This is a genomic window from Methanonatronarchaeum thermophilum, assembly GCF_002153915.1.
In the GTDB taxonomy this organism is placed as follows: Archaea; Halobacteriota; Methanonatronarchaeia; order Methanonatronarchaeales; family Methanonatronarchaeaceae; genus Methanonatronarchaeum; species Methanonatronarchaeum thermophilum.
Genome location: NZ_MRZU01000004.1, coordinates 27,501 through 84,987 on the forward strand (window position 1 = coordinate 27,501; position 57,487 = coordinate 84,987).

Sequence of the window (57,487 nt, forward strand, 5' to 3'; positions counted from 1 at the left end):
TTTTCATTATTAGTATTATTACTTTTCCAAAGCTGCCGTCTCTTGCTGTTCGGCCTTTTCTTTGTATTAGTCTGATTGCTGATGGGACTGGTTCGTAGAAAAGTACCAGTGATGTTTGTGGTATGTCTATTCCTTCTTCTCCGATTCTTGTCGATACTAGTGTGTTGAATTTTCCTTGTCTGAATTTGTTGAGTGTTTTTTTCTGTTGTTTTTGGGTCATGCCGTTTTTTCCATGGCTTTTTGCTTGTCCTATGAACTTTCTGGCTTTTATTTTGTTTGTTTTGTTTAGTTGTTTTACGAGTGTTTCGACTGTGTGTCGGTACTCTGCGAATATGATGGCTCTTTCGTTGTTTTTGACCTGTTTCTGGATTATTTCTTTGGTTTTATCGAGTTTGTGGTTATCGACGTTTTTTAATGCTTTTTTTATTCGTGGGTATTCTTGTCTTCGACGTATTCTTTCAGCAGCTTTCGAGTCATCTTCCTCTATCTGTTCGATGTATCTCTGCAGTGATTCTGGGCCTTGGCTTGTGAGCAGGTCTTTCATGTGGGCTGTTTTTATACAGGAAGCGGTGTATGAAAGCGCTTGATATACATACCCACTTCCTCCTTGGTTGAGTTGGCTGCGAAACCGGTTTTGAACCTCTATCAATGCTTTTTTACTGATGTTATCCGGCTTCATATTACGAACCTGTTTTGTATACTGGCCCAAACGGTCTAGAAAATCCTTTAATATCTCTTCCAACGCATCCTCCACAACCAACATCTCTAGTGGTTTTTCAAGCTCCACCCAACTGATATCCATCTCCCCTAAATAGGGTTGTACATCACTACTCCAATCACCTCTTATAGAAACATTCTCTATCCTCAGGTTATCGCTCACCTCTCTCAACCTATCTATATCGCTTCCCGGAGAAGCTGTCAACCCTAAAGTCTGAGGATCTTTAGCTTGACGGAAATATTGGTCCGCAACAACACTATAAGCATAATCACCAACAGCCCTATGAGCTTCATCAAAAACAACCAACGAATAACCCGTTAAATCAAGCCGTCCCGCCTCCACATCATTTCTAACAGTCTGAGGCGTCGCTATAAAAACACCATCACCACGCCAAACCTCAGCCCTATCCTCCGGACCATACAACCCACCAGTAACCAAACAAACCTCCACACCATCAAGCATTTCATCCAAAAAATCATGATGTTGCTCACACAACGGTTTCGTAGGAGACATCAAAAGAACACTACCCATAGAAACCCGATCAGCAACCAAAAAACCAGCTATAACCGTCTTACCAAGACCCGTAGGCAAAACAACAAGCGAATTACATCCACAACACTCATTAAAAACATTAACCTGATACTCCCGCTCCTCAACAACACCAACATCCACACAACCCAGTTGTTCCAAAAACCCCATAACTAAACCACCAAAAAAATAACCCCAAACTCTAATTGAATTTTCCCCAAAAAAACACCCTAAACCCACCTAAACATAAACCAAAACCAACTCAACCTAATAAATTAAATTCAAATTATTTTATTTAAATGAAATCTATGTTAGTTTAATGTCCGTATAAACAATCAAGATAGCTAGAAATGAAAATTATAATCAAATAAACCTATTATGCTAGAGTTGATAATTAAGTCATCAAACTAATCGAACAAATGTTGGTTAAACAGTTATTTTGTTTTGATTAGTGCTGTATATTTCATTTAAAATGCTTTAGATGGATTGTGATATATTTGGAAACCATTATACTGATTATTCATCTCGCGTTGTTCGCGGGAGTGATCTTCTGGATGAGTAAGGACCTACGAGAGAGAAACGTTGAAGCGAGAACTAGATTGTTCTGGTTGTTGCTGGTACTAGCGCTAGCGATTCTATTTATGATATTTGGAACAATACTGGGATTAGCATTGTATTACTACAGATTCTACGTATACGAACGTGAAAAAAAATAAATTACCGACCACTTAAACAGGTTTAGCCGGGCCCCAATCTAAAAAATAAAAAATTATATAGTGGGGTTTTGGCTAATACATAAGATTTCTATTTTTTTGGTTTGGTTTTGGTTTTTTGGGTTAGGTTGTTTTGTATGTTGTTGTTCTTTCTATTGGTTTGTGTCCTGTTTTTTGTATTGTTTTTTGGAGTTGTTTGGCTGTCATTTTTGTTTTGATTGGTTTTCCTGTGCTGCTGGATATGTTTTCTTCCATTAGGGTTCCTCCGAGGTCGTTTGCTCCTTTGTTTAATGCTTTTGCAGCTTTTTTTGGCCCTAGTTTGACCCATGATGCTTGTATGTTTGGTATGTGGTTGTGTAGTAAGATTCTTGATATTGCTATTACTTTATAGCTTTCTTTATGGGGTGTTTGGTTGGTTTTGTTAAAGAGTTTGTTGTTTCCTGGTATGAATGGTAGTGGTATGAATTCTGTGAATCCGTTGTGTTTTTGTTGTATTTCTTTGATTTTTTGTATGTGTTTTATTCGGTCTTTCCAGGTTTCTATGTGGCCGTACATCATTGTTGCTGTTGTTGGTATGTTCAGTTTATGGGCATTTGTGATTATTTCTTGCCAGCGCTGGCTGTTTATTTTGTTTGGGCAGATTTTTTTTCTTATTTCGTCGTCTAGGATTTCAGCTGCAGTTCCAGGCATGCTGTCCAAACCTGTTTTTTTGAGTTCTTGTAAAGTTTGTTTAATGTTTTTTTGGTTTTTTTCGGCTATGTAATGGATTTCTTGTGGTGAAAATGCATGTATGTGGATTTTATGTTTTTGTTTTATTTTTTTGATTAGGTCTATATACCAGTTGTAATCTATTTCGGGGTTTATTCCTCCTTGTATGCAGACTTCATTTGCACCTTGTTTAACTGCTTTCTCAACTTTTTCTAACACCTGTTTATGTGTGTTGGTGTATCCGTCACATGGTTTTTCGACTGAGTAGGCGCAGAAACTGCAGTCTAAATTGCATACGTTTGTGAAGTTTATGTTCCTATTTTTGATGTAGGTTATTTTTTTTCCATGTTGTTTTTTGGACAGCTTATCGGCTGTTTTGAAAAGCCTTTTACAATCCCATTCAAGAAGTTGATATGGATCTTCAATTTCTAGCATTTGTCTTCCCCGATCTAATTACATAACCAATCCAATCAGTGGAGTGTTGGTGGATATATGCCTAGGGTTTTTTAGGTTGTTTGCCTTCCTTTGGCTTTTATATCTCATTATTTTTGTCTAAATTTTTTTTAACGTGCTTGCTGACCCAACCTTTCTCTATATACTCTGGGTATATCGGTAGTCTCTCTTTTAATATGTATCCATGTTGGTCGATTTTTTCTTTCAGTTGGTTTGGGGTGGGCCATTCCTTACTGGGGTTTATATGGTCTTTAGTTGTTGAAATACCGCCTAAATCGGATATACCCGCCGTTAATAATGGTTTGATGTCTGGATGTAGGTTGGGTGGTGCCTGTATCTCAATGTCTTTTAGTATGTGTCTCGCTATTGCGATAGTTTTTACCACGACTTCTTCATCCACGGACGGATGTTGTGTCTCTGCCAATCGATGTTTGTTATGTCCCTGTATAATCACTTCCTGTATATGCCCATACCTGTCATCGATCTCTTTGATTTTTCTCAAACTCTTCAACCGATCCAGCCAGGTCTCTCCAACCCCTACCAAAATACCTGTTGTTAAGGGTATCTTTTCTTGACCTGCAAACTCAATTAACTCAATCCTCTTCTCGGGAGCCTTCCCAGGACACCCTTCATGAACCGGTAAGGTTGCAGTACTCTCCAACATCAAACCCATACTCGCATTATACCTACTATACAGTTTGAAATCACTTTTCGACACCAACCCCGGATTCGTATGAGGTAACAAACCTAAATCCAAAGCCATTTCAAACAAATCAACTAAATAATCGGTAAACGAACCATACCCATACTCCCCAAGAATCCTGCTAAAACCACAGCCTGCTTCCTCAGGACGCTCCCCAAAAGTAAACAACGCCTCAACTGCACCACCTCTCACACCTTCAACCAAAACATCATAAACCTCACTAGGAGACATCAAATAATACTCCCCACCACAAAACCCACAATACCCACAACTATTACGACAAACATTGGTAACAGGAACAAAAACATTCCTACAATAAGTTATCTCACCAAAAAACCTATCCCTCAACAAACCAGCTTTTTCCACCACATCAACCAATCCAACAACCATCACAACCAATTAACACCTAAACCAACATATCTTATTTGAACACACAACCCAACCCGAACATACAAAAAAACCAAAATAGATTTGAAACATAACCCAAAAAAACCAATCTAAATATAAATTTAAATAGAAAACAAGGATGTAATACAAGATAGGGAAATTGTTTTTGTTTTTTTTGTATTTGGCTTTTTCTATTGTTTTTTTGTTTTTGTTTTTTTGTGTGGGTGTTTTGGGGTTGGTTTTTTCTGTGTTTTTGGGTTTGTTTCGAAAAGATAATTAACGGTGGAAATTTAAGTATTTTTGTTGTTAGTTGGTTTAAGATGAAGTTTGGAGTTGAATTGTTACCTAATAGGCCTGTAGAAGAGGTTGTTGAGATAGGTTGTAGGCAGGAGGAGATTGGTGTTGATCAGTTGTGGGTTGCGGATCATTTCAATAATAGGAATATATATTGTGTTTTGACTGGGATCGCGGTTGAAACTAGTTCTGTGTCTTTAGGTCCTGGTGTGACGAATCCGTATGTTGTTCATCCTGGTATTACTGCGTCCGCTATTTCGACAGTTGATGAGGTTTCTGGTGGTCGTGCGATGCTTGGTTTGGGTGCTGGTGATAGGACAACGATTAATAAACTTGGTTTGGATTGGGACAAGCCTGTGAGTCGGACTCAAGAAGCTGTTTATGTTATTCGGCGTTTGGTTAGGGGTGAGCGTTTAACTCATGACTGTGATTTTTTTGAGTTGGATTCTGCAAAACTTGATATTTCAAGTACGGAGATACCTATTTTTGTTGGAGGGCAGGGGCCTAAAATGCTTGAGATGGCTGGTTTGGTTGGTGATGGTGTTTTGATAAATGCTTCACATCCAAAGGATATTGAGGTTGGTATGGAGCGTGTTTTACATGGTAGGGAGAACTCAGATTACAATCCTAAAGGGGATATTGAGGTAGTAGCACATACCTGTTTCTCAGTTGACAGTGATCGTGAGAAGGCTTTGGATGCTGTGCGTCCGGTTATTGCTTTTGTAGCTGCTACAGCCCCTGAGAAGGTGATAGAGCGACATAACATCTCTCTTGAGGAGCGGGATCGGTTGCAAGATAAAATCAGGAAAGATAGGTTTGGAGAGGCAAAAAAACTGGTTACTGATAAAATGATAGATGCCTTCTCAATATCTGGGACTCCTGGTGAATGTAAAGACAGGATAGAAGAACTCATTTCTAAAGGAGTTGACACAATAGTGTTTGGATCTCCCTACGGACCTGAAATCAAAAGCTCTCTAAAACACGTTGAACCAATAGTTCAAGAATATAAAGAATGAAATACAATATAAAAAAATTTAAAAAAACCAAACTCCAACTAAACTAAGTCCAAAATAAAAAAACTATACTCTATTCTAGGTTAACCTAGTATTGTTTTTGGGTTTTGGGTTTTTGGAGGTGTTTTTAATCAAGGTATTGGTTCCTGTTTGTTTGGAAAATCCTAAGACTGGTTTGAGTTCTGTGTTAGGTTTGCATGAGAGGCGGGAGCTTACATTATGGATGTTGAGGCGTGTTGTTGATGTTGCGAGTGAGGTTGGTGATGTCTGTGTTGTGTCCCCTGATGAGCTTGGTGTTGGTGGAGTGGATTACATAGTGAGTGAGGAAGAACTTAATTTGGCGCTTGAGGGTGCTATAGATCGTGTTGGGTTGCCTGTGTTGATATTGCCTTCCGATATTCCTTTGGTTAGTCCGAGTGACCTTGGTAGGTTGGTTGGTTGTGGTGAGGATGTTGTGGTTGCCCCTGGGGATCGAGGTGGTACCAATGGTTTGTTGTTGAGGAAGAGGATTAAGTTGCAGTATAATGGTGGGAGTTGTAGGAAGCATCGATGTTCTGCTTTAGAGAGGGGTTATTCCTTAAAAACTATCTGGATAGATAGTGTTTTTAGAGATATAGATGAACCTTGTGATCTGAATTATTTGAGTAGATTTGTTATTAAAAATGATTTGGAGTTGAATGGATTGTTAGAAAAAATACAGTCAGTTGATTTGAGGTGTAATGGATGAGAGTTTTATTGGTTCAGCCACATGCAGCTGAAGAACTTATTTTTAAAAGAGTTATCGGGCTGCAGATACAGCCTATCGGTCTTGGGTATATAGCTTCTTCACTGCAGGAGGCAGGGCATGATGTAAGGATAACCGATCTGCCTGCTGAAAATAAAGATGTACAAGATTTTGCAAACCACATAAAAACATATAAACCCGACATACTTGGGTTGTATATCGCCACATATAGGTCTGAAAACGCTTTAGAGTTAATGCGTACAGCTAAAAAAATAAATCCAGATATAAAGACTGTTTGTGGTGGCCCACACTCCAGCGTGGTTGCTGAACAGCTTGTTCAGAACGATTGTGTAGACGTGGTTGTTTGTGGAGAAGGAGAGATCACGATAAAAGAAGTGGCTAACACAATCGAACAGGGTGATAGCCTAACCGATGTTAAAGGAGTTGTATATCAAAAGGGAAATGAAGTAATGGTGAATGAGCCACGCCCCCTAATCGAAGACCTTGATAGCCTCCCATTACCTGCTCGAAACCTCTTCGATCGAGACAGATATCGGTTGATGGACCACTTGAACATAGCGACAGTGGTTAGCAGTCGAGGCTGCACATATGGATGCAACTACTGTACAGTACCTGCATTATACGGTAACCGGTGGCGTGCAAGGTCACCCGAAAACGTTGTAGATGAGATGGAGCATGTTCAAAAAAAATACAACCCAGACATACTCATGTTCCTAGATGACAACTTCGATTCAGACGAAGACAGGGTTTGGGATATCTGCGACGAGATAGAAAAACGAGACATAGAATTAACATGGGGTTGCCTAAGCGGTGGACTACAAGACGGAAAACCCGAACTAACCAAACGAATGAGCGAAGTTGGATGCAAAGTCATCGGATACAACCTAGAAACAGGCTCCCAGAAATCAATAGACACATTAAACAGAGGAGTATCACTACAACAAGCAAAAGAAGCACTGGAACTAAGCGGAGAACTAGGAATGATAAGAATACTCAACATAGTAATCGGTTTCCCAGGTGAAACAGAAGAAGATATACGTCAAAGCATACAGTTCGCAAAAGACGTAAACGTAGAGTTCCCACTATTCTTCCTACCCACACCCTACCCCGGAACAGACTTCCATAAAACAGCAAAAAGACAAGGAATGATAGAAGAACTAGACTGGGAAAAATACACAACAATGAACCCAGTCATAGAAACAGAATACCTCGACCTAGACACACTAAGAGGACTAAACAAAGAAGCCTACCGAGAATGCTACCTATCCCTCAACTCAATACCAAGATACACAAAAATGACAAAAAACGTAATACAAGACGGATGGATACAACTCAAAGACCTACCACAACTAATAGTCGGAGGCGGCATGATGTTCCTAAACATAAGCCGCTTCTAAACCAAAACCAAAACCAAACCAAACCAAAACCAAGCTAAAGCCCAAACCTAGATAAAACTAGGTCAAGGTTGGTTTTAACTGGGGTTTTTGGCTTTCAGTTAGTGTTGTTTCTGGGTTTGAACGGAGGTTGTTAGAGGTCTATGTTGGCTAAAAGTCTATAGTATGGTTTGAAGGGGGGTTTTGGTCTATTTTCTTTTTGTTTTGTTGTTGGTTTTGTTTGATTTAATTAAGTTTGGTTTGTTTTTTGGTGTTTTTTTCCAGTTGAAACTTGGTTTTAAAGTGTTTTTTTGTTGTTGGTTGAGTGGGTTTTGTTTGGTTTTTTTGTGTTTTTGTTGGTTTTTTGTGGTCTGTTTCTCCTCGAGTTTTTCCAGTTGAAATAGAGGGGTGTTTCCATAAATCTTTTAGGGGTGTATTTCAATTGGAGTAGGTGGAGCGATTTTCATGGAAGATTCATCTAGTATTTTCGATAAACTTCTTGAGGAAGACGGTATTTTTGAAAACAAAGAGATTTTAAGACCTTCTTATACACCTAACAGACTCCCGCATAGAAGCAAACAGGTTAATGAGATTGCGAGAATTCTTGTACCAGCACTTAAAGGGGAGACACCCAGCAATATATTGATTTATGGTAAAACAGGTACTGGAAAAACGGTTGCGGTTAAGCATGTAGGTCGTGAGCTTGAGAAAAAAGGAGAAGAACTGAATGTTGATTGTAGTGTTATATACCTGAACTGTAAGGTAGTGGATACTCAGTATCGGGCTTTGGCTCATATTGCACGGCATTTCGATAAGGATGTTCCTCTCACAGGATGGCCTACAGACCAGGTATACCATGAATTAAAGGATGCTTTGGATGACCGTAAAAAGGTAGCCACGATAATGCTTGACGAGATAGATAGAATTATAGGTAAAAGTGGTGACGATATTTTATACAACCTAAGCCGGATAAACTCCGACCTAGAACGGTCTAAAGTTAGCATTATCGGTATATCAAACGACTTAAAGTTTACAGAAGTTCTTGATCCCAGAATAAAAAGTTCTTTGGGTGAAGAAGACATAATCTTCCCTCCCTATAACGCAGATCAACTGAGAGATATACTACAACAAAGAGCGGAGAGAGCGATCAAGGAAGGTGCGATAAACAGCGAAGTAATACCTCTATGTGCTGCGTTCGCGGCTCAAGAACATGGTGACGCACGAAGGGCGCTTGACCTACTAAGAGTATCTGGTGAGTTAGCTGAAAAAAATGGAGAAGAGATACGGCCAGAACACGTAAGAAAAGCACAAGAAAAAATAGAGCTGGACCGAGTTCTCGAAGTGGTTAGAACACTACCCACCCAATCGAAAGTGGTTCTACTAGCAATAGTGAAACACCAAGAATGCGACCGTAACACACTAACGACAGGCGAAGTATACGAGATGTACAAAAAACTTGCTAGAAAAATCGATATAGAAACATTGACACAACGGAGAATAACAGACCTGATATCGGAGCTGGATATGCTCGGCATAATAAACGCAGTTGTAGTCAGCAAAGGTAGGTATGGACGTACAAAAGAAATCTCAATGAACATGTCGATCGATGAAATACAAAACGTACTACTAACCGACTACAGACTACAGAATCTCAAAGATTATTGCCCATCAACACAAACTAAACTATGATGTATAAAGACCAGAGGGTAGCCGTCTTTATAGACAGCCAAAACATGTACCACTCGACCAAAAGCCTGTTCAACAAAAACCTAGACTACAGTACAATATTAGAATACGCAGTAGACGGCCGTAAATTAATAAGAGCAATAGCATACGTCGTCAAAGCAGACACATCTGAAGAAGAAACCTTCTTCGACGCACTCAAAGACATAGGTTTCGAAATAAAAATAAAAGAACTTAAAGTATACTACGACGGAACAAAAAAAGGCGATTGGGACATGGGAATAGCAATAGACGCCATGGCCCTCGCAAACAAAGTAGACGTAATAATATTAGTAACAGGTGATGGAGACTTCACAGCACTAGTAGAAACACTGAAAGCAAAAGGCGTTAGAGTAGAAGTAATCAGCTTCAAAAGAAGCACATCAAAAGAACTTACAGAAGCCGCTACTAAATACACTGATATTGAAGCCCTGGAAGACCAACAGGACTTCCTTCTCTAAACTCCTCCAACCCCAAAGTCAACATACCAAGATAAGGAACACTGCAAACAGCTTTACCATCAACCCACTCAGGCTTAATAGGCTGTTCCTCAAACAACGACTTCTGATCAATCTCCCGGTTGTTATCACCCATAGTAATAAACCCACTATGCGGCGCTTCAGGCCCCCCATCCCACATAGGCTCCCCCTCATCAACCCAATCCACCGCACGATGCAAAATACTACGATCATCACCAGGAACAGAAAAAACAATCACATCCCCATAACCACCAAAACTAGTTTCACCAAGCACAGCAGCCTCCTCACCAGTCAAAACATTATCAGTAGACTTCAAAAAAACAAGATCCCCCTCACCAATATTAGGCTCCATACTCGGACTCTCCACAGCAACAAAAGGAGGCCACAAACCAGCATAAAGATACAAAACAGAAACCACAACCAACAACCCAGCCAACGCTATAGCTAAATCCCTCAAAAACAAAACATGCCAACTACGGCCCTCACCAGAACTACCTTCAGACATCTAAAAGAACTTTATACCCTAAACAGAAATAAAGTATTTGGATAATTTACGGAAATGGATAATTTATGGAAATAGTCGAAAAATGCATCTCAAAAGGAATATTCCTACACCCAGACGCAAAACAAAAACTAGAAAAACAAGAAAACCCCAACCAACTAATAGAAAAAATACTAGAAACATACGAATTCAAAAACCCAGTCCTACAACCAAAACACATAGAAAAATACCTAAAAGAAAACCCAAACAAAACACATAGAAAAACAAAACCAACCGTAGAAAAAATAACAGACGACAAACCAAACCAAAAACCAAACCAAAAACCCAAACAAACAAAAAACCCAGATAAAATTGCAAAACCTGAAACTGAAAACAAAAATAATAGTTCTGGTGTGGAAACCAGTTCAAAAGACAAATCTGGTGAGGATAGTAGTGTGGAAACTAATGAAACTGGGGAAGGTGGTAGTGGTGAGAGTGGTGTTGTTGTTAAGCGTGATATTACCGGTAGGTCCGAGTGTGAAGGTGAGTTGAAGAATTTTATCAATTATTTTAATGACCGGTATGAGCGGATAAAGAAGGAGATCGGTAAGAGAAATGGAATGAGGAATGTCAGGCCGATCGATTCCTTGGATACCAGTAAGGATAGTGTTTCTCTGGTTGGAATTGTAAACGATGTTCGTGATACATCGAATGGACATAAATTGATTTTATTAGAGGATAAAACCGGTGAAGTACCTGCATTAGCTTTAAAACACCGTAGCGATGTTTATAGTGATTCAGAGAAGGTTTTGCAAGATGAGGTTATAGGGCTTAAAGGAACAACATCAGACAATGGTTCCGACCTATTTATTTTAGACGAAATTGTCTGGCCAGACCTACCTCTATCCACCGGTAAACCGGAAACAAAAGGAGATGGATACATAGCGTTTATCTCCGACGTACATTTCGGTAGCACCACCTTCATGGATAGTGCTTGGAGCCGTTTTGTCGATTGGTTAAACGGTGAGATGGGTGGGCCAGAGCACAAAAAAACTGTTCAAAAAATAAAATACCTATGCATCGCCGGAGACCTCGTTGAAGGAATCGGCGTATACCCAGGACAGAAAAAAGAACTAAGAACTGTAAGCATTACCGAACAATACAAAGAGGCTGCCGAACAACTCAAAAAAATCCCCGAACACATAAACATCATCATAAGTCCTGGAAACCACGATGCAGTTAGACAAGCCGAACCACAACCAGCTTTAGATGAAAAACTACAGAAACAGTTCGATAGAGACAACATAACCTTCATCGGAAACCCAAGCACCATCGAAATAGAAGGCGTAGAAATAATAGTATACCACGGAAGGTCCCTAGACGACCTAATCGCCGAACTACCCAACTGCAGCTATGAAAAACCAGCTAACGCAATGAAAGAATTCGTAAAAAGAAGACACCTATCCCCAATATACGGCAAAAAAACACCAATAGCACCAGAAAACCAAGACCACCTCTTCGTAGACAAACCCGACATAATACACTGCGGCCACGTCCACAAATTCGGCATAGACAACCACAAAGGAGTGCAACTATTCAACACCGGCACATGGCAAAAACAAACCAAATTCCAAAAGAAAAAAGGAATACACCCCGACCCCGGAAGAGTAGTCCTATACAACCTAAAAAACCACGAACCAAAAATAGTCAAATTTTGCAACTAAAAACAAACCAAAACAAACTAAACCAAACCAAGGTGGGTTTGAATCAAAAGAAGGTGGTAGTAAAATGCAGGTTATTGCTGGAACTGTTTATAAAGGTGATTATGAGCCTATAGAAGGGTATGTGGCGTTTGATAATGGTGTTATAATGGAGGTTGGTGTTGGTGAGCCGCCTAAAAAACCTACAATGGTAGGTACGGTGGTTCCTTCATTTATCAATGTACATACCCATTTGGGTGATGCCAGTCTTAAAGTTAATCCTGATAGATATAGTTTGGATGAGTTGGTTGGGCCGGGTGGTATAAAAGAAAAGGGCTTAGAGAACCTGGGTTTTAATCAACTTGTTAAAGGAATGGAGCGGGCTTTAAACCAAGCTTGTAGGGAAGGAACTACACATCATCTTGATTTTCGGGAAGGTGGTGTTAGAGGGATAAAAGCCCTTAGAAAAGCAGGGAAAAACACTAAGATAAACTCGTTAATATACGGCCGGCCAACTAAAATAGATAGAAAGAACATAGAGAAGGTTGTTAAAAAAGCTGATGGCGTTGGTTTAAGCAGTGTATGCGACTACAGTGAAGCTGAACTGAGAACATTTTTGAAGACACTACTTGGTTTTAAAATACCAATCGGTATTCATGCAGGAGAGTCAAAAACAAACCAAACACAATCTTTGGATAGGTTTGGTCGTTCCGAGGTTGTTAGGTCTCTTGATTTCGATCCAAACCACCTTGTACACCTAACAAACCCAGTGCATGATGACCTGCAGAAGGTAGGTGAATCCAACACCCCTGTTGTTGTGTGTCCCCGTTCGAACAAGATAACCAAGTCAGGTAAACCACCAATAAAACAATTATTAAAACAAAACATCCTGGTTGGTTTAGGAACAGACAACGCTATGTTATGCAGTCCATCACTTCTCGATGAAGCCAGACACCTATACAGGGAATACAAACTTGATCCAGAAACCATAATGAAAATAGCAACAATAAATGGAGGAAAAATTATTGGAGTTGACAACAGAATAATTCAGGGTAATAGGACCAATATTATGGTGGTTGAAGAAGTAAATATGGGTATAAAGGCCCTGCTTAAAGGACGTGCATCGATTGCCACCGTAATCAGCGGTCTGGATGTGATTGAAAATGTATGATAGAATCTTAATCCCCAACGATGGTTCCGATAAAACTGAAGAAGCCATCAAAGAAGGTATAGAACTTGCTAAACTCACTGGAGCAGAACTCCACACGATATTCGTAGTAAACATAGCCACATTCGAAAACATACCTGAAACAGGGGTATGGAACCAAACAAAAGGAATCCTCGAGAAAGAAGGTGAAGCCGCAAACAAAGAAGTAGAGAGAAAATGCGAAGACCAAGGAGTTAAATGCAAATCAAAGATACTAAGCGGTAAACCACATACCGAAATACTTGATTACGCAAAAAAGAACAAAATCGACTTGATAGTTATGGGTACCACAAGCAAGAAGGGCGTAGATAAATTCCTTCTCGGCAGCGTAGCTGAAAAAGTGCTTAGATCCTCAGAAAGCCCAGTTATGGTTGTCAGATCAAAGTAAGCGGTTGGTGAACACATGAAGGTAAAAGAGATAATGTCAACGGACGTTGAAGTTGCAAAAGTCCCTGGAACAGTCGAAGAAGTCTTCGGGTTATTCAAAAACGGACAACACTCCGGCCTACCAGTAATAAAAGAAGACACAAACAAAGTAGTAGGAATAATAACAAGAAGCGACCTACTGAAAAACCCACAAGAAGACCAAATAGCCATGCTAATGACACGAGACCCAGTAGTCATCGATGAAGAAAAAACACTAACAGAAGCAGCTAAACTAATCCTAAGACATGACATAAGACGACTACCAGTCGTAAAAAATGAAGAACTAACCGGAATAATATCGGTAGCAGACCTCGTCAAAGTAATACCCAACATGGAAGTCGAAGGCACAGTAACCGAATACGCAAACGGACACTGCACATCCAGCTGGATAAACACACCAGTACCGATAATCGGAGAGATAATGAGACTCTCAAACGCAGACTCAATACCACTACTCGACGACGATTGCAAAGTCGGTGGAATAATATCCGACACAGACCTCGTCAAAGCATTCGAAATAGAAGAAAGCCTAGAAAAATCAGACATGGGTGCCGCCTCAGATGAAAACGAATGGACCTGGGACGGAGTAAGAGACACAATGAAATTCTACTACGGAGTCTCAAAACTAAAACTACCACGCGTACCAGTCAAAGAAATAATGACAGATAACGTAGTAACCGTCTACATAGGAGCAGAAATATCCGACTGCGCAAAAAAAATGGCAAGAAACAAAATCGAACAAATACCCATACTAGACGAAGACGAAAACCTAATCGGCCTACTACGAGACCGCGACCTAATAAAAACCTACATCTAAAAAACAGATAAACAAAAAAACAAAAAACTGATTTACAATGACCGATGTCTACAGCAAACTAATGAAGATAGGCAAAAGAAGAGGCATAATCTGGCCAAGCTTCGAAATATACGGATCAGCATCAGGGTTCTACGACTATGGACCAAACGGAACACAGATCCTAAGAAACATCAAAGACAAATGGAGAGAGTACTATAACGACCAAGAAGGATTCGGCGAAATAACAACCACAACAATAATGGGAGAAAAAGTATTCCAAGGCTCCGGACACCTCGAAGGATTTGAAGACGCAATGACCCAATGCAAACAATGCAACAAATCATATCGAGCCGACCACCTCGTAGAACAATACACCGAAATCCAAGCAGACAGCCTACCAAACAAAGAGATACACAACCTAATAAAACAAAACAACGTCCAATGCCCCGAATGCAACGGCCAACTAGGAGAAGTATACGACTTCAACCTAATGTTCAACACAGACATCGGACCCGGCTCCAGCAGACCAGGATACCTAAGACCAGAAACAGCACAAGGAATGTTCGTAAACTACCCCTACCTATACAAACACAACCGAGAAAAACTACCCTTTGGAACAATACAAATCGGCAGAGCATACAGAAACGAAATCTCACCCAGACAAGGAATAATAAGACTTCGCGAATTCATACAGATGGAAGCAGAGATATTCGTACATCCAGAAAACAAAAAACACCCCAAATTCAAACAATACCAAGACATAGAAATCAAACTACACCCAACCAAACAACAACAAAACGAAGAAAAACCAATCAAAACAACCCTAAAAAAAGCTGTAGACAAAGGTTGGATCGGAAACGAAATGATAGCCTACTACATAGGCCTATCAACAAAATACTTCAAAGAAATAGGCATAAACCCCAACAAACTAAGATACCGACAACACCTACCAGACGAAATGGCCCACTACGCATCCGAATGCTGGGACGCCGAAGCCCACTCAGAACGATTCGGCTGGATAGAAATAGCAGGAATATCAGACCGAACAAACTACGACCTAAAAAAACACAGCCAAACATCAGGAAAACAACTAACAGCATTCGAAAGATACGACAAACCAAAACAAAAAACAAAAACAACAATAGAACCACAAATGGACATACTAGGCCCAGAACTCAAAGAAAAAGCAAAACCAGTCGCCGAAACAATCCAACAAATGAACCCAAACAAAATAAAACAAATGCTAGAAAAAGGACCAATAGAACTCAACGTAAACGGAGAAAAAATCGAAATAAACAAAAAACACATCGAAATAAACAAAACAAAACAAACCATACGCGGAGAAAAAATACACCCACACGTAATCGAACCAAGCTACGGACTAGACCGAATATTCTACATAACACTAGAACACGCATACACACAAGACACACAAAACGGCGAAAAAAGAAACCTACTACAACTCAAAAAACAAATAGCCCCAATACAAACAGCAATATTCCCCCTACTAAACAAAAAACAACTCACAAACAAAGCACAAAAAATCCACAAAAAACTAAAAAAACAATACAAAACAACAATAGACACATCAGGCTCAATAGGACGAAGATACCGACGACAAGACGAAATAGGAACCCCATACTGCATAACAATAGACCACCAAACACTAAAAGACAACACAATCACAATAAGAGAACGAGACACAACAAAACAAATCAGAATAAAAACCAACCAACTACCAAACACACTAAAAAAACTATTCAACGGAACAAAACTACAAGAAATAACCAAACAACCAAAAAACTAACCAAAAAAACACAAACCAACTAACCAACCAAACCTTACCTTAATCTAGACTTCATAGATTTAGCTTACATATTCTTATAGTATCTACTCAATTTAACTACTACTTTATTTGTTTTTGTCTGGTTTTATCTGGTTTTATCTGGTTTTTGGTTGGGGTGGGTTGGGTTGGGTTTTGTTTTTACATGTATTCTGTTAGGTCTTTTTGTTGGAATAGTTCGTTTTCGAATAGGCTGTTTATTGAGGTTTCTAGGAGTTTTAGTCTTTCTTTTACGTAGTTTGAGACTTGGTATTCTTCTGCTATTTCCATTGATATTTTGAGGTATTTTTTTACTGAGTTTTCGTGTACTGTTAGTGTGAGTGTGTTTCCGCAGTTGTTGCATGTTCCGGATAGGGGTGGTCTTCGGTATTTTGTGTTGCATTTTACGCATCTTACTGTTTGTGTTGAGAATGCTCTTAGGTTTCCTATTAGGTCGGGTAGGAAGTGGCTTTGGATTACTTTTTCTGCTACTTCTTTTTCGTCTACTGCTTTTATTTTTCCTGCTATTTCTAGTTGGGATTGCATTTTGTCTATCATTGGTCCTAGTGTTTTGTATGCTGATTGTTTTGGTCCTGTGTTGATGTTGTTGATTGGGTGTGAGTATCCGAATTTTTTTAGGTCGTTTTCGGTGTTTAGTGTGTTTTCTCCGGTTTTTATGTTTATTTCTGATGGGTCTTTGTATTGTTGTGTGGCTTGGTATAGTTCTAGTGGGTAGTTCCATTCTATGTCGAGGTTGTGTGCTTCGTCGTCTATTTCGGTTGGGTCTAGGGTTGATGTTAGTACTAGGGGGGCGTCCATTTGGCCGCCTGTTTTGTCTGGTAGGAAGTGTCTTGAGAAGTTTAGTAGTCCGTCCATTAGTAGCATGTAGCAGTCTTCGTCTCCGTCGCAGTTTCTTCTTTTTGCTGCGTGGAAGTAGGGGTGTGCGTAGTTTACGGCTCGTGTTGTGTATCCTATTAGTCTTGATAGTACGCCTGCGCTTGTGTGTGGTGCTAGGCCGATTAATAGGGTTCCCATTAGGTCTTGTAGGTTGTTTATGTTGTAGTATGGTGGTTGGTTGTAGTGTTTTTTCAGTAGGTCGTCTATGAATTGGGTTGTTTTCAGGAAGTATTGGCAGCATTCTTTGGATAGTACTACGTCTTGGGGTTTCAGTTCGAGTATTTGGTTTGGGTTTTGTAGTTTGTCGCCGTTTATGTCTTTTGTGTAGCCTAGTTGTTTTAGTTTTTTTATGGATGTTGAGATTTCTTTTGGTTTGAAGTGTGTTAATGGTATATCTGTTAGGTCGTATCGGATTGTTCCGTCTTTGAATACGTATAGGTCGTGTTTTGCTCTTAATATTCCTTTTTCTATTGGTTCTGGAGTTTTATCTTTCGATGTAAGGCCTTTTACCCCTTTTAGTACTTTGTAGTTGTTTCTTTCTCCGACTCGTTTTAGTGATTCTCGGTATTGTTTTGAGATGTCTATTTCGTATTGTTTGTATCCTTTTGTTCGTTTGCCGCATTTTGGACAGTTTTCTCCATTTGGTGTTTCTTGGTTGCATGAGATGCAGGTGTGTTTTATTTGTGTTTGGCCTCCACAACTGCATGTTGGTTTGTAGGTTGTTTCGCCGCATTTTTTGCATTTTCGTTGGTTGAGTTCGACTTTAATTTTTCTGTTTTCGCTTGCCTTCTCCATTGATCGCTGGCTTCCTCCTTCTTCTCCAACTGGGAATAATAGGTGTGTTGGGGGTCGCATTTTACGTTCTTTCGATTTCTCTGGTCGCCCCATTCTACATCCTATTCTTGTTGGTGCTTTTTTTCGGATTGTTAGTCCACTGAGGTCTTGAAGATATTTGGTTGTCTGTTCGTATTGATCTGGATCGATCTCTTTATTTTTGTTTTTGTTTAGGCCGAGTGTGTATATTAGGGCTATTGCTGTGTCTTTTTCGATTAGTATTTTGTTGTTTCTTTTTTTGTGGTGGATTAGGAGTGTTTCGAGTGTTTGTTTGGTTTGTTTGTTGTGGTCTATGGCTAGGTGGTTGTTTGTTGTTTGTTTGGTTTTTTTGATGTGTTGTCGTAGTTGGTGGGTTTGTTGGGGGGTTATGTCGTGCCATAGGTAGGTGTATTTTGGGTGTAGTGGGATTCCTTTTTTTGTGTGTTTTATGGCGTCTTTTGCAGTGGAAACGGTGGGGTGTTCTGTTTGTTTTTTTGCTTCTTGTATCCACCATTCTTCGGTGTATGATGTGGGTATTAATGGGTGGTTGTTTTCTAGGAAGTCTCCGTAGTTTATTAGGATTTCTCCGACGTCGAGTATTGCTTCTATTTTGTTTTTTAGTTTTTTGGCTTTTTTTTCTGTGTCTATTCTTGTTACGTCTCCGTTTTTTAGTCGGACTGTTGGGCCTTCTATTGTGTCTACGGCTACTACGCCGGCTGCTTTTCCGGGTCTTTCTATTTTTAGTTGGGTTCCGACTGATAGGAATGAGTCTGTTATCCACATTGTTGCTGGGTTTATTCCGGCTGTTGCTAGGCCTGAATTTCTTGCTCTTCCTAGTCGTAGTCTGAATCCTCCTGGTCTGGATGGATGTCCGAATACTGGTCGGCCGGCGATTAGGTCTGCTAGATATTTTTTGTTGGGTTTTATGGTTTGGTCTTCGTCTTCGCTTTCTTCTTTTATGAGGCTGTCTATCCAGCTCCAGCCTTCTATGTTGATTGCTTTGACGAGTTTTTTTAGTTTACGTGCTTTTAGGGCTATTCCTTCTGCTACTACGAGGCACATTCCGCCTCGGATTGCGTTTGTGTTGATTCTTCTGAGGTTTCTTTGGCCTGATACCTCTGTGTTTTCTGTTGCTTCTCCATCGATCATTACTGGGCAGTTTGATATTATTTCTCTTATTTCGTTGTCTGTTGGGGTGTATTGTAGGTTGGCTACTTTTTTGTATAATGGTATTTCTTCTACGTACCGTTCTATCTCTTTTTCTGTTGGTAGGTATCTGCCTACTTGTGTTTTTCTACGTACGTAATCTGCTACCAAGACGCTGATGACTTGTGCTGTTCCTCCTGCGCTTCTTATTGGTCCGGAATATGATATTCGTATGAAGTCGTCTTCACTTACTGTTACTGAGGCTATTCCTTCTATTGGTGCTGCTACGACTCCTTCTGTTAGTATTGCAACGCTTGAGCGGACGGCTGCATCAACCATTTCTTCGGGTGTTTCTAGGTCTGGGAACTCTCCTTCTACCATGCTGTCCGATACTTTGAGGCATATTTCTTCTCGGGAATGTCCTTGGTTTTCTAGTTCTCTTATACGGTTTGCCAGGCCTTTTACGCCGATTAGGTTTTCAACTCTCTCGGCAAGGTCGTCTGCTGGAAGTATTTCGACCTCTCTTGAGGGGTCTATACCGGTTTCTCTTGCTTTTTCTGCCTTTCTGTATGCTTTTTTAAATCCTTGTTCTAGCGTTTCTTGGTAGTTCATCTTCCACCTACTGTTTTATTTTTTCTATCGTACCCTAACTCCATTCGAATCAAGGGTTTGGCTAGGTGTCGTCGAGCGATTGGGGGGACCTCGATATATCCTTCTTTTAATTCTCTTTTTATAGTGATTCTTTTTTTATCGGGCTCTGTTGTCTTGCATTTTCTACATCGGTATCCCTGGTTTTTTCCAGCGCTCTCCATGTTTCTATTACATTCGGGGCAGGTTGGGTTTACAAACTTGGTTTTAGGGGTTTTTTCTTGTAAAGATAGTTTTTCTATGTTTATTGTGAGTGGGTTTGGTTTCACTCCTCCATAAACAACTACTTTGTCTCCAACTATCAACTTACGGATTTTATTTCTGAATTTTTTGGTTGGTTCGTAGGCAGCGCAATCAACAGTTCCTGTATCATCTTTTATGGTGAATATAACGTGTCCTCCTTTGATGGATCTTGGTGGCTCTACAACCACTCCATCTACCTTGCAGGATGTCATTGGAGTTAGCTCACCTATCTCCATCGGGGTTATGTGTTCATCTGTACCCTGGTTCGTTTTGAACACTGTTGTTTTAGCTACCGACTCACCCTCTATCAGGTTATGGGTTTTCTCTATTGGCTCTATAAAATCGCCTCTAACCCCATATAAGACCGGGCAAGGCGAGTTCGGGGTTATCACGTTTTTTTTATGTTTCCAGTCAACGGTGTCCCAAATCAATGGGTTGTATATCTGGCTGGCTCTGTAGATTGTTTCTTCCTCTACCTCTCTAGGTGTTCCCCAACGGTTTTTATGGCGGTATGCAAGTAACTCGTAGGTCATGTCTTTAAATCTATGGCTAGCGCTTGCCAACGCTCCAACTACTCCTCGTCCGTTTCCATAACTATATACCTCTCCATATCGATGGCCTAGGTTGACTGCTGTATCTATATCTAAGGTGGTTTTTATTGCTCTCCGGCTATGTCTAACCAACGGTTTTATCTCTCTAGGGTCTTTTTTAAAGAACACCACACCTGTATTGGAGGTTGGTTCCCGAAGCTCTTCAACCAACTTAATTACATTTTTTTTAAACAGCCTGTAGTTATCTACCTGCCCTCTGATTGCTAGGGCTCCATTTCCCCTGGTTTTCCATGGAATGTTCGGGTTCAACCTAATCAACTCAGGTAGCTGGAACACTCCCTCTACATTGTCTATAATCGTTGAAGCCAGGTATGTTGTACACATACCATCATGGCTGTCTGTATCGTCTATACCTAAATGGATCTCCAATTAACCAACCTCCCACACCAACCATTCTCTATCCGGTTTATTTCTGATCGATCTCATCTATTGGATGTGGCTGTGTACCCTCTCTACTTGCTTTTTCTACATATGGGAAGTAATCCTCTTGGTATTCAGGGTCTGACCAAGTGCATTGAGGTTTTTTGAACAAATGATGTCTCCCCATCTCCTTCCATACCTTTTTCAATCCTTTTTCCCTCCAGTTACCGAAAGTCAAAGCAGTATGGAAACAAGGTAGTACCTCGCCCGTAGGAGTTACCCAAACCCATCTACGGCCTCCGAAACAACCCATGATATCTGGATCTCTGTATTGGTATGACCTAGAGACCCTGGGTCCATCAGGTATCTGGTTCTTGTTCTCCTGGAAAACTTCAATCCGCCTATAATCCTCTTTAGAAAGCAGGTTCTCTTCCTTATTCTCCCATTTACCTCCAGGCACAACCTCGTCTATAAGTATCTCATCAACACCATACTCATCGCATAGAGAATATAGGTCCTCAAGCCTCTCCTGATCGGAGTTATCTGGGTTCGCCGTGTACTCCACAACCCCCAACATCCCTCTCTCCATACCCAACTTTAAGCCATCCAAAGCTTTCTGGAAAGTTCCTTCCACACCACGGAACTCATCATGCTCATCTTGATACGGACTATCCAAACTAATATGCAAATACTGTAAACCAGCATTATCAAGCCGGTCAACCATCTCCTCATCCAAATTCAATCCATTGGTAATCAAATGCGTAGTAGCCTCTTCAGGATCAACATGCTCAACCAACTCATCGATATCATCTCTTAAAGTCGGTTCACCACCCTCAAAACTCACATGGTACACACCGAGATCAAGAGCCTCATCAATAACCTGCTTCCACTCATCCGTAGACAACTCCTCACCATCCTCCAACCCATGAACAATACAATGCTCACAACTACATTGACAACTCCTGGTCGACAACACCATCAAACTTTCAAGCGGCCTCCTCTTAAACACAATCCTCTTAATCTGATTTCGAACAAGCCTCCTAAACGGACCACTCGGAATCTCAGGAACCATGCAAGAGATATGCACAGAACTATCATCCACTCTAGCAACCTTATCAAGTGAAGCATGTTCATTAAAACCACTAGCAACATAATCAACAACCCTAGACAAAGGGCCAGAACGCACCATCCTCGCTTCCCTACCATCAACCTCAAAAGAAATATCAAAACCAGGTCCACTATACACTTCAAATTCTTTCATAAAACCACCTAAATACAAATCCTATTTCAAAAGAATTAATCTCAAATACTCAAAGAATTATCGGATAGAAACCCAAAAAACACCACAGCGAACCCACCTAAAAAAACTAGGTAGGTCTAAATATCCGTGTTAGGTTCACCTTAAATTATCAGGTATATCGCTGCAGCGTTCACCAACAACAACATGGCTGTGTAGGTTAGAACCCCGACATGAGTCAGTTTTATGTGGGCTTTATGGCTTAATGGATTTCTATATGTCTCTATCAGTTCAATGACCTTCGGCACATTCAAAACCAGGTATAAAATAAAGAAAAGCCATGGGAGGTCGAACACTATCCACACAATGGACAGCAGGCCAATCTCCAACACCGACATAGCTCCGGTATAAAGAATTGTTTTTTTAGGTGTCAATGGCCTAAATCTCAATGAATCTTTATCGTGATACGATAAACAGCCAACTATAACCAATAAAGCAACCAACAAAGCCTCCCAAGACAAAACCATGTCAGGAGCGGTCATCGCAACACCGCCTAAAGCCATTAAACCACTTAAGGACCTATAATTTCTCCTTTGAAACTCTGTTAAGTTTTTAAGCGGTGGGCTCGCAGAGTAGGTAAGGCCCCACACCAACATAAGTAAGGCGACAACAAAAGTCTCAACATTAAACACAAAGTAGGCGATAGCCAAACAAAGTACAGACTCAACAAAGATAAGGCCAATCACTGTCCATGGGGAAAGTAAACCGGTAACTAAAGGTAATGTAGAGTTAGGGGGTCCAAGCGCCTCGTCTTCACCTATCCACCAATCATAAACCATATCAGCCATAGATATGACTCTAGTGAAAAGCCCTGCAGCTAAAAGACCAAGCAATACCTTCCACAAAGGAAGTAAGTCACCAGTCAACGCCATAAACAAAAACAAACCAGCACTTATCCCAAGTATCCCCCAAGGTAGCCAAAAAACTCGGTGAACACACAACAAAGCCAAAGCCTTAGCCTTCCAACCCTCACCAGAAGGTCCAGCAACACCAAAACCCACATCTAACAACGAATAATCCTCTTCATCAAATCCCGACATAAACACTCAAGCCTCCATACACTAAACACCTAAACCTAAATCCAAACAAACTTCATCCCACCATACTTACTAAACAGCCTACCCCATCCAAACCCCATAACTATACTCTATCTTTTAAGAGAGTGTGGTGCTATTAACCGTATAGACACCACCAGAACTACAAAACAACCCGGTTATAGTTAGTTTGACTTGGGTTGGTTTGGTTTTATTTTAGTTCTTTTACTGCTTCTTCGTATATACTGAAGTCGAAGTATTTTTCTGGTATTTGATCGATGTATCCTAGGTTTTTCATCATGCTGGTTATCTGTTTCATGCTGTCTACGCTGTCACGTATGTCGAGTCGGGGTTGGTTATATTTTAATGCCTCTCGTGTTACTTCAGGGGCAATTCCGATGTATTTACGGCTCATTTTGCTTGCTTCATCTGGGTTTTCTTGTACAAATGTTTCACCGCGTATCAAGGCTTTCAGGACGTCTCTTACTAGACCTCTGTCTTCTTTTATCTGTTTTTCTGTTGTTGTTATGCTGCAGCCGGGTGATTTTGGTAACACGTCTTTTCCTCGAGCGATCACTCTGCCGATTCCTAATTCAGATGCTAAGGTGCAGTATGGCTCTACGTTTGTGCTGGCGTCAACTTCTCCACTTAAGAACGATATAACTGCTGCATCACCGCTGGGCATTCTGTATATATCTGTGTTTGTAGAGTTTATGCCTAATTCGTCGAAGAATTTCAGAGTGGTTAGGTCTTTCATTCCTCCTTCAGCAGGAAGCGATATTTTTTTACCCTTAAGGTCTTCTAGTTTCTCTATGTCTGAGTCGGCTTTGACCACTACCGCAGTCTCCTCATATCCGGAGCCTGCGACAACGGTTAGGTCTTGACCAACACTTCTAGATTTAACTGTACGAGTCCAAGGCATTATGGTGAAATCTATTTCACCACTAGAAAGTTGGCCTGGTAACAGCCACGCTGTTGGGTCGACCCGATAAGAAACATCTAATCCATAATCTTCAAAAAAGCCTTTTTCAATCGCAACATACCCTGGAAGTTGGCACACACCCCTAATCAAACCGATATTTAATTTCAAATTCATCACCAAATATATCAAACTTAATTTCTTAGGTCTCGTTTATAGGTCTAACCACTTACCTAAATATGAACAATTTAATCGGATAGACCTATATCAAACCAAACTAACATACAAATGTTCCTAGACCTACAAAAAAGATAGTCTATTCAAAATTAGTTAAGGATAGGTTTTGGAGCCAAACATCTTTTTATTTTAAGTTAGTTTGTCCAGCCGTTTACATCTGTTCAGTTGTATTGTAAATTTTGCGCCACCAAGTTCGGAGGTGTTGAGCTCTATCGAGCCTTCATAGCTTTCAATTATTTTTTTAACCAGATGAAGACCTATCCCACCGGATGTAGTTCTCTCGGTGTACTCGACATCGAAAACAATCTCGGGGTTCTCACATTTGATTCCCTTGCCATCGTCTTCTACAGTGATCTCCAAATAAGACTGTTTAATTGATGTCTCTAATCGTATTATGCTGCAGTCGGCGTGATCGATTGAGTTTTCGATTAAGTTGGATATGACGTCTACAATGAAGTGATCGACTTTAATACATGCTCTATCCATATCTATGTCTCGGCCGTTATCGGATTTAAACTTAAGCCTTATGTCATTATGGTCGAGTTGTTTTTTGTGTTCGTCTACAGCATCGATTAAGTAGTTTTCAACCACACTATAGGATTTTCTCTGGATTTTACTACGCTCCAGCCTTGCAGCCAGCTTCTGGATTTTATCTATAGTTTTAAGGGAGTTCTCGACAGAACCGATCACTTTGTCTATACGGTTGATAGTGCCACACTCTCTCTTCTCCTTCATCAACTCTAGATGGCCTAAAACAACCTGGTTATGGTTCCTAATATCATGGGTTAAAATCGATCTCAATAGTTCTTCACGTCTCTCAACATTTCTCTGTTCAGTTATATCTCGAAAACGAGCTATATACTCCTTATCACACAAGGAGATTGGTTTAAATAGAATGGATACATCTCGCTCCCCACCACCCAACGTACGGATAGTGGTCACATGTTCAACTGGATATCCCCCCGACTTAACCAGCTTACGATGAACCTCCTTTTTATCAAAAAACAAATCAAAATCCGAGTCCCCTAAATCCTCTATAGATTCAACTCCAACCAAATCTAAAAAAGCATTGTTAGGCATACTTACAGAGAAATCCTGATCCAAATACGCCATAGGGTCAGGGTGTTCAACAAACTCTAAACTTCCACTAGCCCATCTTTCTTTAATAGATACTCCCCCCAAAACAAAGGACATAAATAAATCAGTCTACAACAAATAAAATCATCCCTCTGAACCAGACTTATCGATTATATATAGCTCCATCTCTTCACGAACAGACCTACATACATTACATCCCTCAATCTCACAATCCCTACAGAACATGATATACAAACTATCGATAAACAACTCTGAATCTTCTAAGAAATAGAGACCCTCTTCCTCCATCTTCTCTTCCAAACAAGATTTAAGCTTTTCCTTTATACCAATATCCAAAGCCAAACACTCCAAAGAATAATTCTACATATCAGAACTTAAAACTAATTTATTAAAACAAAATTAAACGAGTCATTCCAAATAAAATGGAAAAGTGAAATAAACTGAAACAGTTTTGTGCGGAGCTTTTATATTTTTCGAGAGATGTAGATTCCGAGTACTCCAGCTAGCACGCCTAACACAAACACAATGGTTACCAAAGTGGTTGGTGTTAACGATATCGCGCCAAAGTTAACAAGGTTTTCAGCGGTTATTTCCGCGATACCGACCTGATTGCTATTATCAAAATCGATTAGACCTCCTAAAACAACTATCCCTATCGCTGTTACAACTGCTACACTACCTAATGATTTGACTGCTCGGTGAAGTGTTTCTTCAACCTCCATATTACTGGCAACAAGAACTATAGCTTCATCTTTAGGGCTATAGACATTCATTTCATTACCTGTTTCACTGTACCACGTTCCAGTAACCTTGATCAAACCTGCTTTTTTAAGTTTATCCACATGGTATTTTACATTCTGTATCGAGTTCCCTGTCTCACTGGCTATATCTGAAACTGCACAAGGGTCATCATATATACGTAAAAAAATCTCTCTTGTTGTTTTGGAAGAAAGAGCGTCCAAAACTACTTCAGCCTCCTCAGACCCCAGCTCTAACACACTGGGGTCTTCAAGATCGAGTTGAGGCTTTTTTTTAAGTGGGAAAATCGATGACATTACTCTACCTTAAGTTTTACAGCTCCTTTATTTCACTGTCACCGGTCAGTTCAAAAACTTCATCACCGTGATATACAAACACGTCATGGTCTATAGGTACATCTGAAAGCTCTAGTTCATAGTCGTATTGAGTTATAACCATCGCAGCAGTACCGTCCTCAAGTTCTGTATCCATATAGATCACGACCTTATCGTCACCAGTTTCAATCGATTCAACGTAAACCGTCTGTCCAGCAGTGTTACCAACTATTTGTCCAGATATAATCAGATCGCCATCATCACGGTCAACAAGAACCGCATCATCACCAACAACCTCGCCTGACACAGTTTGATTTAAATCAACAACCTCTATCCCATTTTCTTGTCCTTCATCTATCCCTGGGAAACCTGCAACTCCATACGCAGTGAAAGCTAAAACCAGGGCTAGACAGATAGCCGCTACCGCATAAAGCATTTTATTACTTGACATACAACACAGTATCTAAACCTATTTATATAAATACGATATCTAAACTAAAAAAGACTTTTAACCCAAAAAACCTAAATTAACTCGAATAATCAACTAATAGATTATTTTCTGCGCCCAATTAATTCTTTATAGTTTCTCGGTCTAATTCGGTGTATACTCTGTTTGCAATTATTTTAAGAGCTTCTCTCCAATATCTAGGCATTTCCAAACGCTCTCTTGACATTAAACATAAAACTCCAACGACATTACCAACCCTATCCTTGATTGGAACACCAGCATATCCCTCCATATCCATATCCTTTATTTCCTGGTCTTCAGGGAACTGTTCCTTGACTCCATTTGGATAGATTCTAGGGCCCTCCATTGCAACTCTTTCACATGGAGTCCCCTCTAACCTAAAATTGAAATCTTTTTTAACCTCACCATCGAGATAGACATTTAAACAATCAACCCATCCCCTATCAATCAAACCTAGACTGACAAAATCAGCTTTAAAATAACCCGCAACCTCATTCACAACTTGATTATAAAGCTCCTCCCCCCTATAACTCATTATATTGCCTGCAAGCCTACTGAAAGCCTCTTCAGCCATCTTCCTTTCACGGATATCAACCAAACTACATTGTAAAACCAAATCACCCTCAAAGAAATAACTGGTTCCAGCAAAATCAACATAAACCGGATCTCCCTCACAGCTAGAGAGAACAACATCCTCCAACTTGCCTTCAAGAAACCTACTAGAGCGTTCAAACCTAGACTTCTGTTTTTCAAAAGAATGGAACAAACTCCATAACTCCATTCCCCTCAAACCATCCCCATCAAAACCCAATAGATCCATAGCATATGGATTCGACTCCTGAATCCGATAACTACGGCCATCAACAATCAAAATCCCAGTTTGAGCAGACTTGAACAGACCTCTATATCTCTTCTCCCTGTTACGCAAGTTCTTTTTAACCCTCGAATGCTCCACCACCTGCTCAATAGATCTAGCTAAAACACCAAACTGAGACCCAGGATCCCCTCCCTTCTGAAGATACCGGTCCGCCCCTAAATTAAGAGCCTCCATCGCCACTTCCTCACGACCTTTACCAGTAAAAACTATAAAAGGAATATCCGAATCAAAATCAACACGAACCTTCTCAAGAACCTCAAGACCATCCATCTCAGGCATCTGATAATCACAAACCAAACAATCAAAATCCCTAAAAACCTCTAAAACCTCTATAGGTGAAGACAAAGCACAAACATCAAAATCAGGGTTCTCACGCTCCAAATAAATCGTAGCCAAATCTAAGAAAGAAGGCTCATCATCCACAATCAACACAGAAATACAATTATCTCTAACCATCCAACTAACAAACAATCTAGACTAACCAAATAAATATATATCGCTAATTAACAGTGACAACAAACAGAAAAAACAAAACCACATATAAAACAAAGAAAAAACAATACAATTGTCAAAAACTACACTTCAAAAACCATAAGACAAAACTAAAGTAATGAAGAATGGGTTATCGAGGTAAGAAATAGCGAAAGAGAAGAAGTGGGGCTTGCAGATTTTATTAACTGCCTGCCCCTGATTCATTTTTTTATTTAAAAAAATGGGGGTTATTTGTTTTTGCGTGATTTTTTTGTTTTGTTTTGTTTCTTGGCTTTTTCAGTTTCTTTCTTTTGTGATTTTTTCATATTAACCAAGCTATATATGGATTTATAGTTATTTAAGACTTTCTTTTTTTATATAGGTGTATATAAATTTATGTATGTTTGTGTAACGTTGTTTAAAATGTTTTTTTTGTTTTATTTTTTACGGGGTTTTTGGTTGGCTTTTTGTAGTGTTACTGTGAATTTTGCTCCACCCATTTTGGATTTGTCCAACTCTATTTCGCCTCCGTAGTTTGATAGTAGTGTTTTTGATAGGTATAGGCCTAGGCCTGTTCCTCGTTCGCCGTCTGTTGTGTATGTTCTGTTGAAGACTTTGTTCCAGTCTTTTTTAGGTATTCCTTTGCCGTTGTCTTCGATGATGTACTGTAGTTTGTTTTGGGTTTTTTGGCTTGATATTTTTATTTTTGTTCCGTCTGAGTGTTGTATTGAGTTTTCTATTATGTTTGTGAATACTTGGATCAGTAGTGGGCCTGCGTTTGCTTTTGTCTTTTTTGTTTGTTTTTTAAATTCTATTTTGATGTCTTGGGTTTCTGCGTTTTCTTGTGTTTTTTTAATGGCTTCTTTTAATATTGGTTCTACGTCTATCTCTTTTATCTCTTCGTTTTGGAGTTCTTTAAATTTTGATATTTTTTGAATTATATCTATGCTGTCTTGGATGCTGTTTATTGATTTATTGGTGTAGTCTATGGCTTTATCTGGAAGCTCCATCTCTGATAGTAGGTTTAGGTATCCATGTATCACTTGGATTTTGTTTCTAATGTCATGTCTTAGTAGTGAGTTTAGTAGCTCTTCTCTTTCTTGTATCTGCTTTCTATCTGTAATGTCAATTACGATTCCAGTGACTTTTTTATATCCATCTTTTTCTTCTGTGATGCCACCTACATCTCTAAACCACCTATACCCACCGTGTTTATTTTGTATTCGATATTCAACTTCATAGCGTTCAGATTTACCTTCAATATGGTCCTGCATCGCCTTCATAGCCCTTTCATAGTCTTCAGGATGTAGTAATTCTGTGAAGTCTGAGTAATGGTTGAATCTGTCTTCTGGATAGCCTATCATTTCTGTTTTCTTAGAATTAAAATTGACTTTTCCACTTGGTAGCTCCATCTCCCACCAAGCAAGGCCTCCAATCTCCATCGCATCCTCTAATCTTTTTCTGTAAACCCCTAACTCCTCTTCTATTTGATTTCTATCCATCTTACTAAAATTCATAAGTAAAAACCCCAACACAATCTAATGCTTTTTTTATACTTCAGATAGATAATATGGATTTTTATTTAATACTTTATATACATCTATTTTATTATTAAAACGATTAGGGTTTGCTTACCCCTGTTGATGGGTTTGTTTAAGGTATTTGAGTTTTTGGGTTGAATTAGTTATTTAGGGTGTATTCATGGTTATGGATTTAGTTGATGCTGTTTTCAGGCGGAAGTCTACTCGGAATTATACGGATGATGTAGTTGATGTTGGTAAGGTTGATTCGTTGTTGTCTGGCACGCATTCGTTGTTAGGGGTTGATGTAGCTGTTCTGGTGGTTGATGGATCTGACCTTCATGATGAGATGGATGGGGTTGTTGGTGACTATGGGAAGGTGGTTGCGCCACGTTATTTTGTGTTGGTTTCCGAAGAGGGTGATTGGGGTGCGGTTGCGTCTGGTTATTTTGGTGAAAAGTTGGTTTTAGAGTTGACCAAGCATGGTGTTGCTAGTTGTTGGGTTGGTGAGTTTGGAGATAGAGATAATATCTCGGATTTTTTGGGTTGTGGTGATCGAGTTATTCATGCTTTGATAGCGTATGGAGCTCCTGAAGGTGGTAGTGTCTATAGAGAGGCTGGAGCTGCAAGCCGGAAAGATATCAGTGAATTGATTATTGATGGAGATAGTTACCTATCTAGATGGCGGGAGGTACTGGATGTTGTTAAATATGCCCCATCATCGATAAACTCCCAGCCTTGGCGTTTTGTGTTGAAAGAAAAACAAATAGACCTATATATCAAAGTGGGTGGTTTAAAGAAAAAAATACTTGGATTGGTTGGCGATATACAGCGTTTAAACTTAATAGATAGCGGTATAGCTTTAAAACATCTTGAAGTAGGTATGGATAACCCTAAAATAGTGAGATTGGATTTAGAGAGAGATTTAGAGAAATTTAGGTATATAGCGAGTGTTGTTGAAAAAAACTGATTTTTTATGGGGAAAAATGTTTTAAACCAATACTTCTAAAATATTTGGGAAATGATGGGAACTAAATTTGTTGTGGTTAGTGGTTTTCTCGGTTCTGGAAAAACCACATTCTTATTAAACTTTGGAAAGGAACTTGCAAACAAAGATGTATCTGTTGGAATCTTGGTTAATGATTTTGGAGAGGTAACCGTTGATGGTGAAACACTTGAAGAATACGATATGGATGCAACCGAGATAGCTCAAGGCTGTGTTTGTTGTGAAGTGAGACAAAGCCTTGTGTTAAGTATAAGGGATTTGAGAAAAGCATTCGACCCCGACGTAATCATACTAGAAACTTCAGGTGTTGCCTCACTCGTCCCGATATTTAGAACCGTAGATAAATATGTGGATGAAATAAAGACTATTACACTTGTAGACCTGGCCCGCTATGACGAAATAATAGATGCATTCGAAGTTGTAGGAAACCAAATACGGGCAGCAGACCTTATATTGCTAAACAAAAAAGACATAGCCAGCGAAGAACAGATAAAGCACACCAAAAAGAAAGTTAAAAAAATATTGGATCGAAATAAAATGAACACAGAAATTAAAGAGATATCGGCTAGAAACGGAGAAGGAACAGAAGAATCAATAAACCTAGTGTTGGAGGAATAGAAAAATGAACCATAACCACAGAGAAGAATGCAACGACCCTGACTGCAGCCACCACAGCCATGATAAAAAAAACCATGAAAGCCATGGACATAAAGGCCATCTTGAAAAAGATAATTTAAATAGCTTCACCTTAACCGGTAGTTATAGACTGGATAGTTCATTGACCCAATCTACGATTAAAGATAGGATTGGAGATGTTGTAAGCTGGCTTGGAGAGGAAGCTATAGACCGTGGTGCTCCGGTTATCGGCCACATAAAGGGTTGGGTCGAGATGCAGGATAAATTTAGGTTCAGTTTCGTTAACGTAGAAGAAGGTGTTGATTTGGATGGCTCTGTAGATCCTGAAGTACCGGTGAATGAATTTTCATTCAAGATGCTAGCTGTAATCCCACTTAGTGATTCCAAACTTAGTTCTCTACGCTCAGAAGTTGACAGAAAACTTAAAAACATTAGTGATTGAAATTTACTGTGGCCTTGTATTTATGTTTCCGAAAACTGTTGTATATATTAAAGTATGTTTGTGGATTTGAGTTACCATGAAGTTCCATGAGTCTCTAGTGCTCTTTATAAGTAAGGATAGGGGTTATTCCCGTTCATTCAGGTCTGGTATCAATGATCAATTTAGTTTTGATGTCTCAGTTGTCGGGTTAAATGATTTTATAGAGCGTTCAGACATAGATTTTGACGCAATCGTATTTGATTACTCCAGTTACGATGATTTTAACGTTGTAGAGAAGGTTTGCAGGAAATTGGATGAGGACACACCTTTCTTAGTTATAACAGATGAGTTCATCGATGAAGATTTTGTCCGAGCCCTAGACCTAAATGTGGATCGTTTCATAAAGAGGTCTATCGTCAAAAACAACATCGAATATCTCTATAAAGCAATCGAATATGAAGTTCAAGAGTTTTTTTCAAAGAAAAAAAGCGAAGAACTTGCTAGAGATTTCAGAAAAAGCAACAAACGTTTCGTAGAGATATTTGACGAACTAAAATCCTTTGTAGGTGTTTTAGATTCAGATGGAGTTTTAATTTCAATCAACAAATCCGCTATGGAATTAATCAACGCAGATAAAAGAGAGGTGGAAGGACGTTTATTCTGGAACACACCATGGTGGTTCCATTCCAAAGAAGTTCAAGAAGAGATACAAAAATGTATCAAGCAGGCCGTCGACACCGGTGCATGTGAGTTCGAGGTGAGTAGAGTTGGAAATAAAACACGTGATTACTACTTCACCCTTAAACCGATTCAAGGCAGTAATGAAGGCCTACCCTTACTGTTTATCGAAGGTAAAGACATAACTAAACAGAAAAAACGTGAAAAAGAATACCATAAATTGATAAACAACCTCAATGACATCGTGCTGATAAATGAAATCAAAGAGCCATACAGAATTATACAAGTGAACGAGACGGCTGTTGAAAAACTTGAGTACACCCAAGATGAACTACTCATGATGCGTACCCTGGATCTAGAGATGCCTGAGTATGCCAAGTCCATGGACAACAGGATGAAAGAGCTTCAGAAGAAAAAATCAATTGTATTTAAAACTGTGATAATAACAAAAGAAGGGAATAAAATCCCATTTGAAATAAGCTCCAACCTAATCAAATATAGAGACCGTTTGGTATCTCTAAATATAATGCGTGACATATCGAATAGAATTGAAACAGAACAGAAGGTTGAGTTCTTCAACTCACTATTACTCAACGTCTTTAAAGACAAAATCGACCTATCACATAAATACCTAAACATACTCAGCGACCAGAATATATCTGAACTCGAATCCGAGTTTATAGTTAGCACAAAAGATAACATAAAAGAGATAAAGACATTAATCGATGACATTGCACCAGTATTCAGTGAAACAAACTACCAAAACACTGAATTTAGTTTAATACGTCTTTTCAAAGAATCTTTAAATAAAAATCAGGAAGAGATAACCTCTAGACGCGTTAAAGTTCACGTCGAATGCAATGACCACATGATAAAAACGAACAAACTGACAACAGAACTTTTCTCCAACCTACTAAGAATATCGGTAAACACCTCAAAATCACGCAACATATTGATAAAAGACATAAAAGACAGCGAAGGAGTTAAAATTATGTACGAAGATGATGGGTTAGAATACGACCTCACCAATGACGACTACTGGAATTTAAACCTGGAGGGGAAAAAAGATATCAGACTTTATTTAATCAGAAAAATTAGCGAGCTAAACGATATAAAAATCATCGAAGAACCTTCAAAAGGACTTTACGGCAACAAATACATAATAAAATTTCCTAAATGAAATATAAATCCAATAAATATAGATTTAGAGTGTTTTAGATAGGTTAGGCAACATATCTATCTTCTCTATCGATGTACTGATCGTTATGTCAACCGATTCAGGATTTATATTGTTCTGCCTAAACTCGTTCTTAAGTTTTTTAACCGCCTTACCGGCTTTACCTTCCTCACAAAACAGTATAGAAATTATGCTGTGCTCCAAATAACCTCTAAAGAGTATGTTGGAGTACTCCTCCTTTTTAAGAATCTCAATAATTTTATCCTCCGATTCAATATCCTTTAAAGATATTCCTAAAGCGACAACAGAGATATTCAGTTTATTGTAGTTAGGGAGAATAGCTCGGTTCTTTTGGATATACCCTTCCTCCTCCATCTCCTTTATCTTCCTATAAACCGTTGTCTGACTTATGTCAAGTTTATCCCCAATTTCAGAGTAAGAACTCCGGCCCTCATACAATTCATTCAATATTTGTTTCTGCAGTGTGTCCAGACCCATTATAAATCCTCAAACCCCAGCCAATAAACCTAATATTTTAGTCAACTTTGAAGTTATAAATAAATTCAGTATAGAACTGAAACCACCCGAACCTATACCCATATTTTTGATACCCCCCAACATAAACCAGTATACAGCTACACTAGATATATTTTATTCCCGTATTTTATTTGTGTTAAACAAAACCCATAGAACCAAAACCTATCTACTGTAGTTTATCAGTTTTATTTTTGATATTTTCTCCCAGTTTATGAATATTTTTTTCACAAAATGTTCAGTTCTTTTCAGTTTATAGTCAATTCTACCCAGCTTATGACTAAAATATATTGTTTATAGACTTTTTTTTAACAATTAAAGTGTTATTAATTAACTAAAACCAAAATAAAAGCCTTAGAACACTTAATAAACAAAAACTTTATATATCTTGTCAAATCAGTTAAAAAGTGGAGAGAAAAAAATGGTAAAAGTAAGTGCAGCAAACCTTGAAAACATATTCATACGATACGACATCAAGGTGGAACAAGAAGCTACACCCGAAGACGTATTTAACGAAATGGCACCCGAAGAAGAACCATGGAGAACAATAACACAAAAACTAGTTTTCCTAGAAGACGTAACCGACGAAGTAGAAAAAGCACTCAACAAACACGAACCAGAAGACGTCATAAACAAAGGACTAATCCCAGGAATGGACATCAACGGAGAACTCTATGCAAGAGGAATATACTACCTACCACAACTCATACTCGCAGGAGACGCGATGGGTAAAGGTATAGAACTCTGCGAAGACGCAATGGCTAGCAAAGGAAGAACAAGAGAAGCAAAAGGAAAAGTAGTAATGCACGCAGCAGAAGGAGACCCACACGACATAGGAAAAGACATCGCAGCAGCAATGCTCAAAGCACAAGGCTACCAAATAATCGACATGGGGCGAGACGTACCAGTCGAAGACGTAGTAGACGCAGTCAAAAAAGAAAACCCAGACGTAGTAACAGGAACAGCCCTAATGACAACAACACAAACAGCCTTCCCACGAGTAGCCAAAAGACTACAAGAAGAAGGAATAGACGTACCCTTCATCGGAGCCGGTGGAGCCGTAAACCAATCATTCGTACACAGATTCCCAATGGGAATATACGCAGACGAAGCAGCAGACGGACCAAGCATCTGCGAAGCAGTTAAAGAAGGAAAGACTTGGGAAGAAATAAGAGAAGAGTACGACGAAATCGTGCCTTCTGCAGCATAAATGGAGGTGTTAAAAATGGCTAAATATACTGAAATGGCGTATGACGATGCAGAAGAAATGGTGTTCGGAGAAGCAAAAGAACCTGTAACATACGGACACGGCCCACAAATAACCGCAGGAGGCGGCCAAGTATTCGGAGTAACCAAGATCGCACCAAGACCAGGAGCAGAAGCACGACCCGAAAAACTCAAAACAGAATTCCGAAAAATAACCAAAACAATACTACAAAGAGCAGTAACACTAGGCTTCCCAACACAAGAAATAGAAAACGAATGGGTACACCAAATGGGAGAAAACCCAGTAGAATACGCACAAGAACCAGCAATCGCACAACAAGCAGCAATCGCCGAGGAGTTTGCGGACGAATACGGAATAGCAACAGCAACAACACACACAATACCAGACCTAAGAGTCTCCGAAAAAGGACTAAGACACGGACAAGACAGAGAATCATACTACCCAGAAAAAGTAATAGGCAGCTTCGAAATAGCAGCCGAAAACGGAGCAGACGTACTAAAAATAGAATCCTCAGGCGGAATGGAACTAGCCGACTACGGAATACAAAGAGGAGACATAAAAGCATTCCTATTCGGAATCGGATACCTAGGATCAATCGACATGGAATGGCTCTGGAGCCAAATAGTCGACATCGCACAAAAAAACAACGTAATACCCGGAGGAGACACAAACTGCCCAGCAGCAAACACAGCAATGTTCATAGCCGGAGGATACCTAGACCAAGACATAGCAAGAACATTCAGCGCAATCACAAGAGCAATCTGCGCAGGACGAACAATAGTCGCCTGGGAACAAGGAGCAACCGGCCCAGACAAAGACTGCGGATACGAAGGACCAATCGTAAAAGCAATAGCAGGCAAACCAACCGTAATGGAGGGAAAGGATTGCAGTGTTGCGCATGCTGATTTGATGGGTAACCTAGCGGCTCAAGTATGTGACGGATGGTCCAACGAGTCAGCCGAATTCCATGAAGAATTCAGTGGATGGAGCAGCGGAACATGGGCAGAAGCAGTAGGATACGAAGTATCCCTCATGAACACAGCCAAAGAACTAGGAGAAGACAAAACACTAAGAGACATCTACATGGCCTCAGACAGATACAGATCACCAGAAAGCTACATCATTGCATATGACAACGCCTACAAAATAGGAGAAGCTATGGTTGAAGAAGGAGACAGCTACTACAGAAGATCCAAAGCAGCAGCAATCAAAGCAGCCGAACTAATCGAAGACGCACAAGAACAAGGAAAACTCCAACTCAGCGCACACGAAAAAGATACGTTAGAGAAAGTAGTCACCGACCTAAGAGCACTACCAGAAGACGAAGACAAATTCGTAGAAGAATGCCTCAACGAATACGGCGACCTACCAAAATTCAACCCCAAAAACTACGGTCTATAAAAAAACCAAAAAAACACAAACACTGGATCTGGCAAGGGTTATCTCGCCTTTACCCAACCAGGTCCATTTCCTTTAAAACGCCAAAATCCACCCCTCCCACACATAAGGAGGGGTACCTCATCTACCTAAACAACCCATGACTAATACATAACACCTATGCACAACAACACTAAAAACAAAAAACAAAGAGAGCTAAAAGCCATCAAAAGCCATCCCAACAAACCCAAAAAAACATCAAAAAGAGCTTAAGTTAAAAAAGAACTATCCACCGGGATATAAAGATAAAACCTATTTATATACAACTTTCTTATTAAAAAGCAGGTTTTATTTTACATTTGGTTTTTAATTTTGATAAAAAAATAGGGAAACTGATTTAGTTTTCCCTTTTATCTAGTAGTTTGAAGAACACAGAGGTCATTGCTTCTCTTTCTTCTTCGCTTGCTACATTCCAAAGATCTTTCATAAGTTGTTCCTCTGGTGTGGAGGCACATACACTTTTAGATAAATGGTCCGCAAGTCTTTTCCCTACCTTTTGGATTCTTTCTTCAGACATACCTAGTTTCTCAGCAGTTTTAACACCACTTCGGAGCCTATCAAGCCATGCATCCCAATCTTCAGTCAAATCCATAGATTTAATACAGGCATCTTCTTCCTTTTTCAAACTCATGGTAATTACTAATTGGTAAATCATAATTTATATAATTTATTCAATTAAAAAATTATATTATTTTTTTAAACTAAATTTCATTGATAAATTTATAATTATATAAAATCAAGAAAACGTTTTTTGTTTGTTTGGATTTATTTTGGTTTTTTGAGGATATTTTTAAAATAATTTTTAATAAGTATCGAAGCAGGATTGATTTAGAGGTCTTAGAATTTTATTTTGATGATTTAAAGTTGGTTATAAATGCTATTCTGGGTTTTAGAAGCCGAGTTAGTGCGAAAGTGGATGTGGAAAAAATGGTTTTTTGGTTATCCTGCAGGTTAAACTAGCACTTTTTTATTTCTTATAAAATTAGTGTGGGGTTTTAAACACTGAGGGTTAACGCCCGAGCCGGGATTTGAACCCGGGTCGTAGCCTCGACAGGGCCACATGATGGGCCACTACACTACTCGGGCAGTTTTATTGTTTTGGTGGGCGTTGGCCCGGAGTTGAATTGTTTTGGAGGTATAAATTAGTTTTGGTTGAATGGTGGTTTTTTGTTTTTTGGTTTTGGTTTTCCGATGTATATTGGGATTGGTCCTAGGTTTTTTAGTTTGAATTCTTGTAGGTGTTTGGAGAGGTTTTGTATTTCTTTTTCGAATGGTTTTATTATTAGGTCTGCTTGTACTTTGTTTGTTATTTCTGCTATTGGTTTTTGTATTTCTAGTGGGGGTCTTATTGAGTATATTAGGTCTGTGTTTTTGTATATCTGTATGTTTGGGTTGAATACGTTGTCTTGGGTTGTTTTTGGATGTTTTTTTATGTCTATTGGTATTATTTCTGCTTTTAGGTTTTTGTTTAGGGTGTGGGTGAATTCTAGGTGTTTTCCGGGTCCTATTTCGATTATTTTTTCTGCGTTTTTGTAGTTTTTTGTTATGTAGTTTGTTATTTGTTTGTGTCCGTGGATTTTTTGTGGGATTTGTTTTTGCCTCCTTTTGTTTTTTTCTTTAGTTTCCAGTATGTTACTGAGCTGAGTTTTTTTCCTGTTTGTTTGTTGAGCATTGTGTAGTCTATTTCTTTTAGTGTGTTTGCTAGTAGGTCGGGTGTGTATCTGTATACTGCGAATGGTATTACGAAGCTGTCTATTTTTTTGGTTATCTGTAGGTTTGTTTTTTTGGCTAGTTGTTTTACTTCGTTTTCTGAGTATAGGCGGCTGTCCATTGGTAGTATTTTGTTGTAGAGTATTCTGAAGCTTTGGAGGTTGAATGTGTCGAATATTACTGTGTCTTTTGTTACTCTGGCCATTTCTTTGAGGAATTTTTCGGGGTCGTCTACTAGGTGCATGAATCGTATTGCCATTACTTTGTCGAATGTGTTGTCTTTGAATGGTAGTTTTTCTGCGTCGCCTTTGAAGAAGTTTATTTTGTTGGTTAGGCCTTTTCTTTCTGCTTTGTCTTGGGCTATTTCTAGCATTGGTGTGGATATGTCGCATGCTGTTACGTCGGCTCCGTTTTCGGCGAGCATTAGTGAGAATCGGCCTGTTCCTGTTGCTATTTCTAGGATTTTTTTGTTTTTTATTTGTCCTAGTGTTTTTTTTACGCAGGATTTTTCGGTTTGGTTTATGTATGTTCCTCCTGCGCCACTGAATCTTTTTGGTTCGTATTTTTCAGCGATTTCTTGGTTTTTGTACCATTTTTTTCCTTTCATTTTTTTCGATCTGGTTTTTTATATGAATTTGTTTATTATTTTTAGGTTTTCTGGGTTTAGGTCTCGGATTATTGTTAGGCCTTTTATTTTTATTTTTATTTTGTATCCTTTTTGGTTTAGGTGTGTTATGAGTTTTATTGGTAGTTCTGTTGTTTCTTGGTTTTTTGTTTTTGGTTTTTGTTGTTTTGTTTGTTGGTAGATTTTTTTTAGTATTTTTGTGATTTTTGTTATTTTCTTTATGTTTATTGTTATTTGTTTTTCTTGGATGTGGAGGGTGGCTGTTTTTTCCCCTCCTATGTTTAGTGCGAAGTTTCCTTTCACGTCCAACATGATCACTCTTCGATTTTAAACTGCATGTTGCCTTCTACGTGGATTTTTTTGTTGTCGTATCTTAGTACGAGGTCTTTTATTTCTATTCCCATTTCGCCTTCGTCTACGAATAGGTCGAGTAGTTTATCTAGTTTTTTGTTCATAGTGGTTAGGATATTGGTTTTTTGTTTTTTTAGTTTTTTAGGTTGGTTTTGTGTGGCTGTGTTTTTTTGGTCATGTATAATGCGTCTTCCCCATCGCTGTAGTACTGTTTTTTTGTTTTGGTTTTTTGGAATCCGTGTTTTTTGTAGAATTTTATTGCTTTGTTGTTGGTTTTTTTAACTTCTAATGTGATTTTTTTGGTTCCTTGTTTTTTTGTTTGGTTTATTGCTTTTTTTATTAGTTTGCTGCCTATTCCTTTTGATTGGTGGTTTGGATGGATCGCTATCGATATTATTTTTGCTTTTTTGGGAAAACGGGTTGTTATTATTACGTAACCTACTACCTGGTTTTTTATTTCAGCTACGTAGAATGTGTTTTTTGGTTTGTTGTATTCGAGAAATATGTATGGGTGGAATGATTCTTGGTCGAATACTTTTGTTTCGATTTTTGTTATTTGGATTAGGTCTTTTGGGTTGAATGGCCTGATTTCTATTTGTTTTTTCAATTCACCAATCTCCATTTTATATTTTGAGTTTCTATGTATATTGATTTAGAGAGATATGGTGGTCTCGTAGGGTTGGTTGTAAAAATTGATAAAAAGTTTATAAAAATGAGTTTAGGGTGGGATATGGCCAGAACCGGAGGCGGGCTTTTATTAGGGCCCTCTGGCCATATCCCTTTTATACAAGCTTAAGGTTGATTAGTATTTGTTTATTCTTTCTATTCGGGATTCGAGGCCGTTGTGTATTGTGAGTGGGCAGTGGTTTGTGGTTATGTCTGAAGTTTCTTTTTTCATTCTTTCTATTCGGGATTCTAGGGCGTCGTGTATTTCTAGTGAACATAGGTCTAGGTCTTTTTTGGTGATTTCTCTTTTGATGTTTGTTTTTGTTTTCATTTTTTTCACCTTTCAATATATGATTTAACAGCTCTACATATAAAGATTTTTAGAAATGAATAATCATTACAAATTAAATCGTTTTTTAGGTGTTCAGGTGTTTTTATTCAAAAAAAGAGGTGTTTAAAACCATGATATATATTGAAAAATCATTAAGGATTACTGGGTTTTAAGGTGTTTTCGACAAGAAACAGAGGTAGGTTGAAAATAAAAAAACTCTATTTTCTTGTTTTGTTTCTTGGTGTTTTGTTGTATGTGAACAAACACGGGTCGGGTGGCCGGTGGAACTCTCGCTGTTCCCTTAGAATATGCTTTTTTTCTTTTTTGATGTTGCTTTGCATTGGCCGTTGAATTCGCATCTATGGCATCTGTCTTTGTGTTGTGTTGTTTTTGGTTTTTTTTCTTTTTTTGATATTTCCTATATTGTTTGTATTTGGTTTTTTACTTTGTCTCGCCATATGTCGCTGTATCTTTCGATGTAGATCACTTTGTTGTTTTTTTGGTTTCTGAGTTTTGCGTAGAGTGTTCGGTTTGGGTTGAATTTTTTTTCGAACATTACGCAGTAGGCGAATACTTTTATTCTGTCTGGGGGGTATGGTACGCTGCATTTGTTGTTTTTGGTTATGATTATTCGGCAGTCTTCTATGTGTATTTGGTCTATGCGGCCGGCTAGTTGTTCTCCTACTAGGTGTACGTCGCGGCCGATTAGGATTTCGTCGGTTCCTCTTGTTCTCTGTAAGGCGTCTTCGATTGTTATTTCGATGCTTGGTTTCTCTTGTTTTTGTTTTTTTGTTTGTTTGTTGTTTTGGTTTGGGTTGTTTGTGGGTGGTGTTTCTTCGTTGTATCCTGCCCAGAAATTGTTGGTTAGGTTTAAATAGAAACGCATTTCACAGTAGTTGCATAGCTTGAGCCACTGGATAGGTATTTTCCGGGCCATCCCAGTAGTGAATATTCCTTTAAATCTTTAACTTTTAGGTGGTGTAGAAAAAATAGGAGGGTTATTTTGTTTGTATTCAGGGTTATTTTGTTTTTATATGTTTATTTCTTTGATTGTTCCGATTCCTTTGCTTTTACCTTCTCGGAAAATGAATTTCTGGCCTTCATGTACGCAGTGGGAGTTGAATTTGAATCTGAGTTTTGCTAGGGTTTTTTCTCCTGCAGTTATGTAGTTTCCTTTTATTTCTTTGAATGTGGTTGCTTCTGATATTGTTTCTATGTGGATTACTGGTTCGTATCCTTTCTCTATTTTTGTGGGGTGGTTTAGCACCATTATTTCAGCTACGAATTCGCGTACTGTTTTTGGTTTTGCTTTTGGTGAGCATATTGCCATTCCGCGTTTTATTTGGGTGTTTTCTGCTCCTTTGACTGATATTCCGACTATATCTCCTGCTGAAGCTTCTTCAACTCGGTGGTGGTGCATTTCTATGGTCTGTATCTTAACTTCCTTGTATTCGTTGTCGATTGGACCGAGTAATGCTTTTTCTCCTGTTTTTATTTTACCTGTCATCACTGTCCCGCTAACGACCCGTCCGATACCGGTTACTTTGTATACCTTGTCTATGTACATGCGGAATGGCTGGTCGTTTTGTTTTTTACGTGGTGTTAAGCAATAGAACAAACGGTCGAGTAGTGGTATTCCTTCCATTGTTACTGCGGAGGTTTTTATTATTGGGATCAATAAGTCGTTTTGTTTTTTTAGTATCGTTTCGATGTCTTGTTTCTTTTTTATTTTGTATGGGACTTTCCCTACTTTTTTTAGTAGTCTTGTGGTTTGATCGATTACCTCGTTTGTTCTTTTTTTGTCCACGAGGTCTGTTTTGGTTACAGCAACCATTGTAGGGAGGTCCATTGCTAGTAGTATTCCTAGGTGTTCTTTTGTTACGTGGGTTACTCCGTCGTCTGCTGCTATGACGAGTAGGCCGTAATCAAGTTTCTGGCCTACGATGCCTCTTATTGTTGTTCGGAGCCAGGGTTCGTGGCCTACTGTGTCTACGAAAGAGATTACTTTAACTCCGTTTGATATTACTCTACTTTTCTCTTGGTTGTTTAATGGGTTTTTCAGTTTTATTGGCTGGCCTTTATGGTTGAATCCGTATACTCCATAACTTAGGTCTGCGCTTAATCCACGCTCGATTTCATGGGGTTGTACGTCGAAGTATGACCTTGCTTTTCCAGAGCCGTTATCGGGCTGTCCGGTCACTATTGCCCCTAGCAATGTGCTTTTTCCATGGTCTACGTGGCCTGCTGTACCTATAATTAGATGTTCAAGTTGGTTTGATTTGGAGTTTATTTTGATGAGTCCTACTGTCTTTGCATCTATGTTCTGTTCGGTTACATCGACTATCTGTGCTCCAATGTCATTTGCTATCTCTGTTATGACGTTGACAGTTTCTTTGAATTCTTTTTTGTCCAATCCTCGTATCGAACCGTCGTCTCTAACTCCGATTACGTATCTTGCGGAGCCGTTGCCCTCTAACAACCGATATTTCAGTTGGCTTGCTAACCCCATCTTTCGGCTGGTTTTTAAGTGGATGTCTTCTTTTAGGTATTCTTTGAATTCGACATCCCCGTTCTCGCCTTCTTTTATAAGCCTGTTTAGTTCTTTCATTCTTTTATTTTGGTTTTGGTAAATATCTCTGGAATCAGATAGATGGTTCCGTTGTGTTTAAATACTCCTTTTTCGGTTCCTTCATCGATTTTTTTAATGAACGAAGGTCGTTTTAAAGTTACATTTTTATATTCAATTGGCTCTACAACCTGTACTTCGTTTTCTGAAACCATCGATATGACCCCTGGCTCCACATCTTTTAGGTTTCCAATTCTATCTATATCTTCATCCTTCATATATCTCCAGTCGTTTCTGTATTGACTGGCTGTTTCAAGGTCGATTCCGGTTATTGTTCGACCTGTCCCGGTTATCCCGATGGGTTTTCCTTCCAAATTTATTATGTCTCCTTTTCGGAATGGAGGTAGTTTCAATGAATATGATTTCCTATACACCCTCTGTCCATCCTGTTCCCCGATTAATGTAGCAGATTGTGTGTATGTACCACCATACTGTTTCTTAATCAACTTAGCTATCTTCATCCCTAATTCCTTTGTTCCTGTGTAGATGTCGAACCCACCATCGGTTTTTGCTATATCTGCAATGTAAGCCATTCTCTCATTCTGTCTAGCTTCCTCCGATAGTTTCAAAGAAGAGTTATGCATAGACCTTATCTCTTGGTCTGTCAAATCGATTCCAGGCCTTCTAACCTGAACCACAGATTCAAAATATCCTGCAGACACCTTATTACATCTTTCACACGACGTATCCCTCAATCTAACAGTAGTTTCTTCTGCAATTTCTATCGGCTCGTTCTCCACAATCCCGGTTATATACACTTCTCCTTGGACAGGATCCGAATCTATATCTAGTGCTATAGCTATATCAAGGTCTTCAACCAACCTATGAACCTCAAGCTCTGACATGATAGCCATTTCCGCTGAAACCAACCTCGAGTTCTCCTCGTGATCTATCCATGTATCACCCTCCCTATGAGCTCCACATTTAACACAAACATCTACATCTACATACTCAGGTATTTTAACTATATCTACGTTTTTCAAGAAACACTCCCTACAAAGCCTGTTCTCACTGGAAGTTTCTTTTCCGCATGAAGGACAAAACATCATACTAGTATAATGTTTACATCAAAAATAGCTTTTTTATAAAAACACACCAAAAACGCTATCAAAAGAAAAAACCGAGAAACGAAATAAAAAATAAACAAAAAAGAATGATATTTTCTCCATCACGTTTCCGTATATTTTGAATTGAGTTTGTTTAGGTTTACTGGGTTTGGGGTTGTGGGTTGTGGGGGGTTTGTTTTTTTTAGTATGGTTTGTATTTGGCTGCGTATATCTGTATTTTGTTTTTTTGGTTTGTTTTTAGTATTATCCATTGGTTTTTGTGGGTTATTTTGTATTTTTGGTTTGGTTTTAGTTGTTTTAGTGTTTTTTTGTTGCCTTTCCATATGTTTTTGAATGTTTGTTTGTTGACCTCTTTTTGTGGGAGGTTTGGTTGTATTTGGTTGATTGTTTTTTTCATTGTTTTTCCTGTATTGTGACTGTGTATGTGTCTCCTTTGTTTATTTCGGTGTTTGTTGGTAGTGTTATTTTGAGGTTGCCTAGGCCTTGTTTGTTTATTAGTTCGATTATTTTTCTATCGTTTATTGTTTCGATTTTTTTTACTGTGAAGGTTTTTTTGTATTTTTTCATTTTATGACCTCTTTTAGGCTCCTCCGTGTGAGTCTCCGGTTGTTATGCCTGTTGCTATTAGGTGGGCTACTCTTATTGGTTCAGGTATTCTGCTTCTTGTTGATGTGTGTTTGGTTAGTTCTATTGCTGATTTTTTGTCGATTCCTTTGGGTTGTATGTAGATTGGTTTTTCTTTGGGGTTTGGTGTTGTGTTTACTTGTATTGGTTTTCCTGCGTTTTTTACGTGCTTCCATCGTTTTTTGGGGTTTGGTAGGTTTTGTATCGCTTTTTTGATTTGTTTGAAGTTTGGTTTTTGTCTTGATACTGCGATCACTGGTTTGTCTGTTTGTTTGTAGAGTTTTTCGATGTTGACTGTGTTCATTCCGCCGTATGTTATTCCGTCTAGGAATATGGCTCTGATTTGGTTGTGGTGTTTGGAGTTAACTGTCATTTGACCGATTTTGTTGGTTGCGTCTAAACCATCGATTTTGATGTCCGTTCTTGTGACACCGTCTATCCAGGAACCGCCTCTGTATACTGTTCCAACGACGATTGTCTTTTGGTTTTGGTTTTGGTTTTGGTTTTGGTTTTTGTTTTTTTGGTAGGGGCCGTCGTCGACCCCGAGGACTCTTATTTCCTCTTTTATTTTCATGGGTTTATTTGGTTTCTGCGAATTGTTTTTCGAGGTCTTTGAATTCTTCTATTGTTTTTTCGAGTATTTCGTTTATTGTTTGGTGTAGGTCTGTGTTTTCTTTTGCTTTTATGTGGAGTATGGGGTCGCTTAGTGTTGGGTGGTCTATGTTGTATGAGGCTATTTCGATTCTTTCGTCTTCTAGGAATATTGATTTCATTAGGTTTGCTATTGTGTGGTCTTGGTTGATTAATGCGATTTTTATTTCTCTGTCGTTTTCTTCAAGTATGTCTATCTCCATTATTTCAGCTCCTTACCGAATTCGGTTGATATTTTTCTTGTTTCTGTTTTTTCGCAGCTTGTGCATTTGAGTTTTCCGTTTTGGGTTTTTTTGAGGTATCCGTTGCATTTTGTGCATTTGGCGCTTAATACTCCTAGTTGTGGTTCGTTTGTGGTTAGGTCTATTGCTCCTGGTTTTTCCACTATTATTTTTGCTCTTACTATGTCTCCGGCTCTGAATTTGTTTTCGAGGTCTTTTACGTAGTCGTCGCTTACGTTTGATACGTGTATGGCGCCTACTTCGTTTACTGCTATTTCTCTGTCTTCGCTTCCTACGAGGCTTGCGATGTTTATGAGTACTATTGAGTCTTTTACATCTCTCACTTTACCTATTATTTCGTCGCCTTTCTCAGGTACTGGTGGGACGGATGTTTTTGGTTCGACCCATACAGACCTGTCTTCCTCGTTGACGTGTACGATTCCTGTCAATGAGGCGTATACATTACCGTCTTTTTCGTATGTTCCTTCTTTCCCGGTGAATTCTTCGGATGTGCCGATGAGCTCACCTGGGGTTGTAAAACTATTATTAATCATTGTCAACTGTCTCTAATAAATTTATAAAGATTAACCTTAACAGGTTTCTGTTTCTTTTTATGAAAGTTAAATGTTCTCCCTATTGGGAATGAGAGGGTTGTTTTTTCGGATATATGGCCGCCGTGTTGTTTTATGTATTTTTTGATGAATTGGTGGGTTCCTTGGTTGTGGATTGAGTATGTGGTTTTGGCGGTTTTTAGGGCTGTTTTTATGAATTCTCGGTCGCTTCCTTTTTTTTGTGCTCCGAATGGGGGGTTTTGTAGTACTGTGTCGCTGGTTCCACTGTAGTTTTTTACGTTTTTTTCTATCCAGGTTATGTCTAGATCTAGTTTTTGGGCGTTTTTCTTTGCTGTTTTAAGTGGTTCGGGGTCTATGTCTACTCCGATTGTTTTTTTGGCGCCCATTAGTTTTGCTGCTATTGCGAATGCTCCTGTTCCACATCCGAGGTCGGTTATTGTTTTGTTTTTTATGTTTCCTTGCATGTATGCTAGGTATACTATTGATGCTACGATTCCTGGTGGTGTTTGGTATTGTTCTAGTTTGGGGTTTGGTTTTTTGAATCCATTTAGTTGTGTTAGTTTTATTTCTAGTTGTTTTTTGTTCATTGGATCACTTGCGTCTTATTTCATCGAATTTGAGGTCGCTCCAATCTCTGTCTCCAACGAGGATTTCGTGTTCGTTTGGTGTTAGTATTGGTTTTCTATATCTTTTTTGGTCGTCGTATGTGATCCTTGGACATCCGGTGTTTATGTATGCGTCGTATCCGAGTTGTAGTAGTCGGTTGGGTGTGACTTCCTCCATTGTGATTACTGTGGCTTTGTATTCTTCTTTTTTTAGTCTTTCTTTGATTTGTATTGCTAGTTTTTTTCGTGTTTGACCTGTTTTTGTGCCTAATATGACTCCTATCGTGCTGGCTTTCTGTGCTTTGGCTATTGTTGCGTATCTTTTTTTCTGGAAGTTTTCTGTGTCTTTTATCTCTCTGATTTCTTGTTTTTCGGGGTCGAGTATTATGACTGGTTTGTTTGTTGAGTATGCTACGCCGGTTGGATGGAAGTTTCCTGTACCGATATAGAGGTATTGATCTACATCTATATCTGTTGCTGAGAAATTGCAGCCTAATACCTGTCCTGGTTTAGCTATTGCGTTGTCTCCATGGCCTATGGCTGTTTTTATGTTGTTTTCACTGAGTTTTTGTTTGATGTCTTGGAGGAGGTGGTGGTGTTGTATTGTTGTTATCAACCCCACCTTTTTATCTAGTTTTTTAGTTACCTGTGTTATTAGGTTGTTTAAATCGGTTTCTAGTTGTATGTCGTAGTACACTACTTCGATCTCGGTGTTTAATGGTATCTCTGAATGGCCTAGATGGATTATTAGGTCTACACCTAGTTTTTTGAGTTCCCAGTCTTCTATGTCGCAGGCTCCGTAGCAGGGGTCGCCTGATATTAGTGTGTGGGTGTTTGTTTTTTCTTCTATTGTTTCACTGAGTTTCTGTGCTTTTCGTTTTAATCCTTCTGGGAGTTGTATTGAAACTAGGTTTGGCTGTCGTTGTTTTATTGTTTCAATTATCTGGTTTATTGGTATGTTGTGTGTCATCCTGTTTTTTAGGTTTTTTATTTTCGGATTGAGTCTAGCAACATTTGTTTTTCTTTTTTGGCGACTGTTTTTCTTATTTCTCTTACCGAGTCGATGTTTGCGGAGACGCTTGTTATACCCATGTTTACAAGTCTGTCTACTATGTCTGGATAGCTTCCTGCTTGGCCGCATATAGATGTTTTTACGTCGGCTTCGTTGCATTTTTCTATTACTCTTTCTATTAGTTTGAGTACTGCTGGATGTCTTTCGTCGTAATTTCCGGATACTCTTTCGTTGTTTCGGTCAACTGCTAGTGTGTATTGTGTTAGGTCGTTTGTTCCGAAGCTTATGAAGTCTATGTCTTCTTTGATTATGTCTTCGATTATTAGTGAGGCGGCTGGTGTTTCGACCATTATTCCGAAATCTATTTTTTCGAGGTCGAGGTTGTGTTCTTTCATCATTTCTTTGGCTTGTTTTACTTCTTTTGGGTGTTGTATCAATGGTAGCATGAGTCCGAGGTTTGTATATCCTTTTTCGATGAGTTTTTTTATCGCTTTGATCTGCATTTCGAATATTTCTGTGTATTTGAGGTCTCTTCTTATTCCTCTGAATCCTAGCATTGGGTTGTGTTCTTCTGGTTCTCTGTCGCCACCTTCTAAACTTCTGAATTCATCTGTTGGAGCGTCTAATGTACGTATCCAAACTGGTTTTGGGTAGAATTCGTCTGCGACTTTTCTGATTCCGTTTTCTAGTTCTCGGATGAATTCTTCTTGTTCCCCTTTTTCTGCGTAGGATTGTGGGTGTCTGTTTAGGCCGAGCACCAGGTGTTCTATTCTGAGTAACCCGACTCCATCTGCTCCTGTTTGAGCTGCTCTTTCCGCTGCCTCTGGTATTGAGACGTTTACTTTTATGTCTGTTGCTGTTACTATGTTGTTCTCTGTTTTTACCACTGTTTTCTCTGTTTTCTGTGTTTTTTCTTTCTTGATTTTTCCTTTGTAGATCTTTCCTTTCTCTCCATCGACTGTTACTTCTTCTCCGTCTTTGAGGGTTTTGCTCGCTCCGTTGGCCCCTACTACAGCTGGTGTGCTTAGCTCTCTTGATACTATTGCTGCGTGGCATGTTAGGCCTCCTTCGTCGGTGACTATAGCAGATGCTTTTTTCATCGCTGGAACCATGTCAGGGGTTGTCATGGATGTTACGAGTATGTCTCCTTCTTTTACTTTGTCGAGTTCGTCTAGGTTTTTAACTATTTTTACAGTTCCTGCTCCAATTCCTGGTGATGCTCCAAGTCCCTCTACGATTATTTCTCCTGAGGTTTCGTTTTCGGGTATTTCTTCATCGGTTATTGTTGTTATAGGTCTTGATTGAAGCATGTATATCTCGTTGTCTTCTATTGCCCACTCCACGTCTTGTGGGGTTTTGTAGTGTTTTTCCACTCCCTCACCCATTTTAGCTAGCTCGGTGATCTCTTCGTCTGTTAGGGTTGGTTCATCCATCATGTCTTCTGGTACATCTACGTGTCTTGTTTCACCTGTTTCGGGGTCGCGGTCAAACATTGTGCGTTTAGTTGATATGTCTCTTTTTTTGATTTCGAATCCTTTTTTATTTATTATATAGTGGTCTGGGGAGACTGACCCTGATACCACTCCTTCTCCTAATCCCCATCCTGCTTCTATGATAACATCATCTTCTCCGGTTGTTGGATGGGATGTGAATATAACTCCTGCTTTTTCTGCATTAACCATTCTTTGAACTACAACCGCAATATTGACTTTTGAATGCTCGAAATTTTGTTTTTCTCTATAGAATATTGCTCTAGCTGTGTAGAGGGAGGCCCAACATTCCTTGATTTTTTCCATTACGTTTTTTTGGCCTCGTATATTGAGGAATGTTTCTTGTTGTCCTGCGAAGCTGGCGTCTGGGAGGTCTTCTGCAGTTGCTGAAGATCTTATTGCGACAAACTCGTTGTCTCCCTCTGCTTTTTCAGATATTTTTTCGTAAGCTTTGTTTACTTCTTGCTTTATGTCTTCTGGTGTCTCAGTTTCTATAATTATCTCTTTTATTTTCTGGCTTGCTTTCTGTAATTCTTCTGAGTTATCGACGTTTGTTTCGTCGAGGATTTTGAATATTTCTTTGTCTATACCACTATCTACTATGAACCTTCTGAATGTTTCTGCTGTTACTACAAAAGCATCTGGTACGGGTAGTTCGGCTTGTTTTAATTCGCCTAGGCTAGCTCCTTTACCACCCACCAGCTCTAGATCTGTGTTGTCTACTTCATCTATCCAAGCTATAATCAATATTTCATGCCTCCAAGGATTTTAGAACTTCTTTCTTTTTCTTGTCGTAGCTGTCTAGAGATGAAACAGCTATTTCTTCAAAATGGTCTCGATTCACATCAAGCTCCAACGCAATTCTCTCGAGGTAGGGTAGGTCGATTTTGTTACCCATTCTCTCGCTTTTCGCGAAATAACATTTCACTGCCCTTGATAGTACTACTATACCGGTAAATGACCTGATGAATTTGTATGAAGGGTTTAATTTATCGTTTTCAATTCTTGAAACTGTTTCTCTAGAAACATCGGTTATCATACTCACTTGCCTTTGCGTCAGGGCTGTTTTATCTCTATAATTTTTAACCATGCTACCTGGACTGCCAGATAGTAGGATGGATCCAGCTACTTCACGGGCATATTCTTTAGCCCAATCTGGAAGGAAAACACTGTCATCTTCAACTTCAACTGACATATGAACACTTGTTGTTTAGTGGTTTGACTAACATTTAAATATTTTGATACAATGTGATAAAAAAATCACCCAAAAAACAATATTTTAGATAGTATATGAAATATACCTAACAAAAAACACAAAACAAAACAACCAAAACACCCACACATGAAAAAATAATCACAAAACCAAACAAACAAAAACCAAAACCAAAAACAACAACTAAAAACAACAAAAACAAAACAAAAACCACACAAAAAACTCCAAACGAAACAAAGGACCAAAAAACTGATAAGAATGCTAGGATACAAAATAAAAAACATAAAACAATACCCAAGACTAAACCAACTATTTAAATACTACAAAATACAACCACCAAAAATACTCATATCCCCAAACAAAACCCTCAACGCAAGATCACTATTTTTCCAAAAAAAATACATACAGATAAACCAAGGACTACTACAAGAACTAAAAAAAGAAGAAATATTCGCAGTAATACTCCACGAAATAGGCCACTCAAAAACAAAAACACTATCCCTACTACTAACGATAACAACACTAATCTACACAACGATAATAGTAACAAGCATATACATACTCATAACAAACATACCAAACCCAACCACAACATCAATAACAATAACAACAATAACAGCAACAAGAATAATACTACCAAAAATAATCACAAAAATATCACAAAACATAGAACTAAAATGCGACAAATACGCAGCCACAACACTAGGAACAAACAAAAACTGGCTGATATCCGCACTTAAAAAAATACAGAAAAACACAAAACCAAAAACAGACCCAGGAACAACAACAATATACTACATACTATTCCACCCATACACAACCCACCCACCAATCCAAAAAAGAATAAACAAAATAAAACAAACATAAAACCAATAAAAATATATGCAAGTACCAAAAATCAAATAACAGACAATAAAATCAAAAAAAGGGCCTGTGGTCTAGTTGGTCATGACGTCGCCTTGACATGGCGGAGGTCACCGGTTCGAATCCGGTCGGGCCCACTAAAAAAACAAAAACAAAAACAAACTATTTTTCTATAAAAAATAATTTTCTAAGGAAAATCAAAACCAATTCTAATTTTTAAAAATAAATCTAAGAAATACATTTTCCGACAACCAAATACCGATTTTTTATCCAGAAATTATATTTAGTTCCAATTGAAATGAAGGGGTCTTAAATTTAATTAACTAACTTATTTAATTAAGAATATAATTTTTAAAGAAAGACCCCCACCCCTTTGTTTCAAGTGCAAACTAGGAAATGAGTAGGTTGATATTATTATATATATTAAAGAAAATGTACCACGGTTAACTAAGAACTGTAAGTATATAAATCTTTCTAATTATATTATATAGACTAAATATTTTTAAATAATTTAAAGTATTTAGTAAATTATTTTTGTTTAATCTTTAGGTTGGAGTTAATTAATGAGAAGTTAAAATGTATATTGGTTTTATTTAGATGAATAAAGTTGGAGATATAGTTAAAATCGTTAAATGTATGGGAAACAATAGCTTTTTTCCAGGATATAGCGGTAACATCAGTGTTTATGAAGATCCTCTTCTTTTAATCAGCTCTTCGGGAACAGATTTAAAAAACATAACCACTTCTGACTTTGTTTTTTTAGAATGTCGGCTTGATTCGTTCCAGTTGAAACAAAGGGGTGGGGGTCTAGTTCCTTCAAGCGAAACTCCTCTTCATATTAAAACATATGAAAAAACAGGGCCAGGTTGTATTCTTCATTCTCATCCTGATTACTCAGTTGTCTTGTCCGAAAAAATAGATGAAATTGAGTTTAGAAGTGAGGGTGCACTTGAACTAATAGGTAATAAAATTGAAGTTCTACCTGAGTTTGATGCTGGATCTCTAGAGTTAGCTGAAAAAGTATCAGATTATTTAAAAAAAAATGAAGTGGCTCTTGTTAGGAACCATGGATTGTTTGTTAAAACAGATAGTTTGGAGAGAGCCGTCTCCCTCACTGAAACTGTTGAGAGAGATGCTAGACAATACTATCTTGAATTAGTTATCGACGGTTAGTCCTTCAAGGATTGATATTGCATTCCATATCTCGGTTCTTGCGTGGACAGGTATGTTTGGATCTTCGTTAACTTCGTTTAACTCTGTTATTGCGTTTGTTGCCCTAACTGTTAGGTCTTCATCGCTCTGCATCTCTGTTTTAGCGTTTTTAGCTGCCCTTCTAATGTTTTTTGGAATAGAATTATCATTTATTATTTTATCGAGAACATGAAAACATCTCTCAATCTCTTTTTTATTATCTTGACTCATATTAATCAACCTCGTTAATTAACAAAATAAATACTAAAGATTATTTGTTATTAAGCCTTTTATCTTTTTTGAGGTTATTTTATTCATACTCCAAATAAAAAATAAAAAATGAGTATTGGTTTTGTGGTGTTTTTAATGGATTATACCTTTTATTTATGTTTAGGTAATCGATTTTAGTATTTTCAATCCATCATTTGACCTAAGTAGTTTGTCCGAAGCTCTTTCAGGATGTGGCATCATACCCAGTATGTTTTTTTCTTGATTCATTACACCAGCTATATTGTCTTTAGATCCATTTGGATTGGATTTTTGGGTTGTTCGGCCTTTTTCATCAACGTATTTAAAGGCAATCTGATCGTTCTCTTTTATTTCCCTGTATGTTTTTTCTTTTGCAATATAATTTCCATCTTTATGAGCTATTGGTATTTTAATAACTTCGTTTTCATTGTAGTTTGAGGTGAACACTGAGCTGTTGCTTTCAATTCTTATGTATGTTGATTGGCATTTAAATTTAGGGTATTTGTTCGTCATCAATGTACCTGGTAGCAACCCAACTTCTGTGAGTATCTGGAATCCATTGCAAATTCCAAAGACCTTTCCTCCGTTATCAGCATACTCCTTGATAGATTCCATTATAGGAGTTTTGGCAGCTATAGCTCCGGATCTAAGGTAATCTCCATATGAAAAACCACCAGGTATTATCACTCCGTCATAGTCTTTTTCAATATCCTGTTTATACCAAATCAATTCGGCCTTGACATCGAGTATCTCTTCATATATTTTTTTGACATCAAGGTCGCAGTTTGACCCCGGAAACTTGATGATCGCTATATTCGTCATCAATCCACCCTTATTTCGTAGTTATGTATGACAGGGTTAGCAAGTAATTTCCGACACATCTTATCTACATCTTCGATTACTTGTTCCTTTGAACTACCATCGATTTCTAAGAAAATTTTTTTACCAACTCTAACTTGATTTACATTGTTGTAACCAAGCAGCTCCAGCGACCTTTTCGTTGTATTGCCTTCTGGGTCAAGCATTCCTTCCTTAAGTTTTATATCTACAACTACATCGTAAGTTATGGAGAAACCCCCTATATCCAGTCTACAGTAATTCTAAATATACTTTAGTCTATCCATGTATACCTACACAAAAACATAGCATAGTGAAAAACTCAAAGTATGCAAGTAAAAAAGGTTTTTTGGGGTTGTGGTGTTAAAATAATGAAAAAATAAGGGGTGTAGGGGTTTTTTGATTTAGAACCAATACCATTTTTTAGGAATGGTGTTTCTATCTAAGTGGCCGAGAAGACACCTTCCAAATCGCACGGGTTGATATGTGAGGATGTCACCTGCAGCGTCTGAGTTCTTGTATTTTTTCGTAGTTTGGATATTTATCCATTTCCATGTGTGGGAAGTATTGGGCTCTTGCGAACTCCATGTCGAAGTCTTCATGTGTTGCTAGTCTGTAGTATTTTATTTGGGTTGGTAGTTCTCTGGCTTTTTGTCTTTTGTTTTTGTCTATTAGTGCTAGTCTTGCTCCGACCCCCGCTGCATTTCCAGCCATCTTTATATCGTCTATACCTACTTCTGGGAACAGTCCTATTGTAAGGGCTGATATCTTGTCGATGTAGTTTCCGAAGGCTCCGGCCAGCATTATTTCGTCTGGTTTGTCTATTCCTAGTTCATCCATTAGTATGTGTGCACCTGCTGATATTGCTCCTTTTGCGAGCTGTACTTCTCGTATGTCTTGGTTTGTTAATGTTACGTCGTGTTTGGAGTTGTATTCAGATTTGTATGCTAATACGTATTCTAGGCCTGATTCGGTTTCTCGTAATCGATCTGTTTCTGCGTTTTTGTTGTATGTACCGTCTTTGTTGATTATTCCGGTTCTTACGAGTTCTGCGATAGCGTCTATGATTCCGGAGCCGCAGATTCCTTTGGGTGGTTGGTCTCCGATTACGTCGAGTTGTGGTTCGAGTTCTTCGTTTAAGTTTATGTATTGTATTGCTCCTGGCGCTGCTCTCATTCCATATTTCATGTGAGCTCCTTCAAGTGCAGGACCTGCTGCACATGATGCACCTATCATTCTGTCTTTGTTTCCAAGTACGATTTCTCCGTTTGTGCCGACGTCTATCATCAGTTGGATTGGGTCTTGTTTGTATGGTGTTGTTGTTAGTAGGCATCCGATTGTGTCTGCCCCCATCCACCCGCTTACTGTTGGGAGTATGTGTATGTTTCCGTCTTCGTATATTTCAACTCCAGCGTCTGCTGGTGTTAGGTTTACTGCGTCTCTTATTCCTTGTACATATGGTGATTTTGAAATGAATTCTGGGTGTATTCCTGCAAATATATGGTGCATGCCGGTGTTTCCTACAGCTGTTACCTCTAGTATGTCTTTTTTATCGATGTTGTTGTCTTCGGATAGTTCGGATATAAGTCTGTTGACTCCTTTGATTATTGTGTCTTGCATTTTATTCATGCCGTTTTCTTCACTGAATGTAGTTGTGACCCGGGTCATTACGTCTTCGCCATATCTCATTTGTGGATTCATTTCGGATGCTATGTCTATGATTTCTCCGGTGGTCATGTCTACTAGGTAGGCTACGACTGTTGTTGTACCTATGTCTATAGCTATTCCGTAGTATTTTTCTTGATGGCTATCTTCGATTTTAATTATTTTGTTTTTGTTTAATGTGACTGTAAATTTCTCTTTAAACCGACCTAAATCGTTTCTAAGTTTTTTTGGCAATTTTCTAAGTGTGTTAACAGCGATATCGTCTACCTCTAATCCATATTCTTGTTTTAATATCTTCTGCAGTCTTTCGTAATCTGATAAGTCGTCTTTTAGTGAGGGTTTTTCTGGTTTTATTTGGTATTTATGGATCTGTGGGTCCAGTTCGATATCGACATGTAGGCCTTCTTCAAGTATAACTTGTTTATCTCTACGGCTTCTGCTTGGTATTGAAACAGTTACTTCTGTTCCGGGGTTTTGTATTTTTGCTGCACAGGCATACCTGTATCCTTCTTCGATTTCTTCTTTACAGAGGCTGTCTTTTTCTTCTGAAATAAGGGGTGATATGGATTGGTGGCCTTCTTCAATCTTTATTATGCATTTTCCACATGTTCCTTTTCCACCACAATCCGATTTGATATCTATGTCTGCTTTGTCTGCTGCGTCTAGTATTGTTTTCCCTTTCTCTATTTCGATGGTTTTTCCATCGGGTTCAAAAACTATATGCAATTTATTTACTTCCTAGGGGTGTTCTTGTTATCACCCTTATTTAGCTTCCTCTAAAATATTTTCGGTTTTTATTCTTTCATTAGTTCTAGTGCTTTCTTTGCTGCTTTTGTTGCGTCTGGTGCGTATCCGTCGGCTCCGAATTCTTCTATTGCTGATTTTTCGTTTAGTGGTGCTCCACCTGCCAGTATTTTTACGTTTGGTGCGTTCTTGCGTGCGTCTTTAACGATGTCTTCGATTCCTAGCATTGTTGATGTCATCATTGCGGATACAGCTATTATGTCTCCATCTTCTTCTACTGCTTTTTTGGTGAACTGGTCGTTTGGTACGTCTTTCCCTAGATCGATTACTTCCATTCCGCTTACGTCGAGCATCAATCTAACTAGGTTTTTACCTATGTCGTGTACGTCTCCTTCTGCAACACCAAGTACTATTTTTCCTTCGACTCCGAGGTCGTCGGCGTCTATATGTGGTTTCAGTATGTCGAGTCCTGCGTACAATGCTTCTGAGGACATCAGTACTTCGGGTACGAATTTTTCTCCTTTGTCGTATAGGTCTCCGACTTCGGCTATTCCACTTACTAGTCCATCCATTATTGCGTCCATTGGCTCTACGCCTTCGTCCAATGCTTTTTGAGCTGCGTTGGATACTTTTTCTTCGTCCATTTCTAGGACGCCGTTATGTAGGTCTTCCAGGATTTGTTCTTTTGACATAATTTATTCCTCCTATCTATTCTACAGTATGTAAAACACCTATATTATATATTTTGGTAACTATCTTTTTATAAAAACGATTAAAGAGGTATTGAAAAAACTAAATAACTTCTAATCGAGATATATCTACTTAAAAAGGTTGTATTTATATAAAAATTGATATACAAGGTATTTGCTTGAATTATCTTGTTTATATTATCTATTTTCCAGTTGAAACAAAGGGGTGTGTGGTTTTGTTAAACAAGACTTAAATTTATGAAAAAAATTTTAAAGCATATCCCTAAAGCTACCTAATTCGGGAAACCTTAATACTTCGCTATCAATTTCAACTAAAACCTCAAACTTATCTAAATCTCTTCGATTCATGATAGGTGACATAAAAT

At 38.7% G+C, this 57,487-nt stretch carries 61 protein-coding genes and 2 tRNA genes (2 of these 63 only partly in view); 21 read left to right on the top strand and 42 right to left on the bottom strand.

Annotation, left to right across the window (positions count from 1 at the left end; genetic code table 11):
• On the bottom strand, positions 1-1,417 hold the 5' portion of the coding sequence (locus tag AMET1_RS05060; RefSeq protein ID WP_086637414.1) for a helicase-related protein. It extends 149 nt beyond the left edge of the window; the window shows 1,417 of its 1,566 coding nt (coding positions 1-1,417); the start codon lies at positions 1,415-1,417; its stop codon lies off the left edge, out of view.
• 383 nt (positions 1,418-1,800) lie between these two features.
• Between AMET1_RS05060 and AMET1_RS07900 the strand changes: the two genes are divergently transcribed.
• Positions 1,801-1,962, top strand: coding sequence for a hypothetical protein (locus AMET1_RS07900; RefSeq protein WP_161490779.1), 162 nt, complete (start codon positions 1,801-1,803; stop codon positions 1,960-1,962).
• A gap of 120 nt (positions 1,963-2,082) precedes the next feature.
• On the opposite strand, the gene cofH is transcribed toward AMET1_RS07900, so the two are convergent.
• Positions 2,083-3,102 carry a 5-amino-6-(D-ribitylamino)uracil--L-tyrosine 4-hydroxyphenyl transferase CofH gene (gene cofH, locus AMET1_RS05070; protein ID WP_086637416.1) on the bottom strand — a complete coding sequence of 340 codons (1,020 nt, stop codon included), beginning with the start codon at positions 3,100-3,102 and terminating at the stop codon, positions 2,083-2,085.
• 97 nt (positions 3,103-3,199) lie between these two features.
• Positions 3,200-4,213 carry a 7,8-didemethyl-8-hydroxy-5-deazariboflavin synthase subunit CofG gene (gene cofG, locus AMET1_RS05075; RefSeq protein WP_086637417.1) on the bottom strand — a complete coding sequence of 338 codons (1,014 nt, stop codon included), beginning with the start codon at positions 4,211-4,213 and terminating at the stop codon, positions 3,200-3,202.
• Between the two features lie 317 nt (positions 4,214-4,530).
• On the opposite strand from cofG, the gene AMET1_RS05080 reads away from it, so the two are divergent.
• The 5 genes from AMET1_RS05080 to AMET1_RS05100 all read left to right on the top strand — a co-directional run bounded on the left by AMET1_RS05080 (position 4,531) and on the right by AMET1_RS05100 (position 9,818).
• Positions 4,531-5,520, top strand: a complete 990-nt coding sequence (locus AMET1_RS05080) for a 5,10-methylenetetrahydromethanopterin reductase (protein WP_143406858.1) — start codon at positions 4,531-4,533, stop codon at positions 5,518-5,520.
• 118 nt (positions 5,521-5,638) lie between these two features.
• On the top strand, positions 5,639-6,244 hold the full coding sequence (gene cofC / locus AMET1_RS05085) for a 2-phospho-L-lactate guanylyltransferase (protein ID WP_236629458.1): 606 nt from the start codon (positions 5,639-5,641) through the stop codon (positions 6,242-6,244).
• Positions 6,241-7,659 (top strand): B12-binding domain-containing radical SAM protein, encoded by a 1,419-nt coding sequence (locus AMET1_RS05090; protein ID WP_086637420.1) that lies wholly within the window; start codon positions 6,241-6,243, stop codon positions 7,657-7,659. The genes cofC and AMET1_RS05090 overlap by 4 nt, the downstream gene beginning before the upstream one ends.
• A gap of 441 nt (positions 7,660-8,100) precedes the next feature.
• Positions 8,101-9,324: an ORC1-type DNA replication protein gene (locus tag AMET1_RS05095; RefSeq protein WP_086637421.1), complete on the top strand. Its 1,224-nt coding sequence runs from the start codon at positions 8,101-8,103 to the stop codon at positions 9,322-9,324.
• Positions 9,321-9,818 carry a LabA-like NYN domain-containing protein gene (locus AMET1_RS05100; RefSeq protein WP_086637422.1) on the top strand — a complete coding sequence of 166 codons (498 nt, stop codon included), beginning with the start codon at positions 9,321-9,323 and terminating at the stop codon, positions 9,816-9,818. The genes AMET1_RS05095 and AMET1_RS05100 overlap by 4 nt, the downstream gene beginning before the upstream one ends.
• On the opposite strand, the gene AMET1_RS05105 is transcribed toward AMET1_RS05100, so the two are convergent.
• A complete protein-coding gene (locus tag AMET1_RS05105) occupies positions 9,766-10,341 on the bottom strand; it encodes a S26 family signal peptidase (RefSeq protein WP_086637423.1) in 576 nt (191 codons plus the stop codon). The two genes, AMET1_RS05100 and AMET1_RS05105, sit on opposite strands and share 53 nt — an antisense overlap.
• Before the next feature lie 65 nt (positions 10,342-10,406).
• Between AMET1_RS05105 and AMET1_RS05110 the strand changes: the two genes are divergently transcribed.
• The 5 genes from AMET1_RS05110 (at position 10,407) to glyS (ending at position 16,253) form a co-directional block, all read left to right on the top strand.
• Positions 10,407-12,041, top strand: a complete 1,635-nt coding sequence (locus AMET1_RS05110) for a DNA-directed DNA polymerase II small subunit (RefSeq protein ID WP_086637424.1) — start codon at positions 10,407-10,409, stop codon at positions 12,039-12,041.
• Between the two features lie 64 nt (positions 12,042-12,105).
• A complete protein-coding gene (locus AMET1_RS05115; protein WP_086637425.1) occupies positions 12,106-13,188 on the top strand; it encodes an amidohydrolase family protein in 1,083 nt (360 codons plus the stop codon).
• Positions 13,181-13,612, top strand: coding sequence for a universal stress protein (locus AMET1_RS05120; protein ID WP_086637426.1), 432 nt, complete (start codon positions 13,181-13,183; stop codon positions 13,610-13,612). The genes AMET1_RS05115 and AMET1_RS05120 overlap by 8 nt, the downstream gene beginning before the upstream one ends.
• 15 nt (positions 13,613-13,627) lie before the next feature.
• A complete protein-coding gene (locus AMET1_RS05125) occupies positions 13,628-14,467 on the top strand; it encodes a CBS domain-containing protein (protein WP_086637427.1) in 840 nt (279 codons plus the stop codon).
• A gap of 37 nt (positions 14,468-14,504) precedes the next feature.
• Positions 14,505-16,253 (top strand): glycine--tRNA ligase, encoded by a 1,749-nt coding sequence (gene glyS / locus AMET1_RS05130; RefSeq protein ID WP_086637428.1) that lies wholly within the window; start codon positions 14,505-14,507, stop codon positions 16,251-16,253.
• Positions 16,254-16,430: 177 nt separating this feature from the next.
• Here the strand turns inward: glyS and AMET1_RS05135 are convergent, their stop codons facing one another.
• The 11 genes from AMET1_RS05135 to AMET1_RS05185 all read right to left on the bottom strand — a co-directional run bounded on the left by AMET1_RS05135 (position 16,431) and on the right by AMET1_RS05185 (position 29,978).
• Positions 16,431-19,736, bottom strand: coding sequence for a DNA polymerase II large subunit (locus tag AMET1_RS05135; RefSeq protein ID WP_086637429.1), 3,306 nt, complete (start codon positions 19,734-19,736; stop codon positions 16,431-16,433).
• The gene (locus AMET1_RS05140; RefSeq protein ID WP_086637430.1) at positions 19,733-20,995 is read right to left on the bottom strand and encodes a tRNA(Ile)(2)-agmatinylcytidine synthase; all 1,263 of its coding nucleotides are present in this window, start codon (positions 20,993-20,995) and stop codon (positions 19,733-19,735) included. The genes AMET1_RS05135 and AMET1_RS05140 overlap by 4 nt, the downstream gene beginning before the upstream one ends.
• Before the next feature lie 37 nt (positions 20,996-21,032).
• Entirely contained in the window at positions 21,033-22,247 is a 1,215-nt protein-coding gene (locus AMET1_RS05145) for a radical SAM/SPASM domain-containing protein (protein ID WP_086637431.1), read from the bottom strand.
• Between the two features lie 140 nt (positions 22,248-22,387).
• Positions 22,388-23,323: a hypothetical protein gene (locus AMET1_RS05150; protein ID WP_086637432.1), complete on the bottom strand. Its 936-nt coding sequence runs from the start codon at positions 23,321-23,323 to the stop codon at positions 22,388-22,390.
• A 205-nt stretch (positions 23,324-23,528) separates the two neighbouring features.
• Positions 23,529-24,407, bottom strand: coding sequence for an ABC transporter substrate-binding protein (locus AMET1_RS05155; RefSeq protein ID WP_161490781.1), 879 nt, complete (start codon positions 24,405-24,407; stop codon positions 23,529-23,531).
• A gap of 195 nt (positions 24,408-24,602) precedes the next feature.
• On the bottom strand, positions 24,603-25,667 hold the full coding sequence (locus AMET1_RS05160; RefSeq protein WP_086637434.1) for a sensor histidine kinase: 1,065 nt from the start codon (positions 25,665-25,667) through the stop codon (positions 24,603-24,605).
• 27 nt (positions 25,668-25,694) lie between these two features.
• On the bottom strand, positions 25,695-25,907 hold the full coding sequence (locus AMET1_RS05165) for a hypothetical protein (RefSeq protein WP_086637435.1): 213 nt from the start codon (positions 25,905-25,907) through the stop codon (positions 25,695-25,697).
• A gap of 128 nt (positions 25,908-26,035) precedes the next feature.
• Positions 26,036-26,626: an ArsR/SmtB family transcription factor gene (locus tag AMET1_RS05170; RefSeq protein WP_086637436.1), complete on the bottom strand. Its 591-nt coding sequence runs from the start codon at positions 26,624-26,626 to the stop codon at positions 26,036-26,038.
• A gap of 16 nt (positions 26,627-26,642) precedes the next feature.
• Positions 26,643-27,095, bottom strand: a complete 453-nt coding sequence (locus tag AMET1_RS05175) for a hypothetical protein (protein ID WP_086637437.1) — start codon at positions 27,093-27,095, stop codon at positions 26,643-26,645.
• A gap of 118 nt (positions 27,096-27,213) precedes the next feature.
• Positions 27,214-28,446 carry a response regulator gene (locus AMET1_RS05180; RefSeq protein ID WP_143406859.1) on the bottom strand — a complete coding sequence of 411 codons (1,233 nt, stop codon included), beginning with the start codon at positions 28,444-28,446 and terminating at the stop codon, positions 27,214-27,216.
• Between the two features lie 452 nt (positions 28,447-28,898).
• Positions 28,899-29,978: a PAS domain-containing sensor histidine kinase gene (locus AMET1_RS05185; RefSeq protein ID WP_086637439.1), complete on the bottom strand. Its 1,080-nt coding sequence runs from the start codon at positions 29,976-29,978 to the stop codon at positions 28,899-28,901.
• A gap of 190 nt (positions 29,979-30,168) precedes the next feature.
• Between AMET1_RS05185 and AMET1_RS05190 the strand changes: the two genes are divergently transcribed.
• From AMET1_RS05190 to AMET1_RS05205, 4 genes are all read left to right on the top strand, one after another.
• On the top strand, positions 30,169-30,951 hold the full coding sequence (locus AMET1_RS05190; protein ID WP_161490782.1) for a nitroreductase family protein: 783 nt from the start codon (positions 30,169-30,171) through the stop codon (positions 30,949-30,951).
• A gap of 54 nt (positions 30,952-31,005) precedes the next feature.
• The gene (locus AMET1_RS05195) at positions 31,006-31,605 is read left to right on the top strand and encodes a GTP-binding protein (RefSeq protein ID WP_161490783.1); all 600 of its coding nucleotides are present in this window, start codon (positions 31,006-31,008) and stop codon (positions 31,603-31,605) included.
• A 4-nt stretch (positions 31,606-31,609) separates the two neighbouring features.
• A complete protein-coding gene (locus AMET1_RS05200) occupies positions 31,610-32,065 on the top strand; it encodes a hypothetical protein (RefSeq protein ID WP_086637442.1) in 456 nt (151 codons plus the stop codon).
• Positions 32,066-32,141: 76 nt separating this feature from the next.
• A complete protein-coding gene (locus AMET1_RS05205) occupies positions 32,142-33,902 on the top strand; it encodes a PAS domain-containing protein (RefSeq protein WP_086637443.1) in 1,761 nt (586 codons plus the stop codon).
• A 24-nt stretch (positions 33,903-33,926) separates the two neighbouring features.
• Here AMET1_RS05205 and AMET1_RS05210 read toward each other — a convergent pair whose 3' ends face one another.
• Entirely contained in the window at positions 33,927-34,397 is a 471-nt protein-coding gene (locus AMET1_RS05210; protein WP_086637444.1) for a winged helix-turn-helix transcriptional regulator, read from the bottom strand.
• 457 nt (positions 34,398-34,854) lie between these two features.
• Between AMET1_RS05210 and AMET1_RS05215 the strand changes: the two genes are divergently transcribed.
• Together AMET1_RS05215 and AMET1_RS05220 are read left to right on the top strand one after the other, a co-directional pair.
• Positions 34,855-35,643: a cobalamin-dependent protein gene (locus AMET1_RS05215; RefSeq protein ID WP_086637445.1), complete on the top strand. Its 789-nt coding sequence runs from the start codon at positions 34,855-34,857 to the stop codon at positions 35,641-35,643.
• Between the two features lie 15 nt (positions 35,644-35,658).
• A complete protein-coding gene (locus AMET1_RS05220; protein ID WP_086637136.1) occupies positions 35,659-37,062 on the top strand; it encodes a methyltransferase MtaB domain-containing protein in 1,404 nt (467 codons plus the stop codon).
• A 373-nt stretch (positions 37,063-37,435) separates the two neighbouring features.
• Here AMET1_RS05220 and AMET1_RS05225 read toward each other — a convergent pair whose 3' ends face one another.
• From AMET1_RS05225 to rimI, 7 genes are all read right to left on the bottom strand, one after another.
• A complete protein-coding gene (locus tag AMET1_RS05225; protein ID WP_161490784.1) occupies positions 37,436-37,729 on the bottom strand; it encodes a DUF3243 family protein in 294 nt (97 codons plus the stop codon).
• 382 nt (positions 37,730-38,111) lie between these two features.
• Positions 38,112-38,184: transfer RNA gene (locus AMET1_RS05230), tRNA-Asp, on the bottom strand.
• A 56-nt stretch (positions 38,185-38,240) separates the two neighbouring features.
• On the bottom strand, positions 38,241-38,729 hold the full coding sequence (locus AMET1_RS08140; RefSeq protein WP_394334882.1) for a UPF0146 family protein: 489 nt from the start codon (positions 38,727-38,729) through the stop codon (positions 38,241-38,243).
• Positions 38,654-39,415, bottom strand: a complete 762-nt coding sequence (locus tag AMET1_RS08055) for a class I SAM-dependent methyltransferase (protein WP_086637447.1) — start codon at positions 39,413-39,415, stop codon at positions 38,654-38,656. The genes AMET1_RS08140 and AMET1_RS08055 overlap by 76 nt, the downstream gene beginning before the upstream one ends.
• Positions 39,416-39,433: 18 nt before the next feature.
• A complete protein-coding gene (locus tag AMET1_RS05245) occupies positions 39,434-39,742 on the bottom strand; it encodes a hypothetical protein (protein WP_143406860.1) in 309 nt (102 codons plus the stop codon).
• A 5-nt stretch (positions 39,743-39,747) separates the two neighbouring features.
• Positions 39,748-39,888: a hypothetical protein gene (locus AMET1_RS07905; RefSeq protein WP_161490786.1), complete on the bottom strand. Its 141-nt coding sequence runs from the start codon at positions 39,886-39,888 to the stop codon at positions 39,748-39,750.
• 29 nt (positions 39,889-39,917) lie between these two features.
• Positions 39,918-40,391 (bottom strand): ribosomal protein S18-alanine N-acetyltransferase, encoded by a 474-nt coding sequence (rimI, locus tag AMET1_RS05250; protein WP_161490787.1) that lies wholly within the window; start codon positions 40,389-40,391, stop codon positions 39,918-39,920.
• Positions 40,392-40,424: 33 nt separating this feature from the next.
• Here rimI and AMET1_RS07910 point away from each other — a divergent pair, with 33 nt between their 5' ends.
• Positions 40,425-40,580 (top strand): hypothetical protein, encoded by a 156-nt coding sequence (locus AMET1_RS07910; protein ID WP_161490788.1) that lies wholly within the window; start codon positions 40,425-40,427, stop codon positions 40,578-40,580.
• Between the two features lie 6 nt (positions 40,581-40,586).
• On the opposite strand, the gene AMET1_RS05255 is transcribed toward AMET1_RS07910, so the two are convergent.
• The 13 genes from AMET1_RS05255 to AMET1_RS05310 form a co-directional block, all read right to left on the bottom strand.
• Positions 40,587-40,781, bottom strand: coding sequence for a hypothetical protein (locus AMET1_RS05255; RefSeq protein ID WP_086637450.1), 195 nt, complete (start codon positions 40,779-40,781; stop codon positions 40,587-40,589).
• Between the two features lie 418 nt (positions 40,782-41,199).
• A complete protein-coding gene (locus tag AMET1_RS05260) occupies positions 41,200-41,718 on the bottom strand; it encodes a hypothetical protein (protein WP_143406861.1) in 519 nt (172 codons plus the stop codon).
• 93 nt (positions 41,719-41,811) lie between these two features.
• A complete protein-coding gene (locus AMET1_RS05265; RefSeq protein WP_086637452.1) occupies positions 41,812-43,389 on the bottom strand; it encodes a GTPBP1 family GTP-binding protein in 1,578 nt (525 codons plus the stop codon).
• A complete protein-coding gene (locus AMET1_RS05270) occupies positions 43,386-44,456 on the bottom strand; it encodes a 60S ribosomal export protein NMD3 (protein ID WP_086637453.1) in 1,071 nt (356 codons plus the stop codon). Before AMET1_RS05270 ends, AMET1_RS05265 begins: the two co-directional genes overlap by 4 nt.
• Positions 44,457-44,655: 199 nt before the next feature.
• Complete coding sequence (locus tag AMET1_RS05275; protein WP_086637454.1) at positions 44,656-44,871, bottom strand: hypothetical protein; 216 nt, start codon at positions 44,869-44,871, stop codon at positions 44,656-44,658.
• A complete protein-coding gene (locus AMET1_RS07915; RefSeq protein WP_161490789.1) occupies positions 44,868-45,041 on the bottom strand; it encodes a hypothetical protein in 174 nt (57 codons plus the stop codon). The genes AMET1_RS05275 and AMET1_RS07915 overlap by 4 nt, the downstream gene beginning before the upstream one ends.
• Positions 45,042-45,054: 13 nt before the next feature.
• The gene (locus AMET1_RS05280; RefSeq protein ID WP_086637455.1) at positions 45,055-45,672 is read right to left on the bottom strand and encodes an endonuclease V; all 618 of its coding nucleotides are present in this window, start codon (positions 45,670-45,672) and stop codon (positions 45,055-45,057) included.
• 4 nt (positions 45,673-45,676) lie between these two features.
• A complete protein-coding gene (locus AMET1_RS05285) occupies positions 45,677-45,952 on the bottom strand; it encodes a DNA-directed RNA polymerase subunit L (protein ID WP_086637456.1) in 276 nt (91 codons plus the stop codon).
• Entirely contained in the window at positions 45,952-46,524 is a 573-nt protein-coding gene (locus AMET1_RS05290; RefSeq protein WP_086637457.1) for an exosome complex RNA-binding protein Csl4, read from the bottom strand. The genes AMET1_RS05285 and AMET1_RS05290 overlap by 1 nt, the downstream gene beginning before the upstream one ends.
• Before the next feature lie 2 nt (positions 46,525-46,526).
• On the bottom strand, positions 46,527-47,129 hold the full coding sequence (locus AMET1_RS05295; protein WP_086637458.1) for an METTL5 family protein: 603 nt from the start codon (positions 47,127-47,129) through the stop codon (positions 46,527-46,529).
• A gap of 4 nt (positions 47,130-47,133) precedes the next feature.
• Positions 47,134-48,117, bottom strand: a complete 984-nt coding sequence (gene dph2, locus AMET1_RS05300; protein WP_086637459.1) for a diphthamide biosynthesis enzyme Dph2 — start codon at positions 48,115-48,117, stop codon at positions 47,134-47,136.
• Between the two features lie 17 nt (positions 48,118-48,134).
• Positions 48,135-50,399 (bottom strand): phosphoenolpyruvate synthase, encoded by a 2,265-nt coding sequence (ppsA, locus tag AMET1_RS05305; protein ID WP_086637460.1) that lies wholly within the window; start codon positions 50,397-50,399, stop codon positions 48,135-48,137.
• A gap of 1 nt (position 50,400) precedes the next feature.
• Positions 50,401-50,844 carry a helix-turn-helix domain-containing protein gene (locus tag AMET1_RS05310; RefSeq protein WP_086637461.1) on the bottom strand — a complete coding sequence of 148 codons (444 nt, stop codon included), beginning with the start codon at positions 50,842-50,844 and terminating at the stop codon, positions 50,401-50,403.
• A 276-nt stretch (positions 50,845-51,120) separates the two neighbouring features.
• On the opposite strand from AMET1_RS05310, the gene AMET1_RS05315 reads away from it, so the two are divergent.
• The 3 genes from AMET1_RS05315 (at position 51,121) to AMET1_RS05325 (ending at position 52,899) form a co-directional block, all read left to right on the top strand.
• Entirely contained in the window at positions 51,121-51,729 is a 609-nt protein-coding gene (locus AMET1_RS05315) for a M48 family metalloprotease (protein WP_086637462.1), read from the top strand.
• A gap of 60 nt (positions 51,730-51,789) precedes the next feature.
• Positions 51,790-51,863, top strand: a tRNA-Val gene (locus tag AMET1_RS05320).
• A 460-nt stretch (positions 51,864-52,323) separates the two neighbouring features.
• Positions 52,324-52,899: a class II aldolase/adducin family protein gene (locus AMET1_RS05325; RefSeq protein WP_086637463.1), complete on the top strand. Its 576-nt coding sequence runs from the start codon at positions 52,324-52,326 to the stop codon at positions 52,897-52,899.
• Here AMET1_RS05325 and AMET1_RS05330 read toward each other — a convergent pair.
• From AMET1_RS05330 to AMET1_RS05355, 6 genes are all read right to left on the bottom strand, one after another.
• Entirely contained in the window at positions 52,882-53,148 is a 267-nt protein-coding gene (locus tag AMET1_RS05330) for a UPF0147 family protein (RefSeq protein ID WP_086637464.1), read from the bottom strand. The genes AMET1_RS05325 and AMET1_RS05330 overlap by 18 nt on opposite strands.
• Before the next feature lie 159 nt (positions 53,149-53,307).
• Positions 53,308-53,988 carry a phosphoribosylformylglycinamidine synthase I gene (gene purQ / locus AMET1_RS05335; protein WP_086637465.1) on the bottom strand — a complete coding sequence of 227 codons (681 nt, stop codon included), beginning with the start codon at positions 53,986-53,988 and terminating at the stop codon, positions 53,308-53,310.
• The gene (purS, locus tag AMET1_RS05340; protein ID WP_269088000.1) at positions 53,988-54,233 is read right to left on the bottom strand and encodes a phosphoribosylformylglycinamidine synthase subunit PurS; all 246 of its coding nucleotides are present in this window, start codon (positions 54,231-54,233) and stop codon (positions 53,988-53,990) included. Before purS ends, purQ begins: the two co-directional genes overlap by 1 nt.
• A 265-nt stretch (positions 54,234-54,498) precedes the next feature.
• Positions 54,499-56,394, bottom strand: coding sequence for an ASKHA domain-containing protein (locus AMET1_RS05345; protein WP_086637467.1), 1,896 nt, complete (start codon positions 56,392-56,394; stop codon positions 54,499-54,501).
• 68 nt (positions 56,395-56,462) lie between these two features.
• Entirely contained in the window at positions 56,463-57,104 is a 642-nt protein-coding gene (locus AMET1_RS05350) for a cobalamin B12-binding domain-containing protein (protein ID WP_086637468.1), read from the bottom strand.
• A 267-nt stretch (positions 57,105-57,371) separates the two neighbouring features.
• Positions 57,372-57,487, bottom strand: partial view of a hypothetical protein gene (locus tag AMET1_RS05355; protein ID WP_086637469.1) — the final stretch only. It continues 592 nt past the right edge of the window; only the last 116 of its 708 coding nucleotides appear in the window; its start codon lies off the right edge, out of view; its stop codon occupies positions 57,372-57,374.

Excerpts from the sequence above, each read along its gene's own strand:
- AMET1_RS07900 (WP_161490779.1), top strand. The coding sequence starts at position 1,801 with ATGAGTAAGGACCTACGAGAGAGAAACGTTGAAGCGAGAACTAGATTG.
- cofH (WP_086637416.1), bottom strand. The coding sequence starts at position 3,102 with ATGCTAGAAATTGAAGATCCATATCAACTTCTTGAATGGGATTGTAAA.
- cofG (WP_086637417.1), bottom strand. The coding sequence starts at position 4,213 with ATGGTTGTTGGATTGGTTGATGTGGTGGAAAAAGCTGGTTTGTTGAGG.
- AMET1_RS05080 (WP_143406858.1), top strand. The coding sequence starts at position 4,531 with ATGAAGTTTGGAGTTGAATTGTTACCTAATAGGCCTGTAGAAGAGGTT.
- AMET1_RS05090 (WP_086637420.1), top strand. The coding sequence starts at position 6,241 with ATGAGAGTTTTATTGGTTCAGCCACATGCAGCTGAAGAACTTATTTTT.
- AMET1_RS05095 (WP_086637421.1), top strand. The coding sequence starts at position 8,101 with ATGGAAGATTCATCTAGTATTTTCGATAAACTTCTTGAGGAAGACGGT.
- AMET1_RS05100 (WP_086637422.1), top strand. The coding sequence starts at position 9,321 with ATGATGTATAAAGACCAGAGGGTAGCCGTCTTTATAGACAGCCAAAAC.
- AMET1_RS05105 (WP_086637423.1), bottom strand. The coding sequence starts at position 10,341 with ATGTCTGAAGGTAGTTCTGGTGAGGGCCGTAGTTGGCATGTTTTGTTT.
- AMET1_RS05110 (WP_086637424.1), top strand. The coding sequence starts at position 10,407 with ATGGAAATAGTCGAAAAATGCATCTCAAAAGGAATATTCCTACACCCA.
- AMET1_RS05115 (WP_086637425.1), top strand. The coding sequence starts at position 12,106 with ATGCAGGTTATTGCTGGAACTGTTTATAAAGGTGATTATGAGCCTATA.
- AMET1_RS05120 (WP_086637426.1), top strand. The coding sequence starts at position 13,181 with ATGTATGATAGAATCTTAATCCCCAACGATGGTTCCGATAAAACTGAA.
- AMET1_RS05125 (WP_086637427.1), top strand. The coding sequence starts at position 13,628 with ATGAAGGTAAAAGAGATAATGTCAACGGACGTTGAAGTTGCAAAAGTC.
- glyS (WP_086637428.1), top strand. The coding sequence starts at position 14,505 with ATGACCGATGTCTACAGCAAACTAATGAAGATAGGCAAAAGAAGAGGC.
- AMET1_RS05135 (WP_086637429.1), bottom strand. The coding sequence starts at position 19,736 with ATGAACTACCAAGAAACGCTAGAACAAGGATTTAAAAAAGCATACAGA.
- AMET1_RS05145 (WP_086637431.1), bottom strand. The coding sequence starts at position 22,247 with ATGAAAGAATTTGAAGTGTATAGTGGACCTGGTTTTGATATTTCTTTT.
- AMET1_RS05150 (WP_086637432.1), bottom strand. The coding sequence starts at position 23,323 with ATGTCGGGATTTGATGAAGAGGATTATTCGTTGTTAGATGTGGGTTTT.
- AMET1_RS05160 (WP_086637434.1), bottom strand. The coding sequence starts at position 25,667 with ATGTCCTTTGTTTTGGGGGGAGTATCTATTAAAGAAAGATGGGCTAGT.
- AMET1_RS05170 (WP_086637436.1), bottom strand. The coding sequence starts at position 26,626 with ATGTCATCGATTTTCCCACTTAAAAAAAAGCCTCAACTCGATCTTGAA.
- AMET1_RS05175 (WP_086637437.1), bottom strand. The coding sequence starts at position 27,095 with ATGTCAAGTAATAAAATGCTTTATGCGGTAGCGGCTATCTGTCTAGCC.
- AMET1_RS05180 (WP_143406859.1), bottom strand. The coding sequence starts at position 28,446 with ATGGTTAGAGATAATTGTATTTCTGTGTTGATTGTGGATGATGAGCCT.
- AMET1_RS05185 (WP_086637439.1), bottom strand. The coding sequence starts at position 29,978 with ATGAATTTTAGTAAGATGGATAGAAATCAAATAGAAGAGGAGTTAGGG.
- AMET1_RS05190 (WP_161490782.1), top strand. The coding sequence starts at position 30,169 with ATGGATTTAGTTGATGCTGTTTTCAGGCGGAAGTCTACTCGGAATTAT.
- AMET1_RS05195 (WP_161490783.1), top strand. The coding sequence starts at position 31,006 with ATGGGAACTAAATTTGTTGTGGTTAGTGGTTTTCTCGGTTCTGGAAAA.
- AMET1_RS05200 (WP_086637442.1), top strand. The coding sequence starts at position 31,610 with ATGAACCATAACCACAGAGAAGAATGCAACGACCCTGACTGCAGCCAC.
- AMET1_RS05205 (WP_086637443.1), top strand. The coding sequence starts at position 32,142 with ATGAAGTTCCATGAGTCTCTAGTGCTCTTTATAAGTAAGGATAGGGGT.
- AMET1_RS05210 (WP_086637444.1), bottom strand. The coding sequence starts at position 34,397 with ATGGGTCTGGACACACTGCAGAAACAAATATTGAATGAATTGTATGAG.
- AMET1_RS05215 (WP_086637445.1), top strand. The coding sequence starts at position 34,855 with ATGGTAAAAGTAAGTGCAGCAAACCTTGAAAACATATTCATACGATAC.
- AMET1_RS05220 (WP_086637136.1), top strand. The coding sequence starts at position 35,659 with ATGGCTAAATATACTGAAATGGCGTATGACGATGCAGAAGAAATGGTG.
- AMET1_RS05225 (WP_161490784.1), bottom strand. The coding sequence starts at position 37,729 with ATGAGTTTGAAAAAGGAAGAAGATGCCTGTATTAAATCTATGGATTTG.
- AMET1_RS08055 (WP_086637447.1), bottom strand. The coding sequence starts at position 39,415 with ATGAAAGGAAAAAAATGGTACAAAAACCAAGAAATCGCTGAAAAATAC.
- AMET1_RS07905 (WP_161490786.1), bottom strand. The coding sequence starts at position 39,888 with ATGAACAAAAAACTAGATAAACTACTCGACCTATTCGTAGACGAAGGC.
- AMET1_RS07910 (WP_161490788.1), top strand. The coding sequence starts at position 40,425 with ATGTATATTGATTTAGAGAGATATGGTGGTCTCGTAGGGTTGGTTGTA.
- AMET1_RS05255 (WP_086637450.1), bottom strand. The coding sequence starts at position 40,781 with ATGAAAACAAAAACAAACATCAAAAGAGAAATCACCAAAAAAGACCTA.
- AMET1_RS05260 (WP_143406861.1), bottom strand. The coding sequence starts at position 41,718 with ATGGCCCGGAAAATACCTATCCAGTGGCTCAAGCTATGCAACTACTGT.
- AMET1_RS05265 (WP_086637452.1), bottom strand. The coding sequence starts at position 43,389 with ATGAAAGAACTAAACAGGCTTATAAAAGAAGGCGAGAACGGGGATGTC.
- AMET1_RS05270 (WP_086637453.1), bottom strand. The coding sequence starts at position 44,456 with ATGATGTTTTGTCCTTCATGCGGAAAAGAAACTTCCAGTGAGAACAGG.
- AMET1_RS05275 (WP_086637454.1), bottom strand. The coding sequence starts at position 44,871 with ATGAAAAAAACAATCAACCAAATACAACCAAACCTCCCACAAAAAGAG.
- AMET1_RS07915 (WP_161490789.1), bottom strand. The coding sequence starts at position 45,041 with ATGAAAAAATACAAAAAAACCTTCACAGTAAAAAAAATCGAAACAATA.
- AMET1_RS05280 (WP_086637455.1), bottom strand. The coding sequence starts at position 45,672 with ATGAAAATAAAAGAGGAAATAAGAGTCCTCGGGGTCGACGACGGCCCC.
- AMET1_RS05285 (WP_086637456.1), bottom strand. The coding sequence starts at position 45,952 with ATGGAGATAGACATACTTGAAGAAAACGACAGAGAAATAAAAATCGCA.
- AMET1_RS05290 (WP_086637457.1), bottom strand. The coding sequence starts at position 46,524 with ATGATTAATAATAGTTTTACAACCCCAGGTGAGCTCATCGGCACATCC.
- AMET1_RS05295 (WP_086637458.1), bottom strand. The coding sequence starts at position 47,129 with ATGAACAAAAAACAACTAGAAATAAAACTAACACAACTAAATGGATTC.
- dph2 (WP_086637459.1), bottom strand. The coding sequence starts at position 48,117 with ATGACACACAACATACCAATAAACCAGATAATTGAAACAATAAAACAA.
- AMET1_RS05310 (WP_086637461.1), bottom strand. The coding sequence starts at position 50,844 with ATGTCAGTTGAAGTTGAAGATGACAGTGTTTTCCTTCCAGATTGGGCT.
- AMET1_RS05315 (WP_086637462.1), top strand. The coding sequence starts at position 51,121 with ATGCTAGGATACAAAATAAAAAACATAAAACAATACCCAAGACTAAAC.
- AMET1_RS05325 (WP_086637463.1), top strand. The coding sequence starts at position 52,324 with ATGAATAAAGTTGGAGATATAGTTAAAATCGTTAAATGTATGGGAAAC.
- AMET1_RS05330 (WP_086637464.1), bottom strand. The coding sequence starts at position 53,148 with ATGAGTCAAGATAATAAAAAAGAGATTGAGAGATGTTTTCATGTTCTC.
- purQ (WP_086637465.1), bottom strand. The coding sequence starts at position 53,988 with ATGACGAATATAGCGATCATCAAGTTTCCGGGGTCAAACTGCGACCTT.
- AMET1_RS05350 (WP_086637468.1), bottom strand. The coding sequence starts at position 57,104 with ATGTCAAAAGAACAAATCCTGGAAGACCTACATAACGGCGTCCTAGAA.